This window comes from Nitrospira sp. CR1.1 (genome assembly GCA_014055465.1).
Classification (GTDB): Bacteria; Nitrospirota; Nitrospiria; order Nitrospirales; family Nitrospiraceae; genus Nitrospira_A.
This window is the reverse complement of record WIAF01000016.1, coordinates 1-57,671: the sequence shown is the minus strand read 5'-3', so window position 1 is coordinate 57,671 and position 57,671 is coordinate 1. Positions and strand designations below refer to the sequence as shown.

Sequence of the window (57,671 nt, the reverse complement as noted above, 5' to 3'; positions counted from 1 at the left end):
GTTGGAGTGCCTCTGGAACGACCGGCGTCGCACAACCGGCAAACACGACCACCATTCCAATGATCACCCTCTGAAAACAGCGCTTCATCATAAAGTCAGTATAGCCCGCCTCGATCGGCGATGCTATCACACAGGGCCGAAACCCGATTTCTTCCTGCCTCGCCACTGGTTTATACTGCACAGACCTGACGGCATCTACACGAAAGGAACGGTTTGTATGTCACGCTTCCCGCTTCGTTACGCCAACCAACTCACGCGTTACACAGTCCTGACGATCGCATCCATCTCATTCCTTACAGGTCTTTTCACCACCCAGGCCTCGGCGTTTGATGCTACGGCACTGGATCGCGCCAAACTGGCGACCATCGGAGTTCTTGAAGATACGCAAGATCAGCGCACGCCGGACAAACCGGGCAAGATTCTGGTGCGCGGCACCGGCTTTCACCTGCGCGACGGCTACATCGTCACCGCCCGCCATGCGGCTGAAAAACAGGACGTGACGACTGGAACCGTTATCCAGAAACAAATCCATGTGTTGACGACCGACCTCCACGAGATTCCTGCGGATCTCGTCGGTGATAGCGCCTTCATGGACGTCGTCGTCTACCGCGTTGCCGAAGCGCATCGTGCCAAGCTCCTCGCCACCGTCTCATTCGCTCCCGGTGAGGTGCAGCCAGGCCAGGACGTGTTCACTGTCGGGTATCCCATGGGCTGGGGGCCGACCATGTCGTTCGGTCACCTGGGCAATACCAACACATTCCTCCAGACGGTTGATACCCGCCTGATTCAAGCAGATGTCGCTGCTTGCAGCGGCAACTCCGGCGGGGGACTCTTCAACAGCAAAGGTGAGGTCGTGGGTATCATGCATGCCATCATACAAACGGAACGCGACGATTCCACTGCCCATTGCAGTCGCATGGCGTTTGCGATTCCGGCGCTCCTGGCTGAACGCATCGTCACGGCCGCCCTGGACGGCAAACCGCTCACCTTCTCCAAAATGGGCATTCATATGGTCGCAGTCAAGGACGGCACCCGGTGGCGCATGGCGGTAAAAGACGTCATGGAACCTGCCAAGGCCGCCGGCATTCAGAAGCACGACATCATTATCGCCGTGGACGACACCGACATTCAGGACGCCGCGCACTTGAAGAACTACTTGATCGAACGGACCAAGCCCGGCCAACAAGTGAGCGTGAAGGTCCGCCGCATCGACACCAATCTGACGTTTACGGTGACGTTGGGTGGCGGGTAGCCAGATCTTAGACGGGATACCCAGATAGCATGCGGTACCGACCGTCGGCCTAAGCGAACACGATGGGCTGTCGAAGAAGGGGCTCTTGTAGTCGTCGGTGAGCAGATCAGAGTTCTCGGCTGGGAAATCCTGCCCCTCCAAGGAGGTCACGCGATTGGTCTCAGGCAGAATTTTGTGCGGATGATGCGTAGCGAGCAACCGAACGGGGCTTCGTCCTCTGTCCCGCTCCCGCATAGTCGCAGCAGGGCTCACATCGCTCTGGATTCGCTTCCATCGGCTTTGGCATACATGTCTTCGAATTGCTGAAGACGTCACCTACAGCGAGCGCTATCAGGACTTTTCAAGGAAACTCGCCTTCAATTTTTGAAACCATCCGCTTCCCCATACCTTGAGTTGCTGGACATACGCGACTTTTTCGGGATACCTATTGATATATCCAACAAACCAATCACTTTCTCGCCAACTTGCAACCGGAGGCGTCGAGATTCCCTCTTCCTCTGGATTGAAGTAATAGATCGCGTTGAGATAGCCATTCTTATCGGCCAACCGAAAGTGAGCCGAAACGAGGGTGTGCGGAAGCTGCACGTGACGTATCGCCAAATCACCTATTGCCGCACGCAACAAAGGATGCTCAGCCGACTGGTGCCAGGCCTTCACATCGTTATGATTGATCGACCAACATTCTTGGAAACCAAACTCTTCATTCGACCGAGTCTCAATATGCACAAGATTCTTCCGCAGACAGTGACCGTACTGACGATAGCCGGTCCCAACTTTTCTCGTCGATTCGGTGCCAATGAATACCACCGCCCCTGCCAACTGCTGCCCCACGATATGCGCAAGAAAGATCGCATCTGCACCATCCCCTCCGACTCCAGCCATGGTATAGGCCGACACAACCCATTCGCCGCTGGGTAACGGCATTTGCCGTCCCTTGAACGGGACCGTACCTGAATAGGTTCGTCCCACCATTCTCCCAGCCACACTCATACCAGCTGGAGATGGCGATACCAGTGAAGCATTAGGCATCACGGGGACAATCACTTGCTCGGAAGTTTGTTTCAAACTTGAGCCTGCTCCACCTGCAAACATCTTCTGAGGAGGATCTCTTTCGCTATGAACATGGTCATAGCGAACATATCCTTCAGGTAATGAAAACATGAACTGCGACCGTCCGAAGTTGGCCACCCACGAATCAGACTCTCCACTCGCTCCAAGGGACGGAGAAGCCACAGTCACAAACGGGACATACTCCTTTCCCACATCAAGTCGAAGGCCTGAGCCTCGCTCCGGAGGACCTGATACCCAATCCCCGTTTACATGAAAGTAGAACTGCCCCTTATCGAGATCGACAGCGAACCCTATGAGATCACCATCTTTAAAGCTTTTCTGTTGGCCCCATCCGATCGCCTGAACCTGCATACTCACCCTTTCGCGAGCAGTTGTGACTTCTGCGCCAACCTGAACAATTCCGGCGTTGGTCCATGTCCCGGGATAGGCTGCGCCAACGGCTGTTTGGAGGCGCACCTCATAATAATATTTTCCAGCTGCGTAGGATTGCGACGCTCGAAACGTGGACATCGCCCCGGCGCAACAGTAGGTGGCGGTCAATCCATCTCCCTTGATGGTCCCACCTAAGCTGGAACGAAATATGACAGAGGCCGTCTGAGGCTCGGAAGGATTCGCAGGTGAATGGGCATCAGCGGCAATCTGCGTCAGGGGGCCGTTAGACTTAGGCACCGGCACGGTGGCTTGTTCTCGATCAGGACCAAGAGAACGTGCCTCGGGCGCTTTGACAGGTGGAACAGTATAGTGAGCAGTTGTTTCTGCGTGCTGTATGGTTCGACGAGTTGCCGGCAGGGAAAACAAAACGAGTAATGCCGTACAGAAGACCCCTCCATAGGCAGAAAGACGCCACAGCGCCGCTCGCTTCCACAATGCATGAGAGGCGCCCAAGTATGACTGCCGATTGCTCCTCACAGAGAAAGGCATCTGACTCGTGGAGGAGGTGCGGCCTGCCATCATTACGCCGCGTGCTGTTTGGACGGCACCGCCACCACCGCACCATTTCGTTCAACCAGGCTTATACAAGTCACGCCCTTCTGACGAGCGCTAATCAAGGAGTCGGCAATCATTTCCTCGAGGGCGCGAACAAGGTCCCGCGACGACCCCGCAGCCCCCAATTTTCCGTGCCGCTTCATCAGATCCAGGAGCACGGTCGGATCAATTCCTCTCTCCGCTACTTTTAGGCCATATCCCTGTATCATGCGCTCGATTTCCAATGCACCCACCCGAGCTACGTCAAGACCGGAGATGGGTTTAAAGACGAAGATTCGGTCGATCCGGTTCAATACCTCCGGCGCAAACCCTGCTTCTCGCAGAGCATGCGTCGCCACGCGACGCAGTTCGTCCGAATCATGCTCGAACTGAGCCGACAACTCCTGCAGCGATTCGGTCGCCGCATTGGTGGTCAATAGAAAAATTGATAATGTCGTCGGAATCTGCTTCCCGTCAGACGCTTCCGTAATAAATCCATCGTTCCATGCCGTAAGGAAATTCTTGTGAACCTCCGGATGCGCCTTTTCAAACTCATCCAGGAGTACGACGGTGTCGGGCACATCGCGCAAGGCCGCGGTCAATCGCCCATAAGAATCGGAACCAACATAACCCTTTGTCGAGCCGAACAATTGCGTCGATGCCGCACTGCCACGAGAAAACTGGCTCATGTCGAGATGGAGCAGCTTGCGCCCTAACTCGGCGGCCAGTCGTTTTCCCAAATAGGTTTTCCCTGTTCCTGGAGGTCCGGCGAGCAGAAACACCCCGACGGGCTTCCCGCGTTGCTTCAATGCCGATCGCCGCCTGATCTGCGCCGCAAGATCCTCACAGACCTGATCCTGTCCGATGATCGCCTGCTTCAGCGACCGGCCAAGCCGCTTCGCATCGATAAATGTCGGCTCGACCTCTTCTGCAAGTTTCTGTTGTAGCGTCTCCTTATTGGTCAGACGATCGAGAATATCCATCAGTCGTTTCCTTGTTAGCAGAGATGGTGGTAATCGCCCGGCCTCATGAAAAATTCCCAGCAGGAACAAACCCCAAAAGGCAACGGCCGATGCAAACAGATACCAGACATGCGCTTCAAGATAGCCGCTTCCCGTCGCGAAGGCCTGCTTAATTGTGACCGGAGACGGACCGAACTGGGCCCACAGCTGAAAGACCGCCGCCACCAGCATGAAAAAGAACATGAGCGGCACGTAGCGATTGAGAATGGAGAGGACACGTTGCATCGATGGTCCTAAGGAATGCTGACGGGAATTCCGATTACTTGCCCCTCGCTCATAATAGGTAACGCCACCGGGCTTGTGCCAGACGCGACTCCCACCGTAATTCCTCCACCGCCATCCCGTATTCCGGCAATATTCACGACTCCGCGTTGCGGAACCGGAACGGCGAAGGTGACCGGCGACTTGGACAACGTGATCGTGCGGGAGTAGCCTTCACTGTCGAGACGGACCATATCCGAATCCATCGCGTCGGTGTCCCACAACGTGATCCATGCGAGGGGGATTGTCTGGGCGTCTTCCTGAACCAGCTGCTTCGGCATCATGGCCGGTGGCGGTCCTGCTTCCGATTCCGACTTAGGAATATGGGACGGCATGACTTGCTCCATCAAGCGATCTTGCTCTGCGGGTGGAAGGTTCAGAGACCTGAGCGCATCCTGTAGCTCCGTAAGAGCCACGCGTGTCAACTGGATCGGCCCTAGTGCTAAAAATGTTCGGCGGCGTTCGGCTGACTGTTGTTCGTTGACCTGATCAACCTCCGTGCCTGGGAAAATTCCAACGAGTCCCGTAAACCGCTCGACCCCCAATCCCACCACTGCCAGTAGACCAAGTGTAATGGCGAATAAGCCCATCCGCGACATCCGGTCGCCGCGACCTTCAAGAAGAGGCTTCGGGACATCTTCCTGAACCAAGTTCCTCTCAGTGGACTGCATGACAAAACTATACAACAGCCAGAAAGACCGCCCTAGGAGAAAGCAGTTTTGGACTGGATTTATCAGGAAGATTAAGAACGATATTCGTCCCTGAATGGCTTTGAATGCCTAGACCCGCACACGAGATCTTTGCTGGCAAGAACCGACTCACTAAGCGCGCAGAGTGGCAATTCTACGTTCGCACGCCTAAGGGAGAACTTGGAGTGTTTTCTTATCCTGGCAGCGCTTGATACCAGCCGTTGGCTCTCACCAGCGTCACTGGCTGGTCGAAGAGCCGGCTGAGATTCACATCCGTGAGCAGATTTGCTTTGGCACCATCGGCGACGACTTCGCCATCTTTGAGCAGAACCACGCGTTCGATCTCCGGTGGAATTTCGTGCAAATGATGCGTCACCAGCAAAATCGTTTTCCCTTTGCGGATCTGCGCGCGAAGAAGGTCGAGATATTGAACGCAGGCCTTCAGGTCGAGCCCGCTCGTCGGCTCATCCAGCACGAGCACAGACGGATCATGCACGAGAGCACGCCCCAACAAGAACCGCCGTTGCTCGCCTGTCGAAAGATGGCCAAAGGTGCGGCCGGCTAAGTGATCAATCCGTAATTCTCGCATCACTTCTTGCGCACGAGCAATCTGATCACGGCTGAAAGTCTGGTGTTCATAGGTATCGTTGCTGGCATAGAAGCCGGACAGAATGACATTCATGCCTTCGGCACAGATCAGGTAGTCCCGCTGCAAGTCGTGAGACACCATCCCCAACTGCTTCCGCACATCCCAGACGTTCCAACGCTCCTGACCGAATAGATTGACCTTGGTGCCATCCAGTGCCAGGGGATGAACCTCGCCGGATAACAGCTTCAGAAGCGTCGACTTCCCGGCTCCATTGGGCCCCACAATCGCCGCATGCTCCCCTTCATGAAGAGCGAAGGAGAGATCGGAAAAAACGCGGGTCTCTCCTCGATAGACAGTCGCATGTTGAATATCGAGAATAGGGCGGGAGGTGACCGTAGGTCGAAGATTCTTAGGCGGAGCGGGAACAGATGTCGCAACCGGATGTGTAATCGGCTTTCCAGCACGACGCGATTGCTCAAGTCCGGCACGAGCCAATGCGTCTACACGTTCATTGTCCACATGGCCGTTGTGTCCTCTGACCCAATGCCACTCAATGGTATGGCCGGAAGCCAGTGCGTCCAGACGCCGCCATAAATCTTCATTCTTGACCGGCTCCTTACCGGCGGTTTTCCAGCCCCGGCGCTTCCAGCTGTGGATCCATTCGCTGATGCCCTTTTGTACATACTGAGAATCTGTGTAGACGCGGGCTTTCACCGGTTGCGTGAACCACTGCAACGCCTCTATCACCGCGAGCAACTCCATGCGATTGTTGGTCGTTGCCGGCTCGCCGCCACAGAGTTCCGTTTCCTCTCCGTCAATGCGCAGCAACACCCCCCAGCCTCCTGGACCAGGGTTTCCACTGCAGGCGCCATCTGTATAGATTTCGATCACTCAGCTTCTTCTTTCGTTTGGTTTGCGAATGCATCACTACAAGTCCCGAGGACTTTGATTGCGTACGACTAGACACTGCTTATAAATATTCGCCGCCTGCAAAAGTAATTTGCGGCAATCCGTTATAGCGGTTGAGATGCCAGCATAGATCGGCTCACCGATACGGTAATTCCATATCGCCGCACCACCTCTCTCACAAGTAACTCAAACCATACCGGTGCTTCCGGAGCAACCACGATGCTGCGCAAGAGAGTCTTATGAGCCACCTTGATTGGCATTCCCACCTCAAGAATTTCATTATCAAACTCTCCAGCAAAGCGATCTATGAGCACTCGCACTTCGTTTTCATACTCATAGGCATTGGTTTTGTAAGCAAACACTCTCGAATATGGCGCGATGTCCAATGCTGGATCATCCCAGTGCTTCACATACTGAACTTTTTCGATTGCAAGGTCATATGGAAGGTCTTGCTCCTGTAGCGATTGTCTCAGTTGACCTATGGTCGTTGTAAGTGCCAGAGAGCATGAAGATCTTCCGTAAATCTGCCACATCGCCATGCTGTCATCTTGTCCCCGATGCCAACAATTCACAAAAACACATTCACGCAATCGGCGACGAAACTGATCAAATGTGTAGTCAATGTTGTTGTCCCGGTAGGATCGTTCAATCGAGTGCTTGAGAGACTTGGTGAACGCACCCTCAAACTTATCCTCAAATCGGTCACCACGGGTAAAGAAAAGTGTTTGGTGATGAAGGAAATCAAGAAACTTGGCGGCGTCAAGGTAACGCCAGAGAACGTCTTGATCGTCCAATTCTGGACTGACTCTGGGTTTGCCTGGAATGTGGATTATGATGGAATCCATGTCTTCCACCTACTGAACGAGAATACAGCCAAGAAAGGTTTCCTGCTTCCCTTGAGATTGGGGTTCGGCGGGATAAGAATTGATCTACGTTGACTGTCTCTGGCTCGAGCCACACTTTGATGACCCCGGAATCTTCGGGGTCTTGGTCGTGACATCCGCGTTTTGCGCGCGATGCAAGAGGGCGTGATCCATCAGCACCAGGGCCATCATGGCTTCGGCAATGGGGGTCGCACGAATGCCGACGCAGGGATCATGGCGGCCGTTGGTCTCTACCGTGACGGCCTTGCCGGCCTTATCGATCGAGCGCCGCGGAACTCGAATGCTCGAGGTGGGCTTGATGGCGATGGTCGCCACCACATCCTGGCCGGTGGAGATGCCGCCGAGAATTCCGCCCGCATGGTTGGTGACGAAACCTTCAGGCGTGAGTTCGTCGCCATGCTCGGATCCCCGCTGGGCGACCGAAGCAAAGCCTGCCCCGATTTCAACCGCCTTCACAGCGTTGATGCTCATCATGGCTGCGGCAAGGTCGGCATCCAGCTTGGCATAGACCGGCGCGCCCCACCCGACTGGCACATGCTCCGCGACGGTCGTAATCTTCGCACCGACAGAATCGCCCGCCTTCCGCAATTCATCCATGAAGGTTTCGAGCTTCCCCACCACCGCGTCATTAGCGGAAAAAAACGGATTTGTCCCGACCGTATCCCAACTCTCAAACGGCACTTCGATCGGCCCAAGTTGACTCAAGTAACCGCGGATGACGACGCCATGTTTCTCATGCAACCATTTCCGAGCGATGGCCGCCGCCGCCACGCGTACCGCTGTTTCACGAGCGGAGGATCGTCCCCCGCCGCGGTGGTCACGGATGCCGTATTTCTGCCAGTAGGTGTAGTCGGCGTGACCAGGGCGAAAGGTATCGATCAGGTTGCCGTAATCACGGCTGCGTTGATCTTCGTTCCTGATCAGGAGAGCGATGGGAGTTCCGGTGGTCTTGCCTTCGAACACGCCGGAGAGAATTTCAACGCGATCGGATTCCTGCCGCTGTGTGACATGACGGGACGTGCCGGGCTTGCGCCGGTCGAGGTCCTCCTGAATGTCTTCGGCGGAGAGTGCCAGGCCAGGCGGACAACCATCCACAACGCAGCCAATCGCCGGTCCATGGCTCTCGCCGAATGATGTGACGGTGAAAACTCGGCCCAACGTATTGCCGGCCATGGGGTAGCAGACTCCTCAGGAGCTCAGCGGATCATTGTGCGGAACGGCCGTAGACATACCGGCGCGGCCTGCACACGATGTCATCCACATCGAGCTATTCGACAAGATCAAGCTTGATGCGCAGCTCCTTCAACTGATCGGCGCTGACAGCCGATGGAGCTTCGGTCATGGGACACTGCGCGCGTTGGGTCTTGGGGAATGCAATCACATCCCGAATCGAATCGGCACTACCCAGAAGCATGATCAGCCGATCGAGGCCGAAGGCGATTCCACCGTGTGGAGGAGCGCCATATTCCAGCGCCTCCAGCAGGAAACCGAACTTCGCCTGCGCCTGATCCTTCCCGATGCCGAGCAGATCGAGAATTCGAAACTGAATATCGCTGCGGTGATTGCGAATGCTGCCGCCACCGATCTCGCTGCCATTGAGCACCATGTCGTAGGCCTTGGCCCTGGCCTTCAACGGCTCGGTATCCAGGAATGGGAGGTCTTCATCCATCGGCGCCGCAAAGGGATTGTGCATGAAGACATAGCGCTTTTCCTCCGGTGAATAGTCCAGGAGTGGAAACTCCGTCACCCAGAGCGGCTTCCAGGCGGCCTTATCGATCAGATTCAGTTCTTCGCCAAGCAGCAGGCGAATCCGTCCCAGGACGTCGTGCACGATGGCCGGCTTGTCCGCGCCGAAGAGAACCAGATCACCGGGCTTCGCTTCCGGCAAGGCTGCCGCAAAAGCCTGGGCATCGAGAAACTTGGCAATCACGGATTCCAACTGTCCCTCCGCGGTCACCTTCAACCAGGCTAACCCTTTGGCCCCAAAGCTCTTCGCGGTTTCACCGAGCGCATCGATACGGCTCCGCGCAATGGTGGCACCGCCAGACACGATCAATGCCTTGACCAAGCCACCCTTGGCCGCCGCGTCTTTAAAGACTTTGAAGTCGCTCTTGGCGGCAAACGCGGTCACATCATGCAACGGCATGTCGAAGCGTAGGTCCGGCTTGTCGGAACCGTAACGCCCCATAGCCTCGGCATAGGTCATCCGTGGGAACGGCGTAGGCAATTGCACGCTGCCGGCATCCTTGAACACGGAGACAATCATCCGTTCCATGAGGGACATGACCTGCTCGCGATCCACAAACGACATCTCGAGGTCGATCTGGGTAAACTCTGGCTGGCGGTCATTACGCAAGTCTTCGTCACGGAAGCAGCGGGCAATCTGGTAATACCGATCGACGCCGCTGACCATCAACACCTGCTTGAACAACTGCGGCGACTGCGGTAGCGCGTAGAACATGCCCGGATTGACGCGGCTCGGCACCAAATAATCTCGCGCGCCTTCCGGGGTGCTCTTCGTTAGGACGGGTGTTTCCACTTCGAGAAACTGCTCCGCATTCAAAAACGCGCGCACAGCCTGCATGATTCCGTGGCGTAATCCCAGCAACCGTTGCATCCGTGGTCGTCTGAGGTCGAGATAACGGTATTTCAACCGTAGCGACTCGGTGATTTCAATGTCGTCTTCGATCATGAACGGTGGCGTCTTCGCCTCGTTCAGAATCTCCACCGCATCGACGAAAATTTCAATCTCGCCCGTCGGCAAATGTGGATTGCGGGACTCCTCGGGACGGGCCATGACCTGACCGGTGACCGACACGACGCATTCACTCCGCAAGGTATGTGCGGCCTGATGAACGGCGGCATTCCGCTCGGCATTGAACACAACTTGTGTCAATCCGGTCCGATCACGCAGATCGATGAACAGCACCATGCCGTGATCCCGACGCCGTTGCACCCAGCCGTTTAATACCACGTGCTGGCCAACCTGCGCTTTGGTCAACTCCCCGCACCGATGGGTTCTGATCTTCATGCTCTTCTCCGCGTTGAGTACCGCGACTGCCTCGCAGGGCCCCGCTGACCCGGGCGTGACGACGACGATCCGCTACGCCGGTCCTGTTGAAACTTCTGTCCTGATCCAGACCGGCCCGCTGACGTGCCTGGTCCGGAGCCTTGAGGCTTTCGATTGAATGTACCCCGCTTAAATGCTGTCCCCGATGGAGACTGGCGAGGCTTCCGGACGGAAGCGGCAGGACGCGTCGTGGAGCTTCGATCGTCTCCTTGAGGCATGACGCCTGGCTGAGAACGTTGAAATCCTTGTGTCTTCGCCGGACGTCGGAACTTCGCGCCAGGGCTGAGAGGCCGTTTCAAGCCGCCACGATTAGGACGTCCGGATTTCGCATCCTCCCGCGACCGCGATGACCGAGGTCCGGATTCCTGGCGCTGAGATTTCGGGCCTCGCCCTGAACGTTCAGGCTTGGGCGCCCGCGGCGGCGCCGGCTCCGTCGGCGGCGTCCAACGCACCGGTTTTCCTGAGGCATCCAACTGCGGATGTTCGGCCCTGGCCACCCGATCCTCGACGAGTTCCCGTAACCGGTTCGCCTCACGGTCGGTTAAAAATCGATATTCCCCTGACGCCAAGTCGCCCAGTAGCAACGGCCCCATACGGACACGCGTCAGCTTGATGACCGAATGGCCGACGGCCTCGATCATCCGCTTGACCTGGTGTTTTCGGCCTTCATGGATCGTGACTTCAAGCCAGGAGTTGCTTTCGGCCCTGCTGACCTTCTGGACCTTCGCCGGGGCAGTAAAGCCATCTTCGAGTTTGACGCCCCGTTCGAGCGCTTCGATTTTGGCGTCGTCGAGCACGCCCTTCACTTTAATCAGATAGGTCTTGGGCACATGGTAGCGAGGATGAAGCAGCGCCTGGGCCAAATCACCATGATTCGTGAGCAACATGAGTCCTTCGCTATCGAAATCCAATCGGCCGACCGGGAACACGCGGACGGTCACTCCACGCAAATAATCTTTCACGGTCGGACGACCTTCGGGATCATCAAGCGTGGACATGACGTTCTTAGGCTTGTTCAGGATTAGATAGACATAGGGCTGTACAGCCCGCAAATGTTTGCCGTCGACCTTGACGTGGTCTCGGTTTGGATCGACTTTGGTGCCAAGCTCCGTGACCACATTGCCGTTCACGGTCACCCGTCCGGACACAATCAATTCCTCGGCTTTGCGACGCGACGCAATCCCCGTACCCGCAATCAGCTTTTGAAGACGAACAGTCATATGGCGTGAACGATAGAACGCAATGAATTCAAGGATCCCCTTTTCACCTGGTACGTGTCAGGGGTAACGGCGTTATTCCCACTCAATCGTACTCGGAGGTTTAGAGCTGATGTCATAGACAACCCGGTTGACGCCCTTCACTTCATTGATGATTCGACTCGACATTCTGCCCAACACCTCATTCGGAATCTTGGCCCAGTCGGCCGTCATGCCGTCGAGACTGGTCACGGCGCGAATCGCAATCACATGCTCGTAGGTCCGCTGATCGCCCATCACGCCGACGGTCCGGATAGGCAACAAGACCGCAAACGCCTGCCAAATTTCCCGGTAGAGTCCGGCGGCGCGAATTTCCTGATCGACGATCGTTTCGGCCCCGCGCAAGATAGCCAACCGCTCCTTGGTTACCGCGCCGAGCACCCGGATTGCCAAACCGGGACCGGGAAACGGCTGCCGCCAAATAATCTCATCCGGCAAACCCAGCTCCTGACCCAAGACGCGCACTTCGTCCTTGAACAATTCGCGAAGGGGTTCAACCAGCTTCAGCTTCATTCTGGTCGGCAGCCCACCGACGTTATGGTGTGTCTTGATCGTCGCCGAGGGGCCTTTAAAGCTGACGCTTTCGATCACATCGGGATAGAGCGTACCCTGCACGAGATACCTAATCCCCTTAAGCTTCTTGGATTCGACTTCAAAGTTCTTAATGAACAGGCGGCCGATAATTTTTCGCTTTCGTTCCGGATCAGTCACGTTTTTCAGAGCCGTCATGAACTGACTCGTACGATCGAGAATCCGCATGTTCAGATGGAGTTGCGACGCGAAGGTCTTCTCCACCTGCTCCCGTTCACCGGCGCGCAACACCCCGTTATCGACGAAGATACAGGTCAGTTGATCGCCGACCGCCCGATGCGTCAGGGCCGCCGCTACCGACGAATCCACCCCGCCGCTCAAGGCACAGATCACGCGCTCCGTTCCGACCTGTTGGCGGATTTGCTCCACGGCTGTTTCGACATAGGAACGCATCGTCCACGTCGGTTTGCAGCCGCAAATGTCGTAGACGAAGTTCTTGAGAATCGTGGCACCTTCGGCGGTATGGGCTACCTCGGGATGGAACTGCAGGCAATAAATCCGCTGTTTGGCATCATGCCGCTTCATCGCCGCTATAGGAGAATTGTCCGTATGGGCGATGGAGCGGAACCCGGGCGGCATGCGCTCAATGCGATCCCCGTGCGACATCCACACAACGGTGGATCCGCCACGTCCAATCCCCTTGAACAGGTCCGATCGATCGTCCAGTTGCAGTTCGGCCCGACCAAATTCACGATGCGGAGCCTTTTCTACTTCACCGCCCTGCAAATGCGTCACCAACTGCATGCCATAGCAGATCCCGAGAATGGGGATGCCCTGCTCAAAGAGCTGCTTGGGCACCTTGGGCGCCTTCTTGTCGTAGACACTCGACGGCCCGCCGGAGAGCACGATGCCTTTCGGCCGATACGCCAACACTGTAGCGAGAGGCACCGTGCACGGCAGGATCTGCGAGTAGACCTGCGCTTCCCGAATACGTCGTGCAATCAGTTGCGTGTACTGAGACCCGAAATCGAGGACGAGGATTCTATCGTGCCAAAGTTCCATGAGTGTGCGGGATGTAGAACGTTAGAGGTTCAATGCGGAGGATGAAGAAAATGGAAAGAATGGCTGGCTCTTCCCGCTTTGCGCTTGTTATTCCCAATCGGTACGATAGTTGGGAGCTTCTTTGGTGATGATGACGTCGTGGACATGGCCTTCGCGGAGCCCCGCTAACGTCTGGCGAATGAACGTGGCTTTCTGCTGCAGGTCCGGAATGGTCTTGCAGCCGCAATAGCCCATGCCGGACTTCACTCCCCCTACCATCTGGTAAATGTGCGGCGCCAAGAGGCCTTTGTATGGGACGCGGCCCTCGATTCCCTCGGGAACCAGTTTGGGTGTCGGGCGCCCGCCTTGCCCATATCGATCGCCGCCACCGCGCTCCATGGCGCCGATAGATCCCATTCCACGATACACCTTGTACGTTCGCGCCTGGAACAACACCGTTTCGCCGGGAGCTTCTTCCGTACCGGCCAATAAACTTCCGAGCATGACGACCGAGGCGCCCGCCGCCAAGGCTTTCGTGATATCGCCCGAATATTTGATACCGCCGTCGGCGATCACGGGAATTCCTGATCCGGCCAATACCCTCGCGCAGTCGGCAATGGCCGTCAATTGCGGCATGCCGGCACCCGAGACCATTCGCGTGGTGCAAATCGAGCCTGGCCCGACGCCGACTTTCACGGCATCGACACCCGCCTTCACCAGATCCTTGGCTGCCTGTGCGGTCGCAATGTTGCCAGCAATGATATCCAGGTTGGGGTGGGCTTTCCGGACCATTTTGACCGTATCAAGCACCGCCTGCGAATGCCCGTGCGCGGTATCGACCACGACAACATCCACTCCGGCCTTTACAAGCAGGTCCACTCGGTCTCTCGTGTCAGGGCCCACGCCCAGCGCCGCACCGACTCGCAAACGCCCGTGGGCGTCCTTGCAGGCGTTGGGGTACTTAATCCGCTTTTCAATATCCTTGATCGTGATCAGGCCCTTGAGCTCGAATTGTTTATTCACCACCGGCAATTTCTCAATCCGGTGCTCGTGTAGGATCTCGCGGGCTTTTTCCAGGCTGGTCCCTTCGGGTGCGGTGATGAGCTTGTCACGCTTCATCACCTGCGAGACCTTCAGGTCCATTCTCGTCTCAAACCGCAGATCGCGATTTGTCAGGATGCCAACCAACTTGCTGCCCTTGGTGACAGGAATGCCAGAGATCCGGTACTTGGCCATCAAGTCGTGTGCATCGCGGATGGTTTGATCAGGCGAGATGGTGATGGGATCAAGAATCATTCCGCTTTCTGATTTCTTGACCCGGTCAATCTCAGCCGCCTGGTCGGCTGGCGACAACACACGATGCACAATGCCGATGCCGCCCTCCTGAGCCATCGCAATGGCTAGCCGCGCTTCAGTCACGGTGTCCATGGCGGCGCTCACGATGGGAATATTCAGATGGATGTTTCGGGAGAGGCGAGTGCGGGTATCGACTTCAGTCGGGAGAACCTGTGATTTAGCCGGAACCAGGACGACGTCGTCATAGGTCAGCCCGAGCCGAATCTCCTTCTCTAACATCCGTGGCCACCCTCTCCCGGGCTTTTTGCCCGCTGCCCTTAGACTCTCGTGGTTTTATCGATCTGCCCCAGCTCGGCTGCGGCATCCGCTTCTTCCTGCAACCGCTCGCTGCCTTCTTCGGCCGGCATAAACTGCTGCACCCGGGTGTTGCCGCTGTCGACCGCAAACACACTGCCCCGTGAATCAACCACAATGCCGTAGGGGAAATTGAATTGACCGTCACCGCCACCGAAGCCGCCCCACTGAGAAATAAAGTTGCCCTCACGATCGAACTTTTCGAGACGATGGTTGCCGGTGTCCGTGACATACACGTCACCCTGGCCATCGACGGCGATTCCCCAGGGAGAGCGAAGTTGTCCCGCTTCCTGCGCCAACGGGCTGCTGGCATGGCCGGCCTCGGAACTCCCGCCCCATTTGGTCAGCAGCTGAGGCAAGACGTTCGTGCTGGTGTCGAATTTCTGCACGCGATGGTTGCCCATATCAACGACATAGACAGTACCGTCGGCCTGGTCTACGGCGATTCCGCGCGGGAAATAGAATTGTCCGTCGCCATTGCCGAAACTCCCCCACGACATGATGAATTCACCGGTCATGTCGAATTTCTGCACCCTGAAGTTCGCACTATCGACGACATAGATATACCCCCGCACCCGATCGATGGCGATGCCCCACGGCGCATTAAACTGACCTTCGCCGTTCCCCCGCGAACCGAACTTCATGATGTAGCCGCCCAATTTGCCGTCGAATTTCTGCACGCGGTGATTGTTCGTATCGACCACAAACACATCACCCTTGGCATCGCAGGCAATACCGGTCGGATTGTGGAAGTTCGCGTTGGCTGCGCCGAAATTTCCCCAGAGAATGATGAAATTTCCATTGCGGTCGAACTTCTGAATGCGGTTGTTTCCGTTGTCGACGACAAAGATGGACCCTTGTTGATCGATAGCCAGACCGTACATCGGGGCCATGAACTCGCCGCCGTGCAACAACGAGGCGCCGCGGCCCGGCTTGCCCCATTTGGAAACGCAGAGGTAGCCGGACGTGTTGACCAGGATGGTGGCGCTCGCCGGGGTCGAAATGTTGTTCCCGAGATCTTTGAACCAGACGATGACAGTTTTCTGCCCGTCGCCCGGAGAAAGAATGAAGGGAATCGTCGCACCGAACTTGATGGCCGGTGGAACCTCGACCCAACCGGGCGTTCCCGCCATCGGCGTCATCGGGTTTTCGGAAACATAGTACGCGGCAACTCCCGTATCGAGGTCGGTCGCGGAAATCGTCACAACAATTTCCGGCGAGTTCGTCATGAATGCGCCATGATTGATGACGGCATAGGGCGTTTGCGGAGCCGTAATGTCGATCAGCACCGGCGTCGCCGAGACCTCCTCCGACAACGCGCTCTCCGTGCCGTTTTCGTAGACCGCCGTCAGCGCATAGAAGTACCCTTGGTCATTGGTCAATCCGGTATGATTATAGGGACTGGTTACTCCCTCGATCTTCGTCCCGCCCTCCAGGGTGACGTGTGGCGATGTGTGAAAGTAGAGATTGTAGGAGGTGGCCTTCGGTACATCCATCCAGCTCAGGAACGTTTCCGTATCGCCAGGCTTGATCGCCAGATTGCCGGGAGCAGGATATTCGCTGACAGCCTGAGCCCGCTCGCGCTCTTCTTTGCCGCGATTCAACTCTTCGTCCGTCGGCACGTACTTGATCACACGGTGATTGCCGCTATCGACGACATAGACCGCGCCTTCTTTGTCGACCGCGACACCCGACGGAAAATTCAACTGCCCCTCGGTTTTTCCGCGATTTCCCCAGGCACAGAGGAATGTGCCGTTCCCATCGAACTTCTGAATGCGGTGATTGCCCTGATCCACGACATACACATTGCCCAAGGCATCGCAGGTGACGCCCCAGGGCGCCTTGAACTGGCCCGGCCCGCTGCCCTCCCGTCCCCACTTGGTCAAAAAGCTGCCGCGGGTATCAAACTTCTGAATGCGGTTGTTCCCCTCATCGGCCACATACGTATTTCCAACGAAGTCCACCGCCACTCCACGGGGAAAGAAAAACGCGCCGTCGAAGCTTCCGTCCCGTCCCCATTTCAATAACGGTGTGCCGTCGCCTTTAAACTTTTGAATGCGGGCATTGTTGGTGTCGGTGACGTAGATATTGCCCTCCTGGTCGGTTGTGACACCCCAGGGCGCATCGAACTTATTCATATCGGCCCCGCGCCAGGCGAATCCGAACTTTCCCCAGGACTTCATGGGATTGCCGTCGGTATCGAGCCGCTGAACGCGGTTGTTGCCGGTATCGGCGACATAGACCTGCCCGTCGTTGTTGGTAGTGAGGCCGCGGGGATAATAATAATTACCTTCCGCGCTGCCAGCCTCTCCACCCCAACGTCCCAGGAACTTGCCGTCTTTGTCGAATTTTTGAATGGAATGATTGTCTGTATCGGCGATGTACAAATTGCCGTCCTTGTCCACCGCGATGCCTGTCGGAGAGCTGAACTCCCCCTCGTCCACACCTTCCTGGCCGATTATTTTCGCAATCAGGTAGGGAGCCGGAATCGCCATGACTTCCTGAGACTCAGGGCTTTCGCCTTTCTGCGTCACCACTGTCACCACATAGTGGTAACACGTTCCGTTCGCCAGATCGTCATGCATGAACGGCGACTGAGCCCCTTCAATACAGGTCCCTTTTTCCTTCGTCACGCCGATGACGGTCTTAAAATCCTCGGCGCTGGCGATGGGACGGGTGAGCTCTGAAAACTTGATCTGCACGCCCTTCGTCGTCATGAAGTACAAGTTGTAATACATGGCGTCCGGGACGGCATCCCAGGTAATCATTACCCGGCCATTACCGGCTTTGGCGGCCACTCCCGTCGGGGCAGGAGGCAGATCTTCCTCTTCTGCAACGGAGTCCCCGGCGCCCCACTCGCTTTGACTTCCTTCCGCAGTGAGATACCGACGGTCAAACCGAAACATTTCGTCGAGTAGCCAAGCCTTGATCATGGTGTTCCTCGTGGTACGAGATTGGTGAAGATTGGCGGATGTTTCAATAACTTAGATCGGGCAGTCTAGCAAAGCGAAAAGAAGGGAGTCAAGGCAAGACCAGCGCGGCTTGCAACGATTTCCACGGTTGTTCTCTCCCGGTCTGCTTGATCGACAACCGTGTCGAAAGCCTGGTAGGCATCCATCCCCCCAAAGCTGGATGGACGCGTTTCTTTTGAATAGCATAGGCTCAGCATTCTCGACTGTAACTGTAGAAGACAACGCGCGTCAGCCGGAAAGACACATTAATCGGAGGTGCATCATGCGGCCAACACGATTTATCCTTGCAATGCTCGCCGCGAGTTCCATTCTCGCCCCCGGCGTGCAGGCGATTGAATCCTCCCCGGTAGAAATGTGGGAATGCCCAGGCCCTGAAGGAACGACACTGTATACCAACAAGGAACGACCGGACTGCCAGCCCAAAGCCTTGAAGGCGCTCTCCGTCATACCCTCGCTGCCCGACACCGTCTTCCCGCCCTCTCCCAACGGCTTCTCCTCTCAGCCGGCCCCCCGCGCGAAGGACTTTTCGTACGACACCCCGATCGGCGCATTGCGCAATTTATCGCAGATACCGGATTCCGGACGTGATTGGTATGCCGGCAACACTGCCGGCGGATCGGTACAGGGAGAGGTCTGTTCCATGTATATGGAGTGGATCCATCTCAATCAGAATAGCCGTGGCGGGCATTTCTTCGGAACAGATCCATCCTATGGCGGAAACCCTACGGCTCAGAACTGGTATGCCCCGAGCTATTCGTTTTACGACAATGCCCGGTATGTCACATTGTCACGGATCTTCGGCGCCGGCTTCATTCCAATCGGCTGTCGCTAAATCAGCGCGCTCCACTCGCACACAAGAGGCCTCAGGGCATACGCTCCTCGCCGGAGCATCCCGAGGGCCTTTTGTGTATTGAAGCACGTGAGAGGAAGAACGGGGAACAGCGTGGAGGGAGATATCTAGCAGCGATGAGACAGATCCCACTGGTGGTGAGAGCGGCTATCAGGATTCCTCTGCCACCTCAGCCGTCATCAGCTCGTTATCGGGATTTAATTCAATCGAGTTCGTCTCGGACAGTATTTTGCCGGCACCGTTCATCTCTAGATGTTCCGCCGACCCGTTCGATTCCTCACCATTGGCCTCAGCGGCAAACTCAGCAGTTGGTGACAAGGCGTCCTGCCCCACAGGCTCAGACTCGTCGATAGGGAGCATCGCCTGCTCGGATTCGCCCAACTCTTTAAACTCACGGAGCGGCGGCAGCTGCGACAAGTCGCGAAGACCAAAATGTTCGAGAAACACCTTGGTTGTTCCATACATGATCGGCCGTCCGGGCTCCTCTTTCCTCCCGACGATCCGCACGAGTTTCCGCTCCAAAAGCGTCCGGATCACCCCCGATGTTTCAACCCCTCGAATCTGTTCAACTTCCCCGCGGACGATCGGCTGTTTGTAGGCAATAATCGCCAGGGATTCAAGCGCGGAGCGCGACAATTTCGAGGGAGCTTTCACCTTCTCCAGCCGCTTGAGCCAGGGAGCAAATTCGGCCTTGGTCACGATGCGGTAGCCTCCGGCCACCTCCGCCAATTGCAGGCCCCGCCCCTCCTGCTCGTAATCATGACTGAGACTGGCCAGCGCCTGATCCACCTCCTGCTTCGTCACGGCGCCGAGTAACGCCAAAAACCGGGTGACAGGAATCGGCTCGGCCGTTACAAACAGCAATGCCTCTAGAATCCCCTTCAAGGCTCGCAGGTCGGAAAGGGCAGGATCAGAGGAGGGCGCCGCCGCAGCCATCTCGGTGACGGCAGATTCCCCGACCTGAGCCTCTACCTCGGGTACAGTCATCGGCCCTTCCGAAACGACCGCCTCGCTCTCACCGGGCTCGGCAGACTGTTCGACTGCGTCCTCCGCGCTGAGACTCATAGGCTCTTCCATTCAGACTCCTCCACTAGATCGCCTTCTGCCACCGCCGTAAAGGCACGGGAGACAAGAATTGCCCCGAAGGTTTCGCTTTGAAACACCCGCACGACCCTGATGCGGATCAGTTCGAGTAACGCCAGAAAGGTCACAATCACGACCAGCCGATGACTCGACTCCTCGAACAGCGCCGTGAACGCCATGGACTCATGGACCTCCAGCGCCTCGAGAATCGCACTCATGCGCGTACGAACCGTCAGGTTGTCAGGGATGATTTCGACCAGCCGTGTTCCGGGATGGCGTGAGAGCACGCCCTGCAATGCGTCGACCAGATCAAAAAGAGAAATCTCGTCCAGAAGACTCTCATCTTTGGCGACTTCGACCGGTGGACCGGGCTCACGGCCAAACGTATCACGCCACAGTCGTTCTTTATAATCCAGCTGGGAAGCGGCCTCCTTGAACTGCTTGTATTCAAGCAATCGCCGCACAAGTTCTTCGCGGGGATCGGGTCCCTCTTCCTCATCCACCGCCACCTCGTCCGCCGGCAATAACATGCGCGACTTTATGTGCAGCAGCGTCGCCGCCATCACTAAAAATTCGCCGGCCACCGCGAGGTTTAATTCTTTCATCACCGACAGATAGTCCAAATATTGCTGAGCGATCAGCGCAATTGGAATATCGTAGATGTTGATTTCGTTTTTCTTGATGAGATGCAACAGGAGATCGAGCGGCCCTTCAAAATTTTCGATCTTGACTTGGTAGGGCAATTCAGGTTGGTCCATCAGGTACCAGACGCTCTCTTCGACAAATTTTTAATCTTATACCAATTTATGGTGGGATGGGGCAAGACCAAAACTATATGTTGGGGTTGTGAGGGTTACTTCGCCTTAAGGATATAGATCAAGATCCCCACTGCTGCAACGAACATCCCGACCGTCAGCGCCTGTGAGAAGGGTGCCGCTTCCGGGCCAGCAGGCACAGCCGAGACGACTCGGGCGGTTCTGGTCATGACCGGAGCGCGAGCGAAGGTGGCCTTTGTCAGGTCATCGGACTCCTTGAAGGAGGCGTCAGAAAAGTCGGCTTGGGAATTGAATCGCGCGGCGGCAAAGGTGACCGTTCGGTCAAACCGTGCAAACAGGAAGAATGCCTCTCGATCGAACTGCGCCGACGAGAAATCGCATTTGCCCCGACAGTGCGCACCGGAAAACCCAGTTCCCATATGAAATGCCGTTCGAGAAAAATTTGCATCCTGCTCGAACACCACTTCCAGAAACTCTGTCAGGCCGGGAAAATCGGCCCCGCGAAAGATGGCCGGACCGCTAAACATCGATCGGTGAAATCTCGCATGCGGCCCGAACCGGCCATCGGTAAACATGGCCCCTTGTGTGAAGCGATCCTGCACGAAATAACTTTCCTGCTCGAATCTCGCATTCGACCCATCCACCAGGCCGAGAAATACCGTGCGCGACAAATCGACGAGGCCGACAAAATCGGTGTGCACCAACACCACCGGCCCGGTCATCAGCAAAAATCCTCGTTTGAGCCGATTGACGATCCGCCCCTTCACCCGGGAATGCTTGATCGCGAATGGCCCTCGGATGACATGCACCTCTTCATCATTGAGACCTTCGAGCACCCGGCGATCCTCCAGAGACAATCCCTGTACCGCGGCGACCTTTTGCGCCGGCACCTCGTCGAGCACAATGTCCCCCTGGATCACTACTCCCGACAGATCAATTCCCTTCCCGGCCACCAAAGCCCGCATGAGGTCCTGCGCAGAAATGGCACGCGCCTCCCGTTCCGCCTCCGTGCAGGCATGGTGCAAATGCAGCGTGAACACGGCGACCTCACTCTGCCCGCTTCCCTCACTCGTACATTCGGCGAATAACATTCCGGGGGAGATCACGAACGCCCAGGCCAACCCCCAAATGCAGAGGGGCACTCGACATGGAACTTTCCCCTGAGGCAGTAATTTCATAGAAACTTTCGTTCAGACCTGCAGGCAGAAAATCGCCGCGACACTTTACACCATCACGAGCTTTGCTACACTCGCTCTCATATGCCAGCTACCAGGCGTCAAACTCTCTTCCGCATGGATCTGCGGATTCTCTGCCTGTTCTGCCTTTGCCCCTGTTTGTTGTTCGGAAACCTCCGGCCGGCCAATGCGGAGTCCGCTGTTGAGGTTCCCATGTTGGCTGCCATTCAGGCGAACCACCTCGGCGTCTTCGAAGTACTCCTGTTGCGCTGGGATCACCAGCCAAGCCCTTCTCCAATCATGCTGCAATGGCAAGGCGGCAACATCAAGCCAGGGCAGACCAACCTGAGCTCCATGGTCCTCGCCTTTCAGTATGCGCTCGAGCATACGCCGACGGTCGACCATACCGGGACCATCAGTGTCATTGGTATTGCTTATGCCGCAACCGGCACCGACGGCCCGAGCGCCGGAGGAGTCATGACTGTGGGATTTGCCGCACTGCTCAAAGGTGATCGGATCCGGCGCGGCATTGCGCTCACCGGGACTATCTCCAAGGACGGCACGATCGGTCCGGTAGGAGGTATCCCCGATAAAATCCGCGCGGCGGCTCGCGAGGGCTATCGCACGATTCTGATTCCCCAGGGTCAGCGAGACGATCCACGTTGGAACATCACCCAGCTTGCCTGGGATCTTAATGTCGAAGTCAAGGAGGTTTACAGGGTTGAAGACGCCTATCATCTCATGACGGGGGGCACGCTCGACTAGCAGGCCGAACAAAGAAACCGCACGCCGGTTAGGACTCCGCCCCCAAGCCCTCGACAACCGCCCGATACTCTTCATCTGAAAGACGGTGCATCCCAAGGCTAAGCCGCCTGGACAATTCAGACTGTTCCTCGATGCCCAGGACTCGCTGAAGCAGTACCTGGCAATCGGGCGCGCTCCCCTCCCAACGTCGAATCGGTGTGACCCGTACAAATCCATAGCGGGCTTCCGTCCGCAGCTCATCTTTCAGCAGTTCGTCCAAGGCCTGAAACGGCTGAACCGGCGAGACGATCGAAAACTCCGCTCGAATGCCTTCTTTCAACACATACACCAGACCATGCGAATCCGGCGTCAAGAACTTCTGAAGATTGTCGCGAATTAACGACGTGCACAGGCCCCAGACTCCTGCGCCGAGCTGCAGCTCGGCACTCTCCGGAGAACTCCGTTCGCGCAAGGCGCCGGCGATAAACAGGAAGTGACTCATGTGAGGGCTGACCAGTCGGAATTGGCGGCCGTCCCAGCGAACAACACAGCGCCGGCGCCACGCAACCGGGCGGCGCACCGACACTCCACACCACGCGCACCGGAAAACACCATGGCATCAGGCATGTTCAGTGGAACCTTCACTGACTAGAAGAAACTAGGCACGCAGAGGCATCAACCGGGCCCACCCGGTACAGTACCGCATCAGCCCAGCCTAATTGTTGCGATACTCGTCTGCGTCGTCGAGCAGATCTTCAGACTTTTCGAGATAATCTACATCGTCATCTTCAGCGTCAATGCCGAGCTCTTCTTCCTCTTCGAGCTCTTCTTCGATTTCTTCCGACACGTCCTCCAAATCCTCGGCCATCTCTTCCTCGTCATCCTCGAGATCAAGCTGCGGTGGCTCCAACTCTGCCTTAGGCGCCTTCTGAACCTCGGGCACGGCTGGTTTCACCGGCTTTGACTCGGGAACGGCTGCAGGAACTTCCGCAGGCATCTTTGCCTTTGGCGGAGCCGGCTTGGTCTTGGGTTTGGACGTCGGTTTCGGCGCGGGCTTTGAGGCTTTCGTTGCCGTTCTCGCCTTGGAGACACGGACAGCTTTCGCCGGAGCCTGCTTCCTGACACTCTTTTTGGCGGTCTTTTTGACCGGCTTTTTAGGCGTCGCCTTCGGTCGTGCCGCCTTCTTCGACTTCACCGGCTTTTTTGCTGTCGCAGCCTTCTTGGCTTTCACAACTTTCTTCAGCTTGCTCGCCTTCTTTGCCGCGGTCTTTTTCGGCCGCGCAGCCTTCACAGCAGAGCGTTTCTTCTTCATGATTGTCTTCGCCATTCCACGTCCTCCTCTCAGGTCTTCAACATGGCACGTCGGTGGTAAAGCGGCCTCCATCTAGCATGAACCACCAGGTTCTTGCAACCATCACACATCCGCGCCGAAACTGTGTCGCCATGCAACGCCATGCCATAACTTTCATGGCAAACACACTCGCTCGTCGGCCGTCGATCCGCCACGCGCATGTTCACTTGATTGCGGATTCGGCACCACTCTACGAGCAGCCTGGTGAATCCTTCCGCATACCGCCTGTCTCTATGTATAATAAGGAAACCGATACTCACTGGAGTCACGAATCTCATGAGCTGGCGCGCTGTGATCCTGAGCCTTGCAGTAGGCATTCTGATGGCCTGGCCTTCCTCCGCAACCCCTCCGGCGGTCCACGTGCTCATGGATAGCGGCTCCCCCTACTATGTGCCCGCTGCCGCAACCGTGACCGCAGGGGGCGCCATCAGATGGGACAATCCAACCCCGACCCACCACACCGTCACCCACGACGGCTGTTTTGAGGAAAGCGGGCGTTGCGCCTTCGACTCCGGCGCCGTCGAGCCTGGTGGCACCTACACCATTCCCAGCCTGCCCCCAGGCCGGTACCCCTACCAATGCCGCATCCATCCCATTATGCGAGGGATCATCATCGTGACCGATTCCCCGCTCCTCCCATCACAAACTTAGGCCACCCATGCTCCTGGGTTCTTGCAGGTGGGCATGAGCCTCGTGTAGGCTGCGGCGTCTTGTGATCCTGGACCACCTGACGCGATGAAAGCTGCCGCAGCCATACAAGAACCGCTCAGGCTGAGCGGCGAAATCCTCGACCTGCTCGCCTGGCGGATTCCCGACCTGGTCGCGTACCAGCATGCCTTTGATGAATGGTGGTTGGCGCCGCTGGACGACGATTTTCCACTCGTTCGCCTCAACGCCGTCGGCATTGAAATGCTCACCTCCATGAACGGCCACATTACGGTCGGTGCGCTCGTGGAGAAGTACGGTAATAAGATCTGCGGCCCGGACGGCCAGCCTGGTTCGTGGCACCTGGCACGCTGGTCGATTCCCAACTATTCCCTCTGTTATTTTGGGATCGAACCGCCGGGGGGCCACCGGCACAAAGCCAAATGGGATCTCCTGCTCCAGCAGATACGAGAGAGCTGGTCCGGACAACAGGACTTCGAAGGCGAAGAACATCTCGAGGATTTCCATGTTCATGAGCTGAAAGAGAGCGATCTGGAAGATGGCCACTTCGATCTGATTGAAACCACTGTCTCGCACCTCTTCCGTGAGCCCTGTGAGGCGCTGGGTGGCGCCACCTATGGACGTCTCCTCATGCGCCAGCTGCGCCGGCTGGGTTGGTTCAAACCGAAGCCAAAAGTCATAGTTGAGATCGGCGGCGGACTGGGCTACGTCGCCCGGGAACTCGGACAGGAGCTCTTGCCGTTCGAAAAGCAGGGGATTCAGTATATTTCGCTGGATGTCACTCGCCCATTCCTCCAACTCCAGACCAAGCGCGCCAAGGCCGGTGGCTGGACCGGCACTGGCACCCATGCCAATGGCGAATGGCTGCCCTTTAAGGATAACTCCGTCGACCTCATCATCGACAATGAGAACATGGCGGACATGACCCCGGTGAAACTGAGCCGGAAGGAACTCACGGAAGGAAAGGGCGCGACCGCGCACCATCAGGAAGCGTTGGACTGGATCAGGCGGCTGCGGCTGCCGCTCGAAAAAGACCCGCCTGAGGAAGTCATCTTCAACCTGGGACCGATGCGATTCGTCGCGGAGGTGTGGCGAGTCCTCAAACCTGGAGGCCGTGCATTTTTGACGGAATTCGGCATTGAGGAAGGCTGGCCTGCCGCGGTGAAACTTCCCCATCACACCGAATACGAAGTGCAGTACGGCCATTTGCGGCAGGCTGTGCGATGGCTGGGCTTTCAGGAGCGCTATCTGTCACTTCCACAATTTCTGCAGCTCAAACCGGACACGAAAGTCCTCTGTACCGGCGCGGCCTATACGATTCAGCGCTTTTGTCAGGGACTCGGGCAACATTTCTCCGTGAGGGCATACACCGAACCTGAGCTCACCAAAGCGCTAGGCGACGTCCTTCCGAAGCTCCAAGGTTGCCACTACCACGACATCGCCGATCCGGCCTGGTTCGGTCTAATCGACTTCAAGGTCCTGCTCCTGGAAAAGCCAGGCGGCATCCCCCAAGCAACATTCACCGAGCAAAAGAGCGGCCTGCGGTGGTATTCCCAGCGGTAATAATTTCCTGCAGCATACTCCCAGCAATGGCCGAACCGATTGTGTCTCCGCTGCACCACTTGTTGCCGAAACAAGCCTCAGTTCACACGGCTCGCCAAGTGCAACAGCACACCCTCCCGCAATCCCAGATCGCTGACGAGAACCTTCAACATGCCCAGCGTCTCCATCATCGTCCTGAGGACGATCGCACCGGCGACGATGACATCCTCTCGCCCTCGTTCCAATCCCGGCAGCCCCTCTCGTTGCTGTTTCGATCGGCGAAGAAGCTCCACTTCCAGACGTTTCACCACCTCTAGCGTCAAGACATAGTTGTGGATTCTCGCCGGGTCATAAGTGGATAACTGCTGGGCCATCGCAGCCAACGCTGTGATCGTTCCCGCTGTGCCGACACATGTCAGACCGCCCGGCACAGGCATGGTTGCGACGGCGGCTTCCGTCTCGTTTCGTATCCATTCACCCGCCTGCCGAAGTTCTTCGGCGGTAGGCGGATCGCTCTGCAGAATGCGTTCACTCAGGCGCACCACACCGATATCGATCGATCGCACGATCGGCGACTGTCCAGGTCGATCCAGAATACATTCCGTGCTTCCACCGCCGATATCGATCGCCAGCATGTCGATGACACCAGCAGGCAGACCGGAGCGGATACCGAGCATGGTTCGTCGCGCTTCTTCCTCACCGGAGATGATTTCCACCTGCAACCCCGTTTCACGCGTGACCAGGTCTAAAAATGCGTCCCGGTTCCGGGCATCACGCACGGCACTTGTCGCCACAACCGCCGCCGCCTCGACCTGGTACTTATCGATGAGCTGGCGCCATTCTTTGAGCGTCGCCACGACACGCCCCATGGCGTCGGCCCGGAGCAGACGATCTCGATCGACCCCTTGGCCCAGCCGAAGAATGCGCCGGTCAGATCGAAGCTCTCGAAGCCGCCCGGCCGGAGAACATTCTGCGATCAGCAAACGACAGGTGAGCGTCCCGATGTCTATGCCCGCGAAGATTCGTGGGGAAACCGTCGTTGCGCCCGTCATGAAATCGCTTAGGCCTCTTCTACCGTGATGTCATTCATTTCCAGTAACAGCTTGGTCCGTTCGTCCTGCACCGTGTGCACGTGCTTCATCAGGCGTGTAATTTCAGCATCGGTCAGAATACGATCCGGCGCTTCACCGCGATCATGCAATGCGATCGTGCGCTCACCGATGTCCGCATGCAGATCGTCCAGCTGCTGCTCCACCTTTCGTAATTCCAAACGGTAACGAAGCAGCTCACCCTCCTCCAGCGCCCTGGTCGCGGCCTTAGCCGTACCGTGTCGTAATGTCACCCAGCCGGCACGAAGATCGTGACTCAAGCGTTGCAACATTCCCATCAATCAGCCCTCCGCCACGTCGGCAGTTCGCACGGTGCTAACTCACATCCCCCAAAGACAGCTTCCCCTTCCAACGGCGAAATATCTCCGCCTTGAGCGCCTGATGCTGAGGCAGCATCAAGCCCGGATCCTGGGTCACCATCGCGAACGCCTCTTGTCTCGCCAACTCCAGCAATTGCGCGTCGCGCACCAGATTGGCCGCGCGAAACTCCGGCAGCCCCCATTGCCGCAACCCCAAGAACTCGCCGGGCCCTCTGATGCGAAGATCTTCCTCGGCAATGACAAACCCGTCGTGCGACTGCACAAGCGCCGCCAATCGTTGCTGGGCATTGGAGGCATTGGCCTCAGACCTTCCGTCACGACTGACTTTCGGCCTGGCCTCTCGCGGAAGATACGATGCCATTAAGATGCACAAGGATTGATGCGTCCCTCGCCCGACACGCCCGCGTAATTGATGGAGTTGCGCTAGCCCGAACCGTTCGGCATGTTCGATGACCATGACCGTCGCATTGGGCACATCCACCCCCACTTCAATGACCGTCGTGGCTACTAGAATCTGGATCGTGCCGGCCTTGAAGGCCGCCATCGTATGCTCTTTGTCAGCCGTCGGCATCCTGCCATGCAGCAGCCCGATCTGTGCCTGCGGAAAGACTTCGCGTTGTAACTGTTCAGCTCCCTGTATCGCCGCCTTGAGATCACTTTTCTCAGACTCCTCCACCAAGGGATAGACGATATACACCTGACGTCCGGCCTTCAGCTCATCTCCTACCAACTGCCATGTCTTGCGGCGCTGGCCTTCCGAATAGAGCATGGTCCGCACCGGCTTGCGTCCCGGCGGCAACATATCGATGACCGAGACGTCTAGATCTCCATAGACGGTCATGGCCAAGGTGCGCGGAATCGGCGTCGCCGTCATCACCAGCACATCAGGCCGGTAGCCTTTGTCCAGCAGCGTTTTTCGTTGCAGCACGCCGAACTTATGCTGTTCATCGACCACCACCAAGCCAAGCTTGGCGAACGTGACTTTTTTCTGAAGCAGCGCATGCGTGCCAATGGCCACCTGCGCCTCACCAGACGCCAACTGCGCCAGGACGGCATGGCGCTCCTTAGCCTTGCCACCACTCGTGAGCAGCACCGCATTTACCCCAACCGCCTCTAGCAGCGGCCTGAGATTGAGATAGTGCTGTTCGGCCAGGATTTCAGTGGGAACCATCAGGGCAGCTTGACAACCGGAGCCACAGGCCATCACCAGGGCATGCACGGCGACAATCGTTTTCCCAGACCCGACATCTCCCTGCACCAACCGGTTCATGGGTCGCGAAGTCGCCATATCGGCCTGAACCTGGCGCCATACCCGTTCCTGCGCAGCCGTCAAGGCAAACGGCAGAATCTGTGCCAGCTCTTTTAATTGGCTCACACGGGGATTGAATCGAAACGGTTTGTGCTCTGCCTTCACCTCCTGTTGCCGAAGCACCATGGTCGACTGGAGCAGGAACAATTCTTCGAAGGCCAACCGACGGTGGGCGGCCGTCACACCGCGGTCAAGCGCCGCCAGGTCCGTTTTCGGCGGCGGGAAGTGCACCTGCTGAATCGCCTCACTGATCGGCGACAACCGGTGCCGCGCGCGAATGGACAGGGGCAATACTTCCTGCAACTCTCCTCCGTGGTCGGCCAGCAAGCCCTGCACCAGGATTCGCATCTGGCGAGAGGTCCATCCCCTCGTCTCGTGATAGACGGGAACGATCCGCCCCACGTGCAGCAATTCATCCTCCTGCCCGCTCAACACTTCAAATTGCATCGGCTCCAGCCGTAGATCCATCCATCCACGCCGACCGGCAAGCACACGTCCGGCCATCATAACCCGCGTTCCCTCCTTCAACACGCCTTCCAGATAGGATTGATTAAAAAACACCGCACGCACCGTTCCGGTTTCGTCCTGAACGGCCACGTCAAGAATCGACAGCCGTCGGGACCGTGCACGCGTGGTTTTCGCTTGCGTAATCACTCCACAGATGCACGGCGTACTGCCTGGCACCAGCTTGGCTACCGGCGTGATGATCGATCGGTCGTCATACCGCCAAGGCAAGGTCCACAACGCCTCTTCGATCGTCTGGATTCCGAGACGTTTCAAAAGCAGGGTTCGTTTCGGACCAACCCCCTTGGCAAATTGAATCGAGACCTCTAAAGCAGGCCGTGTGGGAACAATCGTTGTCGCTGTGTGAATCGGTAGGCTTGCCTCTGCGGTATTCACGGGTAGATGAATGGCAAACGACCCCTCTTGCAGGCGGCGAAGGAGTTGGAGCGCCTGCGTCAATCGATTTTTCTGTTCGGAAGTGGTGAGTCCGGCATGGAAATCGACAAACAAACTACGCAAGGAAAGCAGCTCAATTTCAAGCGCGCGAGGATAGAGTCGCTCGCCGAGCGTGCTAATCACCTGTTCCGATATAAAACGATCAAGGTTCTTTACCGTCGGAAGATGGGCATAGGCATCACGGCACGCGAATTCGATGGGTCTGGCCACTCGCTGCAGGAATGCTTGAAAAGACCCGTGGGGATCAGAGGAATCAGGACGTGACATCCTGGGACGGGATCGTACCATAGGCTTCCTGGCGGCTCAATGAAGGGCCGGCACCAGGAATCAACCGTCCCAGGACCAACGACGCTGGCTTTTGCGACTTTCCTTGGACCTCCACCACCTCGATGCTAGAGTAATTTCGTGTAGGACTCACGGAAGGACGCGTATGTATCGACGCAATATCAAGCATATTCTCGGGCTATTGGCCGTTCTGATTGCCATCTTCATCTTCTATCAGTCATGGCTCAAGCCGCACTATTTCCACGAAGTCCCTGCTCCTCCGCCGCAAGTCATTGCAGAAGAAGTCCCTGCCTCCAAAGGCCCCGTGGCGCCGCCCCCACAGGCTGTCACTCCGGAGGTGAAACGATCCAGAACCATCGATCCTGTCAGCATTCCAGTTCCCCGGCATTCTGAACTGCTCGGCACCATTCACGACGAGTTGGAGAAACACAATATTGCTTTGGCAGAAGCCAAACTTGAAGAACTTCCCGCGTCAATTCTCTCGGAATCCGCCACCAAACGCCATGTGGCCATTTTATGGAATAACCTCGGAATCCTTCAGGAAACCGCCGGTGGAACAGAAGTTTCCGTCAAATCTTTTAAAAAAGCGGTGATGCTCGATCCCCAAAACCCGGTGGCCCATCTCAATCTCGCCCATGCGTACTGGGGTCTGCGGGACCCGGCTCTGACGGAAGACTTCCTGCGAAAGGTGGTGACCCTATCTCCGGATGAGCCGTTCCCGCACGTTGCTCTGGCAGATCTCCTTCAGGAAAAAGATCGCCTCACGGAAGCGGCAAAACATCTTGCGCAGGCCAAGGATCGCATGAAAAAAGACCCGGGGCTTCAGTCTTATGTGAAAGCAGTCACCGCCAAGGTGCATCGCGCGGAGAAAGTGGAAGATAAGTTTTCGACACACAATAGCGTCCACTTCACAGTCAAATACGACGGGAGTGAGGATCCGGAGACTTGGACGGCCGTACTCGATATTCTTGAAACGGCCTATCGGGAAATCGGCCAGAAGTTCAATTTCTTTCCCTCGAAACCGATTATGGTCGTGCTGCACACCAAAACTCAGTTCCAAGGAGCCACAGGAAGTCCCCTTTGGGCGGATGGGTTATTCGACCCTGTCCTCGGACGCATCCAGATCCCCAGTCAAGGCGCCGCGACAGATCGCGCTTGGTTGACACGCGTCCTCCGGCATGAGTTTGTTCATGCGCTGCTTCATGAGCAACTGGGAGCTACCGGCGGAGCGATACCCACCTGGCTCAATGAAGGACTAGCCATGCAGCTGGCCAGTGATTCTTGGCAGGACGTCGCGAGCATGCACCCTGGAGAGCATAATCTGCTCCCCCTGGCCGCTCTTGAGGAGAGTTGGGAGGGTTTACCTGCTGAAAAGGTGGGCGCCGCATACATGGAAGCGAATGCCGCTACCCGCTACCTCATCGAACGCTTTGGCATGCACAAGGTTCATGAGTTGCTTCTTCACCTGAAGGCCCGCCAGACAATCGCAGCCGCAATGCAGGATCGCCTTCTGCTCTCCTATGAGACCTTCCAGCAACAGTGGGCAGAAAGTCTGGGCGCTACCGTATCCGCACCCAAATCGTAACTACCATGGGAGAGCCGCTTCATAAACGTCGGCCTCGTTCGCACCGGCCGGATGCCAGAATGGAATTGCTTGAGGATAGGCATTCGTCTCCGGTGCGGAGCCCAGCTCCTCTATGCGATCAATTTCCTCGAACGAGTCTTCCCACAACAGAATGCCTGATGCGCGATCGTAGGTGCGCACCACCAAATCGAAAATGTGCCCGATGGGCTCATTGACCGGTTTTCCCGAGAAGTTCCTCCATACCACCCCCGCACTCCTTGGTCGTTTTCGAGTTCCCGGAACAAACTGATCCTGCCACACAAGCCTTCCGGTAAGAGGATTGACTGCTCGCACCGAAAAGAGGGATTGGAATGCTTGAGGAGCGCGGTCAGCGGCGGGCACGGCGGAAGCAGGTTTTGGAGTAATCGTTGCCTTTACTGTGCTCACCCCGTCTTCACTCACGTTCAGCAAGTTTAATTGTCCCTCCCAGAGAAACCTTCCCGTTTCCGCGTCATACACTCTCAGCATAAATGCAGATTTTCCCTGGATGTCGGCGCCAATTCCTCCGGCAAACACGCGCCCCCTGTTCCCATCGTATTCAGCGGCGCCCTCCTCCTTTACGCTCACGTCGAATGAATCCTCCGAGAGAATGGCGCCTGTCGGAACATTATACGTTCGAACCGTAATCAGAGACGATCCAGCGGCCTGAAAGCCGAACCCCGCGGCTAACACCGGCGAATGATCGGCCGGTGTTTGCGCCACTGATGCAACCATCGCCCCACGTATCATTTCACTTTCCGCCAAATGATAGGGAGCGGCCAAGGCAAACGCCGACATAGAACTTATCCCTACCATTAACCATAGCATCAGAGATAACAATCGCCTGGTAACCCCATAGCTCGATTGGACCGATGTCGCAGTCAGCCATGGTCCTGCAACCCGATATCGGAGTCTTTCTCGATGTATGTGTAGGGCCACGTGTGCCTCCCTTATGAGAGGCGGATTTTCACGTGAAGACGAACCCGAGGTAAATGACTCGACTGACCTGGTTGTCCCCTCGAAGGATGGGGCGGGCAACGAATCGAGGTCTCACGCCCTATCAGCGTTCGCCATCATAGATGCGTGTCCATCGGCCTTGCCCGCGTTGCCCTCGGTATCCAGCCCGCCTAATTCATGACGGTTCGTCATGAAATCGCCGAGTCACGTTGCGAGACCGGCGCACGGAGCCGGGAGGACCCGTGGCGTCCTCATGCAGGACGTTGAGGGGCCGAGGAGTGAGCCCGCCGGCCGAAGGCCCGTCGCAGCAGTGAATCGGCGAGTGCCGCAGAAGTGCTCATGAATAAACCGGGCTTGGATGGTTCTCTATGATGCTGCCGTAGCACGGTGGCCAAGAAGGATCACGGCATGTTGCGACAGACCTACGCCACGGTTATAGTGCTGGTATGCACAATGCGCGTCCGGTCGTCGTTCTTTTGATTGCCCTGATTATCCTGGAAGGTGTCCTCTTCGGCATTGAATCTGGTTCTCCCCTAACAACGATCAAAGACGGCGTCTTATTGGGATTTCTTTTCGGATTGCCCGCGCTGCTCGCAGGTGCGATGATCGTGATCCGTCAACCATGGACCGTAATGGGAGCCGTCATTTACAGCACAATCGCCCTCGCGCTGGACCTCGCAACAATCGTTCAAGAAGCCAGCCAAGCCACCCCACACGTGATCGTCCTCATGCTCATCCTGGGAAGCAGCCTGATCAACTTCCTTATCATGATCCTGGGCGGACGTTGCCTGCTCAGCTTCCACCCTGGCGAACGGCCGCCAGGGTGCCACCATCCCAAACCTCAGTTGCCTTCGTGATCTGAGTCAGACCGATCTTCAATAGCTCGCAGCTCGAACTCGCCTATCCGTTCCTTCTCCACCCTTGGGCAAAGTCCGCCCGTGGCAAAGTTTCGGCAGAGAATCACAAACCTGCAAGTGTTACTCAAGGACATGTGTCAGCCACTGACGAGACCGCCACCAGTTCCCATGACTGAAAGGTGTTCAGCGTGAGCGCAGGCACAATACCCAACGGAATTCAAAGGCGGAGAGCACGGAATGGATGGATTCAATGCCCGAATTGCAGGAAGGCGTCACGAGGAACTCGTATCCCTTATGAGATGAGAGGACTACGTCTTGAACAGGTTCTGACACCAACGCACGGCGGCCAGCACCTCCTCGTAGCGTTCAAAATCAACCGCCTTGAGGAAAATAATGGCGACATATTCGTCGTTTATATCGGTCTGTTCAGTGAAACCAGCCTTGAGGAGGGCAGGGCGTTTCTTGGACACCGCAGGGCCTAGAAAATACTTGGCCTGTTTGGCCACTTCATCGGTTCCTAAATCCTCGGTTGTCCCGTCACACATCAAACTTTTGACGTCGTCCATGGCAATTCCATGCTGACAGAGGCATTGCCCGTCCGACCTCAGCTCCAAGATCCATCCATCATCGCCCAAATCAAGAATGAGGGGGCCGCCAGGCTCCAGCTCATAGAATTGAGGGATATGGGTGCGAAGCTTTGCACGAGCCGCCTCCCATGCAGGAAGAGCCACAGTACTCATGCGCGCGACCGCCGGGGTTGAGGAGTGGGATCTTCAGCAGTCAGACGGGCGCGAAGACGTTCAAGCCGGGCAATGTTTTCAGCTAATTTCGGAAGATCATATTTACGATCCATCCGCACAACTTGCTCCAGCAATTCAATAGCAATGGGCAACTGTCCCAGATCTTCATAACACTGAGCTAACACGTACCGCGCCCCGCCGGCCCGGAGTTCGTCACGGCTTCGTTCGGCAATTGATTGGCTGGTATGACAACAGGCAATGGCGTCTTCGTATCGTTTTTGGATAACGAAGGTCCGGCCTATCATCCGCCAGGCATCGGCAACGCCGCCTTGATTGTTGAGGCGACGCATCAGGACCAGCGATTGCTCATAATATCGAAGTGCGTCATCGCATTGCCCGGTTTCTCTGGACACCAACCCGAGATCGGAAAACAGGACGGCCTTACCCAGCTCATCATGCACGCGCGTCATAATATCGAGCGCTTCGAGATAGTACGCTCGGGCACGATCCCATTCACCGGCGTCCGCGCGGAGATTCCCCAGGTTGGCCAATGTTGTGCCGATGCCTTTGTCGTCCCCCAAAACTTTTTGCAGTTCCAGTACTTCTTGGTAATAATTTTGAGCCGAGTCACGGCGTCCACTAACGGCGCAAATATTTCCGAGGTTCCCCAAAGTGGCACTCAGCGCCCGGTGGTCACCTGTCAAACGGTCACACTCCAACGCTTTTGCATAACAGGCATAGGCATCCGTGTAATGCCCGCGAGCAAAATGTTCGTTGCCCTGGCGATTCAGTTCTTCTGAAAGTCCGTTTCGAAGCGCCATGATTCTTTATGCCTGGAGCACATGCTCCACCGCCTGCTTGGCTCCGAATATGATGCTAGCTCCATCCCCAACGAGAATCGAGTCGAAGTTATATTTCAACAACCGACGAAGCCCTTCCTTGGCCTTCGCAATATCGCCATATCGCTCGGAAGGCAGGAGGTTCAACGCTCCTGCCGGCTTCCCAATCAATGCATCCCCGACAATCAGTACGCCTTTTCCCTGCTGAATATAAAGGGCCGACTCCCCCGGAGACTTCTGATCTTTCAGCTGAATCGCCCAAATACCTCCAGGCAAGAGCTCTCCGTCCCTATAGGTCTTCGACGGCTTCACATCCATCTGCGGCGCATCAGCCTCGGGCACCTGCAATTGACAGCGAAATTCCGCCTGGTAAGTGACCGCCTCGCGCATATGGTCACGATTCGTGACGATAATGTAGTCGAGCGCCCCCTGGCGCCGAATAAGGGTGCTGGCTTCGGCAGTCATCGGAGGAGGATCGATGACAATCTTATGTTCCCCGACCGTAAGAAATAGCCCATTAAAATCGAGCTGTTTTTCTTCGGAAAACCAGGACCACTGCCAAATTCCGGGGAGTAACTGTTTCACGCGCTTCGCCTCACTCTGCCAGAGTTACAAGGTTGAAACCGCGTCCTGCAGGGTCTTCGTCATCTTCGCGCGGATGCCGGCTTCCGTCGGAAGATCAATGATATCGTCCTCTGACACCGTAATGAATTTCCGATTCGCACCTTTGGTCAGGGAGATAAGGAACATGCTGTTGGTTGGCTTCGTCGGAATGACCACCTCGACACCTTGGTCAATGCCTTTGACTACTTCGAGAAACTTACGTTTACCCTCTTCCCATTCGTCCATGGATCCTTTTCTCCCTGCTACATAGCACCTGACGCGGCAGGCGCGGAAGCCAGTAGTTTCTCCACTTCCTGGATAATGACCTCGGCACCGGCCAGTTCCATATTGCCCACCCGCTGCCACCGGATGACACCGCGCTGATCGATCACATACACATTGGGTATAAATTTACCGCCGCCGTAGAGCTTGTCCGTGATCTTATTCGGATCGAGGAGATACGGGTACGTGACTTTCACGGGGAACGCGCTCAGAAATTCGCCCACGTCTCGCTTGGAATTGCCCGACGAATTAATACCGACGACAGCAACATTTTTCCCGACCACCGCTTCGTGAACCTTTTGGAGATTTGTTCCTTGCATCATGCAGGGATCGCAAATATGGAAGAGGCCCAGGACGACTACCTTCCCCTTTAACTGTTCAAGCGAAACGGCGTCTCCGGTAATCGACGTGAGGGCGAAAGCCGGGGCGGGTTCCCCCACCTTAAAGAATCCGGCCGCAATGGCAACGTGAGCCGCCCATAGAGGAACTAGGACAAGGGCAATTATGGTCAGGACCCGTTTCATCAGCGCCTCCTTCCACAAGGCAAGCCAGAGAGGAATACCAACTGCTCTAAATCATGGCATGATCTATCATGCTAATCATTCTGGCATCCTAGCACGCGAATTTTTTCAGGAGCAACCACATAGGCAGGGAAGGTTTGGCTGGGTTGTGAGCGGGGAAGCTCGGCAAGAACGGTGACGGGCAACTTTCAGGAACTTTGCAACCAACGCACAATTCTTCCGCGCATTCGAACGGAAAGAATCCCCTTGGCTATCACTCGATGGAGCGGTCTGAGACAAGCTGCCAACATACGAAGTTTTCGTTGAAAGCGAAACCACGGCAAGGGACGAGTAATGACATCTGCCTCGGCTCGACAGAGTGTCACCCCCAGTTTCCATTGCTCCCACGAGAAGTCTTTGATCGTCACATACAACGCATCAGCACAGTCCTCATCGATGCCATGGCTGGGATTCTTGAGTAACTGCTTCGGCATCCTCCGCACCAGCACTGGTATATCTACATCTGCTTGGATTTCATGAAGAACCGTGCGTGGTAACACCGTGTCAAACAGACTCTGCGCCATGGCTAATCCCAGCAGGACCATCCTCCGACAATGCCATTCGTTCGACTGAAATAGCACTCGACTCCAATCCAATGTCGGCCGCCGGCGCACGAGTTCGGCCACATCACAAATCCATTTGAGTTGTTCCCAGGCGTGTTTGGATCCATGTACGCAGAGCAGAATTAGCAGATCCTCAGGACAAAGCCCCTGCACCGATTTGGTTGGCAGGTTGATCGGTTTCAGCCTGCTCCAGAATACACTCCGGTCTAGCCGGAACCCAAAGTGACGGCGAGCCATGACCCATTGCAGGTCAACAGCTACAATTCCATTCCTTTTCTGGAAGAAGTGATAGGGTTCAGCGGACTCATCATCCGCCCCTTCATCCTGACTGGTGAGTTGGTAACCCTGCGACCACAAGATCTTTCTCGCCTGAGGAATCGCCTCCTGCTCAACGATCAAATCAATGTCCGCACATTCGCGCAAACTGAGGTCGCCATAGGCAACCTGCGCAAGTGTCACGCCTTTGAAAGGAATCGCCGTGATGCCCTTCGCCGCCAACGCGTCAAGCAGCGTCACAAGCTCCTTGGAGAGTAACGTATTTAAGAGCGCATTGGCCTGATTGTGCCGACGGTAGGCTTCATGAATCATCGAGGGCATCGCCGCAGGACAGATCATGGCAAGATTGCGGTAGACCAGGGGCGCGACCCCGTGCGTCTTCGACAATTCCCAGACTACATCCCAATTCATACCGTGACACACCAGGTCCGCAATTTCGACTCGAACAAATTCACTCACCGCCGTTCGCGCACAAAGCACGAGTAAACGTCCCTCCGAAGACATGAGTGAGAGGCCTGGCGACAATACCTTCGGTTTACGCAACCCTTCAGCCACTTGGGACGGTGTCCACCTAGCGATCGTGGGTCCTGCCTGCTGTGCCATCTCAGTTCTTTCTCCTGCCTAACGCTTTTCCAAAAGAGGCGTCACCAACCACGGCAGGTCCATGACGTCACGGCCAAAGTGCAGCCGATAGCAATCTGTTTGCTCAATCAGCCGCGCAAGTGCTTGAAATTCTCGACGAGCTACCTCCGGGTCGTACACGAGCAACGAATGCGGAAGAATCATTTCCAGGGCCACTTTTTTCGACAGCGGTTCCAGGCAGCTGTGGGAAGAATCGACGACAAAAGGAAAAATAATCACGGCGGGCTCACAGGGAGCCCCGAGTGGGCCCGGATAGAGATCTTCGGCATAGAAATAGTGTTTGGGCGTCCCTGGGTGAAGAACAGAGGGCGGCGCAGTGCGCAATTCAGGGAAGAAAGAGATGGTTTGGTTGGTGACATTAATTTTTAGCGGGTATGGGAGAATCTCTACTCTTGTGCCATTCAATCGGAAAAATGGGTGGTCATCGGAGAGATAGCGATATCCGGATCTCAACAAGGACAGAAAGGATGTGGTTTTTCCACGCCCACTAAACCCCGGAATCAACACTCCTCTCCCGTTGTGTTCGAGGGCCGTGGCATGAAAGGTATAGAGACCGCGACGTTTCAGCAGTTCGGTCATCGCGAAATGAACGAAGCTCACACGAATATCGGGCGCCATAGATTCCGGCCGCACAAGGTACCCCTGTGCGGTATGCAGGGCGCCATCGACGACTACCAGACCTTCGTCGTGAAAGTCCGCAATCAACAGTCCCTTGTCCGAGTACATATCGCAACGCCATGTTGTTTGCCGATCTGGTCCGATTGCGAGTCCCGAACCGCTATAGAGCAATAGTGCCGTACTGGGGATTAGGAAAGGGATATCTCGACGGTCGTCAACTGCATCAAATTGCATCAGCGTCGGACGGGGCGCCGTGACGCTGGATAAAAAGTGGTGCAGCAATGTCTCAACGGAATCCATCAACTCGGGCGAGTTGGTGGCAAACCTTATTTCTATGCCATGGATAGAGAGTAGAAGTTCACTCGTCGTCGACATGACGGACATTACCACCTCTTTGTACAAGCCCGCTCAGCGGGTATTATCATCGTTCCACTTAGAGCGGGCTCGCCGGCCGTAGACCGGCCAGCCCGCTGATTCGCGGAACGTTGAGTCTGTTACCAGGGGCCTCTACTTCATGGTGCGAGACAGCTGAATAGCCGTCACATCGCGCAACAACTCGTGCTTCACAAGCTCAGGCTTCACATATTCGCGCTTGGGTTTTTGTTCCATCGGGCTGACTCCTTTTCAGACTAGAATTAGAAAACACCGAAGACCTGTTCGAGCCCCAATTGCCGGACTACCAGCCCTTGTTAGGCCCTGTTTTGCGTGATGACACGGGACAGCTGAATAGCCGTTACATCGCGCAACAACTCGTGCTTCACGAGTTCCGGCTTCGCGTACTCGGCTTTCTTCCGTTGCTCCATCCTTACTCACCTCCTTTCAGTGTGAAGTAACCCCTCCTGGCGGAACTGATCTATCAGATCAAGCAGGTCTGATTGAGCGTCTTGAGACGTCACGTCGAATCTGTCGCAAATAGTCGAACAAATTGCCGCAAGAGAAAGCGCTCCAACGCACTGCTCCCAGACCATGGATCCCACGGCATTCAGGCTGTAATAACGGCCGGTACTCAGATTGAGTAATACGCTCTCCCCATCCAAGACGGTACTGTGGACGTCCTCATTTTGTTTCGGAAAAATGTGAGAAAGATCAACCTTGTGCTCCGTCAAAACCGGTGTCATAGCGGGCATAACCACCTCCTGGCATTCGAAGAACATCCCGATTACGCAGAAACTGTTTTGGGCTTGTCATGAGTCACTTGCGACGCCATGGGTCTGAGAATGATGCCGCTGGATACTGCATATCCAAAAAGGTAGCATTGGGCAGTGGTTCTATCTATTCCCAATGAGGCTGGTGAGAGCTCTCTTTGGAGGGGCAGAACGCCTCCACGAGGAAATTGGCGAGCAGTGGAGGCAGCAATGAGCCGCTTCATGCGAGTGTGGAGACCCGAGTTAATCAGACAGTCAGGCAGGCTGTCGACAAAACGGAGATCTATTGTGCAGAGATTTCGAAGAACGAGAAATTGAGCCCCGCTATGGAACTATCGGAAGAGAGGGTTCGACGACTACTCGGAGGACATTACCGGCGGCTGGGGAAACCTGAGGGTCACAGTGAACGCTTGCCAATAGGAAGAAGGTTCGAGGAACTCACGCCCGTTCAGTGTTAACCAAGCATGGCCTTCCAGGTGCTGCTGGACTTTTCTAACGCCACAATTAAATTGAACAGGAAGCCCTGCTCGCCGAGCGAACAAAAACAGCGTCAGCGCGCGTGGAAAACAATTACCTTTAGGGTTGTAGGGAAATAACGCCAGCCATCGATCCACGTAATAGACCATATCTTCCGTGACTGTTTTCTCCTCACCCCCAGACGCAGACCTGCAGCACAACCAGCGGAGTAGGCGTCGGAGACTCACGACGCGCAAAGCTATCCGGACCCCTAGCACCACAAGCCCTGTGCCAGCAATCAGGCGATATTTCCGGACCCATGACATGCCTCAGTCTAGCAAGGCGCGTGCGGAAGTCCAGACGATCCGATGAAGCAGCGAAAGATCAGGGTCAGCGTGGCAGCTCGAAGAGCCCGAGTTGAAGTTCTTCCGCTCGAGTAAACGAGATAGGATATTGTTCAGTGAAGCAGGCATCGCAATATTGACCGGGCCTACCAGGCGCAGCCTTGACCATGCCCTCAAGACTCAAATAGGCGAGGCTATCCGCGGTAATGTATTTGCGAATTTCGTCGGTGGTATGACTGGAGGCGATCAGTTCCTTCTTCGTCGGCGTATCAATACCATAGAAGCAGGGCGAAACGATGGGAGGAGAACTAATCCGCATATGCACTTCTTTGGCGCCGGCGTGCCGCAACATTTTGACAATTTTCCGACTCGTAGTCCCTCGAACCAACGAGTCATCCACCACGACGACACGCTTTCCTTCTAGGACTTCCGGAACGGCATTGAGCTTGACCTTAACACCGAAGTGGCGAATCGATTGCTCAGGCTCAATGAACGTACGGCCGACATAATGATTGCGGATTAGCCCGCTTTCAAACCGAACGCCAGAGCCCTCGGAATAACCTAAAGCCGCCGGCACCCCTGAATCCGGCACTGGAATCACGATGTCCGCTTCCACCGGGGATTCCTGCGCCAATTGTCGGCCAAACGCCTTTCGGATCGAGTAGACCGCGCCCCCGCCAAAAATACGACTGTCGGGGCGTGAAAAATATACATACTCGAACACACACATTGCGGGCTGAGTCGGGGCAAAAGGCTTATAACTGGTCGCGCCCCGATGATCCAGGACGACCATCTCTCCCGGTTCAATTTCCCGCACATATTCGGCGTCGAGCAAGTCAAATGCGCAACTTTCTGAGGCCACAATCCACGCATCTCGCAAACGTCCCAGACAGAGCGGACGGAATCCATGTGGGTCACGAGCCGCAATGACCCCCTGATCAGTCATGAGCACAACCGAAAAGGCACCACGAACCTGGGTGAGCGAATCAATCACTCGATCGAGCAGCGTATCGGCCCGCGAATGGGCAATCAGGTGAATGATGACTTCCGTATCGGAAGTCGATTGAAAAATGGCGCCATAGGCTTCCAATTCGCTGCGAAGCATGGTGGCATTGATCAGATTTCCGTTATGGGCCACAGCCAAATTCCCGAACGCAAAGTTCACAGTCAGCGGCTGCACATTTTTAAGGCCGGCGCCGCCCGCAGTGGAATAACGATTGTGTCCGATGGCCATGGTGCCGGGGAGCCGCGCTAACGCCTGCTGCGAGAAGATATCGGCAACGTGGCCCTGGCCCTTCTCGACATAAAACTGCTCCCCATCGTTGGAGACAATGCCGGAGGCTTCCTGCCCACGGTGTTGCAGCGCGTAGAGACCAAGATAGGCGAGATTCGCAGCTTCTTTATGGCCGTAAATGCCGAAAACGGCACACTCGTCATGAAATCTATCGGAAGAAATGAGGGGTAATTCGTTGGCCATGACGTATGGACTCTAGTCCTGACCGAGTGCCCGCGGAATCGCCAGGGCCCAATGCTCATGTACGGTGGTCACATCGAGATCGATCACGCACCCCGAGGCACGCTTATCGCCATCCACTTGAATCACCAACCGGCTGCCTCCAACCGTGCCGATGCGTGACGCATGCACGCCGGCGCTCCTGGCTGCATTCAACACCTTGGCTGCCTGTTCCTGCTTCACCGACAATACAATGCGCGATTGGCTTTCTCCGAAAAGCAGCGCATCGCGACGCAAACTATCAAGCGCCAATTGTACCACAGCGCCGAGTCGCCCATCCGGCCCCGAGACGCAACACTCCGCCAGGGCCACGGCCAATCCTCCATCAGAGCAATCGTGTGCAGATTGAACCAAGCCCTCACGAATCAGTCGAATCGTACAGGCCTGCACTGCCTGCTCGTCCTCCAGATTCAACAACGGCGGCGATCCCTGCTCGCGATGATGCACGATCTTGAGATATTCTGTTCCCCCAAGATCCTCACGTGTTCGGCCCAGCAGAATAATGACGTCGCCGTCCTGCTTAAACCACTGCGTGGCCGTGCGATCAGCCTCCTCGACCAATCCCACCATCCCGATCATCGGGGTGGGGTAAATCGACAGGTCATTCGTCTCATTGTACAAACTTACGTTCCCGCTGACGATGGGCACGCTCAACGCCTCACAGGCATCTTTCAGCCCTTCGATGGCCAGCACGAATTGCCACATGACTTCTGGCCGCTGCGGATTGCCGAAGTTTAAACAGTCGGTCACGCCGATCGGTTCCGCGCCAGAACAGGCGAGATTGCGCGCGCATTCCGCAATAGCAATCTTGGCCCCTTCATAGGGATTCAGCAGACAATACCGTCCATTACAATCGACCGATACCGCTAGAGCCTTGTTGGTGCCTTTCACTCGCAGCACCGCCGCATCCGACCCCGGCCGCACCATTGTGTTCGTCCGCACCATGTGATCGTATTGCTCATACACCCAGCGTTTACTCGCAATCGTCGGTGAACCTAAGAGCTGGAGCAGGGCCGCATCCGCGTCCTTCACGTCCGGCAAGGCGTCATAATTCAACGCCTGCAACATCTCTTGATAGGCCGGCGGCGAGCTAGGCCGGTCATATCGCGGACCATCATCTGCCAGGGCCTTGGCTGGAATCTCCGCCACGATTTGACCGTTCTCCTTGAGAACAACCTTGCCGGTATCCGTTACCCGCCCGATGACCGCGACATCCAGATCCCATTTGCGGCAAATCTTGATGACTTCGTCCTCTCGACCGGCCTTGGCCACCATCAACATGCGCTCCTGTGATTCGGACAGCATGATTTCATACGGCGTCATGCCGGGCTCGCGACGTGGGACATCCACCAATTCCAGCTCCACACCAGTCCCCTCCCGCGAAGCCATCTCACAAGCCGAACTCGTCAAACCAGCGGCGCCCATGTCTTGAATGCCCACCAGACAATCGCCGGCCATCAATTCCAAACAGGCCTCGAGCAGGAGTTTTTCCGTGAACGGATCACCGACCTGAACCGTCGGACGTTTTTGAGCCGCCTCCTCATCGAACGAATCCGAGGCCATCGTCGCGCCGTGAATCCCGTCCCGTCCGGTCTTCGAGCCGAAGTAGATCACCGGATTGCCGACCCCTGCCGCTTTGCCCAGAAAAATCTTGTCTTTTCTGGCAATCCCGAGGCAGAACACATTGACCAGCGGATTGAGCGCATAGATGTCATTGAAGACGATCTCCCCACCAACCGTCGGCACCCCCATACAATTGCCGTAACCGGCAATGCCCGACACGACACCCTTGAGAAGATGGCGTGTATTCGCATTGTCCAAGCCGCCGAACCGCAACGAGTTCAACAGGGCGATCGGCCGCGCTCCCATGGTGAAGATGTCTCGAAGAATTCCGCCGACCCCCGTTGCGGCCCCCTGGTACGGCTCTATGAAGGACGGATGGTTATGGGACTCCATCTTGAAGACCGCGCACAGGCCGTCGCCGATATCCACGGCCCCGGCATTCTCACCGGGCCCCTGGACGACTCGCGGACCTGTCGTCGGTAATTTCTTCAGATGGATGCGAGAGCTTTTGTAGGAGCAATGTTCGCTCCACATGGCCGAGAACATGCCCAGTTCGGTCCAGTTCGGCTCCCGTCCCAGAATTTCCAGAATCTTCTTGTATTCAGCCTCGCTCAGCTTGTGCTGCTCAAGGATGGCTTGGGTAATGACCAGTGATTTCATGCGTTGCACATTCTCTATCGTGGATGAGCGCCGATACATCCGGCACTTTTGTTCACGCGCGCCGCCTTCACACGCCGACCAATCGGGATTGCTGTTCCGATTTGCCGAACGCGCTCAACATGGACAGGAAAATCAACCGGCCGTCTTCGTTGCCCAGCACCGTTTCCGCGCTTCGTTCGGGGTGTGGCATCATCCCCAACACATTCCCGTCAGCATTCATGATCCCCGCAATATTGTCCAGAGAACCGTTCGGATTCGCCTCAGGCGTCACCTTGCCCTCTGCCGTACAATACCGGAAGATCACTTGCGCATTGGCCTTGATGCCGCCCAGCGTAACCGGATCGGTGTAATAGTTGCCATCCGCGTGCGCAATGGGAATCTTCAGCACCTGGCCGGACTCGCAACGATTGGTGAATCGAGTGGCGGCATTCTCCACCTTCACATACACATCCTTGCAAATGAAGTTCAGCGAGGTATTTCTCAACATCACGCCGGGTAACAAGCCCGCCTCCAGAAGAATTTGAAAGCCGTTGCAGATGCCGATGACCAGCCCGCCCTCGCGCGCGAACGCTTTGAGCGCGCCCATGACCGGAGAAAATCTGGCGATCGCGCCCGTCCGCAGATAATCTCCATAAGAAAACCCTCCCGGCAGGACCACGGCATCCAACCCTGCCGGCAAGGTGTCCTTATGCCAGATCATCTTCACAGACTGCCCGAGCACATCCTGAAAGATGTATTCGCAGTCGTGATCGCAATTACTGCCTGGAAACACCACCACGCCGATGTTCATTTCACTCACCCTCACCTCATCGCGGTGCGATGGTAGGATCTGGTTTGACTGCGCGCGTCCAACGAGGGCATTCCAAGGCTACGCGTTGCGCGAGCACAAAGCAGGTCCTGCCGTCGCGCTGCCTCACTGCAACTCGTACCGATAATCCTCGATCACCGTGTTCGCCAGCAACTTTTCACACATCTGCTTCACCTGGGCATCCGCCTTGACGCGATCTGGTTCGTTCACGTCTACTTCCATGTACTTGCCCACTCGCACATTCGCCGCATTCTTGAACCCCAGGGAGTCCAGCGCATGTTCAATCGCCTTTCCCTGCGGATCGAGAATTCCCTGCTTCAGCGTCACATGAATCTTGGCTTTCATTGTGCCTTTCCCACTTCTTGCTGTGCTTTGCCGACCCGCTGCACGTACTTCCTGATCCAAAAGATCACGCCGACCGTCCCAAGCCCTGCCAGCGACATCAGGACGAATGCCCAGCGCCAGGGTGATTCCTTGAGGTGATAGGCCATCAACGCCACGGTAGCGGCCCACACCAGGATCGCCGCGACCAAGCCGTAGTTCAAAAACAACTGGAGAAACCGGTTCATGCCGATCCTATTCACAAACCCGCTTCAAGACTTCTTGATAGGCCTCTTCGATTTTGCCGAGATCTTTGCGGAACCGGTCTTTGTCCATCGACTCCTTCGTTGTCTGATCCCAGAACCGGCAAGTGTCGGGAGAAATCTCGTCGGCGAGAATGAGTCGATTGTGAAAGACGCCGAACTCCAGCTTAAAATCCACCAACAGCATACGTCGCTGCTTGAAGAAGGGTGCCAAGACCGCATTGATCTTGTGGCCCAGCTCGCGCATTTCACGCAACACCGCCGGCGTTGCGACGTTCAACATACGCAAATGGTCGTCATTCACCAACGGATCGCCCAGTGCGTCGTCTTTATAATAAAACTCGATGATGGCGGGGTCGATGGCGGCACCTTCTGCAAGACCCAATCGCTTGGCGAGACTCCCCGCCACCACGTTCCGGACCACCACTTCCACCGGCACAATCGTCACCTTCTTGGTGAGCATCTCGCGATCGCTCACGCGTTCAATAAAGTGGGTCTGGATTCCCTGCTGCTCGAGAAGTCGAAACAGCCTCTCCGACACCCGGTTGTTGACCACGCCCTTGTCGACGATGGTCCCGCGCTTTTGCGCATTAAACGCGGTGGCGTCGTCTTTGAAATACTGCAACACCTGATCCGGGCGTTGGGTCGTGAAAATTTTTTTGGCCTTGCCCTCGTACAACATTGTGCCAGCCGGTTCGCCAGTCATCCTCAATCCTCCAACTACCGTGCGAACAATTCCAGAATGTCGTCCAGCGGTCTGATGGTTCCCAGCAACGTGGGGTGTCCGAACCGTCGGTCATGGCGATATTCTTTCACCTGTTCAAGTGCGCGGATCAAACCGTGAAAGTCCTCCAGCTTGTCCGTCTCGAAATAGGTGATGAAGTCAAAGTCGTCCAGGCCGCTCGAATGATACAGTTTCCGTTTCACAGTATTCATGTAAGGCAGCGCCGCTTGCGTGTGCTCCTGCATGAGCGCAGCGCGCGTGTCCAGATCCAACGCCCACCACTCGGCATCTTTTCTGATCGGAATAACGATGGCATAGGATTTCATTCCCGCGTCAGTCGACAGCTGCAACTCTTTCTTCATGGAATCGGGAAATCCAGGTGCGTAGGCCGCCTTCTTGGTCAGACCATGCAAATAACTCGTCGCCACCAGATGGCGCCCCAACCGAGTGCCCAGCAACGAGGTGAGAAACTGTTGCGTATCAGACAAGGCGTGGGCATGGATGCGGAACATGAAGTCAGCATGGTCCGAAAGCCCGCGAAGCAGATACGATTCGATCACAATCTTATTCGAGAATTGCTCGATCAGCCCCTTGACCTCAGACACGGCAATGACGCGCGCTTCGCCAGTGAGATCCCACCAGTCATGATCCATTTGGAACGCAGCGAAGGTGCCGTAGACGCCGGGCTGGGTCAGCAGGACCTCTCGATCGACTGCCCGGGCCGGCACAACCACCGCCCCGAACAACACCGCCACCATCAGCACGATCCTCATTATTAATGCAGCCATCAGGCGCGCCTCTTCCGGCGTCGCTTCGCCGGAATCGCACGGGCGCCGAAGACCCGGCGGAACACCTGATCCAAATGCCGCAGATAATACAGGGGGTCGAAACAGGCCGTAATCTCGCCCGGCTTAAGATGAGTAGTAATGAACGGATCTCGAGTGACGAGTTCCTGAAATCCAATCCCGCCTTTCCAGGCCGTCATGGCATTGCGTTGCACCGCCTCATAGGACTCCTTGCGCTGGGCGCCCTTATCGATCAACGCGAGCAGCAGCCGCTGCGAATACACCAGCCCCCCGGTCAAATCCAAATTCCGCTGCATCCGCTCAGGATACACCACCAGGTTCTTGATCAGATCGGTCACACGGGCCAACATGTAATCCACGAGAATGGTGCTGTCGGGCATGATCACCCGCTCGACCGAAGAATGGCTGATATCTCGTTCATGCCAGAGCGCGACGTTTTCCATCGCCGCCAGGCTATTAGCACGCACGAGGCGCGCAAGACCGCAGAGATTTTCCGAGGCAATCGGATTGCGCTTATGCGGCATCGCCGAGGAACCCTTTTGCCCTTCTGAAAAATATTCTTCCGCCTCCAGCACTTCCGTCCGCTGCAGATGGCGGATTTCCGTGGCGATCTTTTCGATGGTGGCAGCCAGCAACGCCAGGGCGGACGCATAAGCCGCATGCCGATCGCGTTGCACAATCTGATTCGAAACCGGATCCGAGGCCAGCCCCATCCTGGCACACACGTATTCTTCGATTTCCGGCCCTTGATGCGCGAATGTCCCCATCGCGCCGGAGAGTTTGCCCACCGCAATGTCTGCCCGGGCCGCTTGAAGCCGTGTCCGGTGACGGCAGGCCTCTTCGTACCAAATGGCCAGTTTGAACCCGAAGGACACCGGTTCGCCATGGATACCATGCGAACGGCCGACCATCACCGTATGGCGATGCTCGAGCGCGCGCGCCTTCAAGACGGCGATCAACTCGTTGAGATCTTCAAGGATCAGATCGAGCGCCTCGGTCATCTGCACCGCCAGAGACGTATCGACGATATCCGATGAGGTGAGCCCCATGTGGAGAAAGCGATGCTCGGGCCCCACGGACGCCATGAGCGATTCAAGAAACGCGATCACATCGTGCTTCGTCACCTTTTCAATTTCGGCAATGCGCGCCACATCGATTTTCGCTTTTTTGCGAATCTTTGCGCTCGTACCGCGCGGAATCTGTCCGGCCCGTTCAAACGCCGCGCAAGCCTGAAGCTCAACTTCCAACCAGATCTCGTACTTGTGTGTCAAATCCCAGATGGCCGCCATGCGCGGCCTGGTGTAACGGTCGATCATCTCTTCCTCGTTATTCGCCGCTCGTGAAGCGTCGTTCGTTCAGGCATCCGAACGGGAATCCCTGCGAAAGACGTGTCACGTCTCACGTGTCACGTGAGGGTCGGAGCCCACGACCGGCAATTCCGGAAACGCGCGTTTCCGCTCCAAACGGCCGTCCGATCCAAGCACCTTGTCGAGAATACCGTTGACAAACTTGGAGGCTTCTTCATCGCCGAAACTTTTCGCGAGCTCGATTGCTTCATTCAGCGTCACCTTCGCCGGCACTTCCGGCACATACAGCAACTCGAAGCATCCCAGCCGCAAAATGTTCCGATCGATGATCGGCATGCGGCCGACTTTCCAATTGGTGGCATACGTGCCGATTAACGCATCCAGCTCTTTTTTCTGTTCTCTGACTCCGGCGACAAGGCGCTCCGCGAAGACCCGCAGCTCTTCGGTAAGGGGATAGTGCAGCCAAAAATCGTCCAGCCACGGACCCGCCTGGCCATGAATATCGTATTGGAAAAGAATTTGTACTGCCCGTTCACGGGCTTGGTGTCGAGAGGCCATAAGACAACGCCGGTCAGCGTTTCGACCTCGCGGCCGTTCGTCCGGCTCTTCGTGAGGAGGCGGACGGCGACACGTCCTCGCTCTCGTCTTTTTTGAGTTGTCGCATGACATTGACCATTTCAATGGCCGTTTTCGCGGCATCGGCGCCACGATTGAGCTTCGCCGGATCCGCGCGTTCAATTGCCTGCGCCACCGTGTCGGTCGTGAGCACGCCAAAGATCACCGGCAGATTCGATTCCATCGACGCTTGCAGGATGCCCCGGCTCACCTCAGCGCTGATGTATTCAAAATGGGGGGTGTCGCCTCGAATGACGGCGCCGAGACAGATGACCGCATCGAATCGACCTGACCGGGCGAGCTGGCGGGCCACGAGGGGAATTTCAAATGCACCGGGCACTCGCACGACCTCGATCGCCTCGTCGGACGCTCCGGCCTTGGTCAGCGCCTTGACGCACTCGGTCAACAGGCGGCTGGTGACGAACTGATTAAATTTGCTCGCCACGATCCCGACAGTCAGCCCCCTGGCGTCTTGGGAGCCTTTGCGAAGCTTCATGCAGTGAGATACCGATTCACACGTTTCATGGATTGCGCGTACGCCGAAGAAAGAGAGGGATCATACCTGGAAACTCCCCCAAATGGCTATACGTTTCAGGTGCGCCTGTTTCTCTTACGAGGGCGCTCGCAATGAGGGCGCAGCAGTGTGAATCAGACCTTTTTCAACAGGTGACCGAGCTTGGCTTTTTTCGTGCGAAGATATTTTTCATTGTCGGCGCGGGGCGGGATTTCGATCGGCACGCGCTCAACCACTTTCAACCCATACCCTTCAATCCCGACAATCTTGCGCGGATTGTTGGTGATCAAGCGGATCTTATGCAGCCCGAGCTGGACCAAGATCTGCGCGCCGACGCCATAGTCGCGTAAATCAGCCTTGAAGCCGAGTTGAAGATTCGCTTCGACCGTATCGCTGCCGGAATCCTGAAGGCCATAAGCTCTTATCTTGTTCAGCAGGCCGATTCCTCGCCCTTCCTGATTGAGATAGAGCAACACTCCGCGGCCATCCTTCTGGATGATCTCCATGGCCCGATGGAGTTGCTCGCGGCAGTCGCACCGCAGCGAGCCCAGCACATCCGCCGTCAAGCAGCCGGAATGAACCCGGACGAGCATGGGTGTCTCGGCATCAACCTGCCCCTTTACCAAAGCAATATGAGTCGCTCCGTCGATGTCGTTCTCGAACGCAATCGCCTCAAAATCACCAAACATGGTGGGCAAAAACGCACTCGCCGCCCGTCGCACAAACGTCTCACGGTGCATCCGGTATTCGATCAAGGCCTTGATCGTCACCATTTTTAATTTGTGACGCTTGGCGAACTTGGTCAACTCGGCCACGCGCGCCATCGTCCCGTCTTCATTCATGATTTCGCAAATAACTCCCGCGGGATAGAGTCCGGCCAATCGCGCCAGGTCCACCGACCCTTCGGTCTGTCCCGCGCGCCGGAGCACCCCTCCGACTTGCGACTTCAAGGGGAAAATATGACCGGGTCGCGCCAGATCGGCCGGAGAACAACGGGGATCGATCGCGACATGGATCGTCGTGGCGCGATCTGCCGCAGAAATGCCTGTCGTGATACCTTTCCGGGCATCAATTGACACCGTGAACGCGGTGCCAAAGGTAGCCGTGTTCTCCGCGGCCTGCGGCGTCAGCTGCAACTCCTCCACCCGCTCCGGCGTGAGGGCCAGGCAGATCAACCCACGTGCATGCTTGGCCATGAAGTTGACCGCCTGCGGGGTAACCTTGCTGGCCGCCATCACGAGATCACCTTCGTTCTCGCGATCCTCATCATCGACGAGGATGACGAACTTCCCCTTCTTGATGTCCCGAATGGCCTCTTCGATTGAGTTAAACGGTGTCGCCATAGTCCCTCTATTGTACAGACCGGCCTGCGTGGGTGCCCAGCTAACTCTTTTCAAACCATACCTGTCAACGGGAAAACCCTTCGGCACTCGGAGCTTCCGCGACCACCCGGGGCCGCCACCGCAGGGCGGAACTTACCGTCATCGCGGCGGCAGCGCTCACCAGCGCCAATCCGAGAAACCCCGGCACGAACGTCCCCGTACCCTCCCGTAGCAGGCCGAACCCGATCGGCACAAAGAATCCGCCGATCCCTCCGGCGGCCCCCACCAGACCCGACGCCAGACCGATATCCTTGGGAAACCACTCGGAGACAATTTGAAAGATCACGCCGTTGCCGAATCCCATGACAGCAATCGTCACCATCAGCAGGCTCGCCAACCAGGGCAGTGCGGGAAGCGACCCCGCAAATGCCGTCATGAGAGCGAGTGCGATCAACACACCAGCCAAGACCGGCAGACCTCCCCAGCGATCCGCCACATACCCGCCCACCGGACGGATCAGGCTGCCGGTCAATCCGCAGAGCGCGGCTATTGCGCCGCCGACAATCGGGTCGCTGCCGTACTGATCATGCAGCAGCACCGGAAGAAAACTCGTGAGGCCGACAAATCCGCCGAACGTAATACCATAGACGAGGCACAGCCAATAGACGGACGGCACATGCACCATCCCCCACGCTTGCTGCCACCAGGCGCCCCCTCCGGCGGAACGAGCAGGAAGCTCTTCCCGCACCACCCGGGCGAACAGGCCGATGGCCACCAGAATCGGAATCGCCATGACGCCGCAGGCGCCATGCCATCCCCACTGTCCCTCCCATCGTGGCGCCAGCAAAAGGACCAACACCGTTCCGATATTGCCGGACGCGACCAACCCCAATACGAGGCCTTGATGGGCGGCAGGATAGGCCCGACTGGCAACAGGCATGGCCACGGCAAAACTTGCGCCTCCGGCTCCAAGGAGTATCGCCATTCCCAGCAACTCTACATACTGTGTCCCGTTGAGAGCCGCCCAGATGACCGCAATCAGTTGCAGCCCCAACACCAATAGACCGGTTCGCCTGGCCCCATACCAATCGCAGGCCCAACCGGCCACAATACGCAGCAGGGCACCACTGAGAAGCGGGAGCGCGACCAACAGGCTCTGTTGCGTCGCCGTCAGGTGCAGATCCTCGCCGATCGCCACGGCCAGGGCCCCGAAGATCAGCCATACCATGAAACTCACGGTGAGATGCAGCCAGGCGCCTGCCAGGGTCGGCCAATGCCCGCTACGCAGGGCCATTCCCAAGGTGCTGAGACTCCCCAACGACTTCATCCTGCGCGATTTAATCCGTTACCATCCAATTGGTCTTTCAGCATCACCCACGCACTATACGAGGCGCGATTTCAGAGACGCAAGCGAGGCGGGAGCGCGTCCGCCCGGCTCATTGTTGCCCGGCGCCCGACATCTGGTATAGTCAGCCCCTACATCCCTATAGGTTCGATTGGCATGGCGCAGCGTAAACCAAAACACGATTCCGATTCAGACGCGGTCCTGGACGAAGAAGACGTCCTAGAACCGGAGGCCCTGGAGCCAACGGACGATGAGGTGTCGGAGGAACATGAGGCGGCCGAGCAGCAGCCGTCAAAAGAGACGCAGGATGCCCCGCTTTCCACGTCCCTGGTCCCCGTCACCACCCTGCAGCAATATCTGACGGAGATTCGCCGGTATCCCTACCTCAGCAAAGAAGAAGAGTTGCGCCTCTTCGAGGAGTATCAGCTTCGCGGGAGCCGTGATGCGGCGATGAAACTTATTCTTGCCAATCTCCGGGTCTCCGTCTCCATCGCCTCCGAATACCTGCATACGGGCGCTGACCACATGGACCTGATTCAGGAAGGGAACGTCGGCCTGCTGCAGGCGATCAAGAAGTTCGATCCGACGAAGAACGTGCGCTTTTACGCCTACGCAGCCTGGTGGTCCAGGGCGTACATCCTCCGCTACCTGCTGAACACCTATCGCCTGATCAAGGTCGGCACCACTCAGGATCAGCGCAAGCTCTTCTACAATCTGAAGAAGGAAAAGGCCAAGCTCGAACGCGAAGGCTTCGCTCCGGACAGCAAACTGTTGGCTGACCGGCTCAACGTGCGCGAACGCGATGTCATCGAGATGGATCAGCGGCTAGGCAGTTGGGAGTTATCCCTCGACCAACCCATCGGCCAGGAACACGACGGCACCTTGATGGACGTGTTGCCTGCGCACGAACAGCCGGCGGATGAAAAACTGGCCGACACGCAACTGAAGGCGCTGTTTCGGCGCAAGCTGGCGGAGTTCACCAAGACGCTGGACGAGCGCGAGGAGGACATTCTTCGCAACCGCATTCTGTCCGAAACCCCCTTGACCCTCGAAGACATGGGCGCCAAGTATGGCATCACGAAGGAACGGACCAGGCAACTGGAGGCCCGAATCATCAAACGACTTCGTGATTTCATCAAGAAGGATGTGAAGGACTTTGACCGTCTTCGGATGTAAGGCGGCGCCTGGTGTCAGGATCGCCCTCACCGTTCTGGTGCTGGGGACCGTCCTTGAATCCGCCTGTACGCTCCCTTCTCACGCCGCCTCGCCCATCACCGTGGAAAATTCCCGGCCTGGCCAATCCGACTGGGTCTTGACCGATTCCGCCGACCATGAAGTTGAGGGTTATGCCTCGGCCACGAGCATCCAGCGCGGCGAGCCTCTTCGCTTGTATATTCACAGCATCGATCCCAGGGTGACGCTCGCGATCTATAGGATGGGATGGTATGGCGGGGCCGGGGCCCGCCTGGTGCGGGGCGGCATTACTCTGCCGGGCATTCGGCAGCCCATGCCAACCGCGGATCCCGTGACCGGCCTCATCGAATGCCACTGGCAGGTCTCATACACCCTGACCACGGAATCGACCGACCACTCTGACTGGCTCAGCGGGATCTATCTCGTGAAACTGACCGGCTCGGCCAGCGGCAAACAGAGTTATATCATCTTCGTGGTCAGAGAGGACGATCGGCCGTCGGAGTTCCTCTTCCAATCAAGCGTCACAACCTTTCAGGCCTACAACAACTGGGGCGGCAAATCGACCTATCCCTCCAACAGCCGGGATGAGCAATGGGCACGCAAAGTGTCTTTCAACCGTCCCTATGCCAGGAGCCAACATCCTCAAGGGGGCAGCGGCGTAGGTGCGGGAGAGTTCCTCACCGCCATGTCGATTCATCCGACCCGCACGCTCTCGACCGCTGGCTGGGAGTACAACATGGTGCGTTGGCTGGAGCGAAATGGCTATGACGTGACCTATAGCACGGACATCGATACCCATACGCAGGCGGAATTCTGGAAAGGCCGCAGGGCCTGGCTCTCTGTCGGACATGACGAATACTGGTCCCAGGAGATGCGACGGCATGTAGAGGCCGCTCGCAACCAGGGCATCGGCCTGGGGTTTTTTTCCGCCAATACCTGCTACTGGCAGATCAGGCTCGGGCCAAGCCTCCTCACCGGCGAGCCGAACCGGACCATGGTGAGCTATAAGGAGGTCGCCCTCCAGGAAGATCCCCTGGCGCTGGATGGCGATCCCTCGAACGATCACCTGATCACCGTCCAATGGCGCGAGCCCCCTGTTCAACGACCGGAAGATGCGCTGCTGGGCGTCATGTACGGGACCGTCCCGGTTGATGGAGACATTCTCGTCACCAATCCCTCGCACCCGCTCTTTGACGGTGTTGACCTGCCACCCGACCATCGTCTCCCAGGCCTGCTGGGGTACGAAATCGACCAGGCGTTTCCCGGCGGACCAGCCGGCTTGGTCATCCTGGCGCATTCCCCCTACCCGAGGGATGGCCAGGTGATCTATGGCGACATGACCATCTACGAGGCCCCGAGCGGGGCGTCCGTATTCGCCGCCGGGACGATTCAATGGAGTTGGGGGCTCGACGACTACAATGCGCCGGCATTGCGGACCGCCCGTTCCAGCGAGGCAGTGCAACGAATGACCATCAACGTATTGAGATTGCTGGCGTCCAAGGCCTCCACCCCCGTTCACTAATCAGGCCGGGGGCCTTCTACGGTGTGCACCAGACTGCCGCTCCGGTGAGCCGCATCTACGCGTTTCTCAGAATCTTATGGGCTAGACTCAGGTGCGTAATTCGTAGAATCAACGACTTGCGTGATACTTTCCCATTGCATCTCGCGGAAGAATAATTTTATAGTCCATCCATTGACTTCCCTCGTCATAGCGCTATCTATGACTCGAGTTTTCTGCAGGTAGCCCTTGCAGTAACACGTCAGAGCTGAATTTCCAGCTTTCACACAACTGTACATCAGGGCCTCGGCGCTCACTAATCTAGAAGGAGGATTGGGTATGGCTACGGAATCGAAAGAGAAGAAATCCACGGCGGCGAAGAATTTCCAGCCGCTCGGTGATCGCCTGTTCGTCACCTACACTGAGGAAATGGAACGGACCTCGGGGGGAATCTATGTCCCTGACTCCGCGAAGGAAAAGCCGCAGCGAGGCATTGTGCAGGCCATCGGAAAGAAAGTGGAGAACATCAAGGTCGGCGACCAGGTGTTGTTCGACAAGTACTCCGGCAGCAAGCTCCGCATCGAAGACGAAGAATGCCTCATCCTCAAAGAAGAAGATATCCTGGGCATCTTCACCCACTAATCTCTCACGAACCCGACTAACGATTATCTGACGACTAACGGAGGAGACTTATGGCAAAGCAATTGTTGTATAGCGAAGCGGCGCGGGCAGCCATCCTGAGAGGGGTGAACCAGCTCGCCGATGCCGTGAAGGCAACGCTCGGCCCAAAGGGCCGGAACGCGATTTTGGACAAGAAGTTCGGCGCCCCGACGATCACCAAGGACGGCGTGACGGTGGCGAAGGAAGTCGAACTCAAGAATCCGTACGAGAACATGGGCGCTCAGCTGGTTCGCGAAGTCGCCAGCAAGACCAGCGACACGGCCGGTGACGGAACCACCACCGCCACGGTGTTGGCCCAGGCGATCTACCGGGAAGGCGTCAAGAACATCACTGCCGGCGCCAATCCGATGGAAATTCAGCGCGGCATCAACAAGGCCGTGGAAGTTGTGATCGCAGAGCTCAAGAAGCTCAGCAAGCCCTGCCAGAACAAGACCGAGATCTCCCAGGTCGGCACCATCTCCGCCAACAACGACAAGACCATCGGCGACCTCATCGCGGAAGCGATGGAGAAGGTCGGCAAGGATGGCGTCATCACGGTTGAAGAAGCCAAGTCGATGACCACCTCGCTGGACGTCGTCGAGGGCATGCAGTTCGATCGCGGCTACATCTCCCCTTACTTCGTGACCAACGCCGAGCGGATGGAAGCCGTCATGGACGAGCCGCTCATCCTCATCAATGAAAAGAAAGTCAGCAGCATGAAGGACCTCCTCCCGGTCCTCGAGCAGGTTGCCAAGCTGGGCAAGCCGCTCATCATCATTGCTGAAGAGGTCGAAGGCGAAGCGCTGGCGACCCTCGTGGTCAACAAGCTGCGCGGCACCCTCAACGTGTCGGCCGTGAAGGCTCCGGGCTTCGGCGATCGCCGCAAGGCCATGTTGGAAGACATCGCGATCCTCACCGGCGGCCAGGTCATCTCCGAGGACCTCGGCTTGAAGCTCGAGAACGTCAAGTTGACGGATCTCGGCCGTGCCAAGCGCGTCACGATCGACAAGGACAACACCACGATCGTCGAAGGCCATGGCGACCCGAAGAAGATCGAAGGCCGCGTGAAGCAGATCAAGGCCCAGATCGAAGAGACCACCTCGGATTACGATCGCGAGAAGCTCCAGGAGCGGCTGGCGAAGATCGTCGGCGGTGTGGCCGTCATCAATGTCGGCGCCGCGACCGAGACCGAAATGAAGGAAAAGAAGGCGCGCGTGGAAGACGCCTTGCATGCCACCAAGGCGGCCGTTGAAGAAGGCATCGTCCCCGGCGGAGGCACGGCCTATCTGCGCTGCCTCAAGGGCTTGGATTCCCTCAAGGACCTGCCCCTGGAGCAGAAAGTCGGCGTGGACATCGTGCGCCGCTCGCTCGAAGAGCCGGTTCGTCAGATCGCTGCCAACGCGGGAGCCGAAGGTTCCGTGGTGGTCGGCCGCGTCCGCGAGGACAAAAATGCGAACGGCGGCTACAACGCCGCTACCGATGAGTACGTGGACATGATCAAGACCGGCATCATCGATCCGACGAAGGTGTCCCGTTGCGCATTGCAGAACGCCGCCAGCGTCGCGGGTTTGATGCTGACGACCGAAGTCATGATCACGGAATTGCCGGAAGAAAAGAAAGAACCTGCCGGTGGCCATGCTGGTCACAACCACGGCATGGAAGGCATGTACTAAGGTTTCCGTTTCTTCTTCGCTGTCGAAGACCGGTCCGGCGGTGGCCCCGCCGGGCCGGTCTCTTTTT

52 protein-coding genes and 2 pseudogenes (1 of these 54 running past the window's edge) are annotated in these 57,671 nt (G+C 56.8%); 12 read left to right on the top strand and 42 right to left on the bottom strand.

Annotation, left to right across the window (positions count from 1 at the left end):
- On the bottom strand, positions 1-181 hold the beginning of the coding sequence (locus tag GDA65_19370) for a hypothetical protein (GenBank protein MBA5864846.1). It extends 464 nt beyond the left edge of the window; only the first 181 of its 645 coding nucleotides appear in the window; its start codon is at positions 179-181; its stop codon lies off the left edge, out of view.
- Positions 182-217: 36 nt separating this feature from the next.
- On the opposite strand from GDA65_19370, the gene GDA65_19365 reads away from it, so the two are divergent.
- Positions 218-1,252: a PDZ domain-containing protein gene (locus tag GDA65_19365; GenBank protein ID MBA5864845.1), complete on the top strand. Its 1,035-nt coding sequence runs from the start codon at positions 218-220 to the stop codon at positions 1,250-1,252.
- A gap of 330 nt (positions 1,253-1,582) precedes the next feature.
- Here GDA65_19365 and GDA65_19360 read toward each other — a convergent pair whose 3' ends face one another.
- From GDA65_19360 to GDA65_19305, 12 genes and pseudogenes are all read right to left on the bottom strand, one after another.
- On the bottom strand, positions 1,583-2,863 hold the full coding sequence (locus tag GDA65_19360) for a hypothetical protein (GenBank protein ID MBA5864844.1): 1,281 nt from the start codon (positions 2,861-2,863) through the stop codon (positions 1,583-1,585).
- 413 nt (positions 2,864-3,276) lie between these two features.
- On the bottom strand, positions 3,277-4,536 hold the full coding sequence (locus GDA65_19355; GenBank protein ID MBA5864843.1) for an AAA domain-containing protein: 1,260 nt from the start codon (positions 4,534-4,536) through the stop codon (positions 3,277-3,279).
- Positions 4,537-4,544: 8 nt separating this feature from the next.
- Positions 4,545-5,162: a hypothetical protein gene (locus tag GDA65_19350; GenBank protein MBA5864842.1), complete on the bottom strand. Its 618-nt coding sequence runs from the start codon at positions 5,160-5,162 to the stop codon at positions 4,545-4,547.
- Positions 5,163-5,454: 292 nt separating this feature from the next.
- Positions 5,455-6,300, bottom strand: coding sequence for an ATP-binding cassette domain-containing protein (locus GDA65_19345; GenBank protein ID MBA5864841.1), 846 nt, complete (start codon positions 6,298-6,300; stop codon positions 5,455-5,457).
- Positions 6,301-6,306: 6 nt separating this feature from the next.
- Positions 6,307-6,741 (bottom strand): annotated as a pseudogene (rnhA, locus tag GDA65_19340) (ribonuclease HI).
- A gap of 122 nt (positions 6,742-6,863) precedes the next feature.
- On the bottom strand, positions 6,864-7,604 hold the full coding sequence (locus GDA65_19335) for a hypothetical protein (GenBank protein ID MBA5864840.1): 741 nt from the start codon (positions 7,602-7,604) through the stop codon (positions 6,864-6,866).
- 84 nt (positions 7,605-7,688) lie between these two features.
- Positions 7,689-8,816 carry a chorismate synthase gene (gene aroC / locus GDA65_19330; protein MBA5864839.1) on the bottom strand — a complete coding sequence of 376 codons (1,128 nt, stop codon included), beginning with the start codon at positions 8,814-8,816 and terminating at the stop codon, positions 7,689-7,691.
- A 94-nt stretch (positions 8,817-8,910) separates the two neighbouring features.
- Positions 8,911-10,674, bottom strand: coding sequence for an aspartate--tRNA ligase (gene aspS / locus GDA65_19325; protein MBA5864838.1), 1,764 nt, complete (start codon positions 10,672-10,674; stop codon positions 8,911-8,913).
- Positions 10,671-11,933 carry a pseudouridine synthase gene (locus GDA65_19320; protein MBA5864837.1) on the bottom strand — a complete coding sequence of 421 codons (1,263 nt, stop codon included), beginning with the start codon at positions 11,931-11,933 and terminating at the stop codon, positions 10,671-10,673. Before GDA65_19320 ends, aspS begins: the two co-directional genes overlap by 4 nt.
- A 72-nt stretch (positions 11,934-12,005) precedes the next feature.
- Entirely contained in the window at positions 12,006-13,562 is a 1,557-nt protein-coding gene (gene guaA / locus GDA65_19315; protein MBA5864836.1) for a glutamine-hydrolyzing GMP synthase, read from the bottom strand.
- Between the two features lie 87 nt (positions 13,563-13,649).
- Positions 13,650-15,116, bottom strand: a complete 1,467-nt coding sequence (gene guaB, locus GDA65_19310; GenBank protein ID MBA5864835.1) for an IMP dehydrogenase — start codon at positions 15,114-15,116, stop codon at positions 13,650-13,652.
- A 38-nt stretch (positions 15,117-15,154) separates the two neighbouring features.
- A complete protein-coding gene (locus GDA65_19305; GenBank protein ID MBA5864834.1) occupies positions 15,155-18,124 on the bottom strand; it encodes a 6-bladed beta-propeller in 2,970 nt (989 codons plus the stop codon).
- A 301-nt stretch (positions 18,125-18,425) separates the two neighbouring features.
- On the opposite strand from GDA65_19305, the gene GDA65_19300 reads away from it, so the two are divergent.
- Positions 18,426-18,995 (top strand): hypothetical protein, encoded by a 570-nt coding sequence (locus GDA65_19300; GenBank protein ID MBA5864833.1) that lies wholly within the window; start codon positions 18,426-18,428, stop codon positions 18,993-18,995.
- Between the two features lie 168 nt (positions 18,996-19,163).
- On the opposite strand, the gene scpB is transcribed toward GDA65_19300, so the two are convergent.
- The 3 genes from scpB to GDA65_19285 all read right to left on the bottom strand — a co-directional run bounded on the left by scpB (position 19,164) and on the right by GDA65_19285 (position 22,050).
- Positions 19,164-20,090, bottom strand: coding sequence for an SMC-Scp complex subunit ScpB (scpB, locus tag GDA65_19295; GenBank protein ID MBA5864832.1), 927 nt, complete (start codon positions 20,088-20,090; stop codon positions 19,164-19,166).
- On the bottom strand, positions 20,075-20,854 hold the full coding sequence (locus tag GDA65_19290; GenBank protein ID MBA5864831.1) for a segregation/condensation protein A: 780 nt from the start codon (positions 20,852-20,854) through the stop codon (positions 20,075-20,077). Before GDA65_19290 ends, scpB begins: the two co-directional genes overlap by 16 nt.
- A 95-nt stretch (positions 20,855-20,949) precedes the next feature.
- A complete protein-coding gene (locus GDA65_19285; protein ID MBA5864830.1) occupies positions 20,950-22,050 on the bottom strand; it encodes a hypothetical protein in 1,101 nt (366 codons plus the stop codon).
- 81 nt (positions 22,051-22,131) lie between these two features.
- Here GDA65_19285 and GDA65_19280 point away from each other — a divergent pair, with 81 nt between their 5' ends.
- Positions 22,132-22,812 (top strand): hypothetical protein, encoded by a 681-nt coding sequence (locus tag GDA65_19280; protein MBA5864829.1) that lies wholly within the window; start codon positions 22,132-22,134, stop codon positions 22,810-22,812.
- Between the two features lie 28 nt (positions 22,813-22,840).
- On the opposite strand, the gene GDA65_19275 is transcribed toward GDA65_19280, so the two are convergent.
- A complete protein-coding gene (locus GDA65_19275; protein MBA5864828.1) occupies positions 22,841-23,293 on the bottom strand; it encodes a hypothetical protein in 453 nt (150 codons plus the stop codon).
- Between the two features lie 271 nt (positions 23,294-23,564).
- On the opposite strand from GDA65_19275, the pseudogene GDA65_19270 reads away from it, so the two are divergent.
- From GDA65_19270 to GDA65_19260, 3 genes and pseudogenes are all read left to right on the top strand, one after another.
- A pseudogene (locus GDA65_19270) lies at positions 23,565-23,699 on the top strand (esterase).
- Positions 23,700-24,418: 719 nt separating this feature from the next.
- Positions 24,419-24,793, top strand: a complete 375-nt coding sequence (locus tag GDA65_19265; GenBank protein ID MBA5864827.1) for a hypothetical protein — start codon at positions 24,419-24,421, stop codon at positions 24,791-24,793.
- A gap of 84 nt (positions 24,794-24,877) precedes the next feature.
- Complete coding sequence (locus GDA65_19260) at positions 24,878-26,371, top strand: methyltransferase domain-containing protein (GenBank protein ID MBA5864826.1); 1,494 nt, start codon at positions 24,878-24,880, stop codon at positions 26,369-26,371.
- Positions 26,372-26,448: 77 nt separating this feature from the next.
- Here the strand turns inward: GDA65_19260 and GDA65_19255 are convergent, their stop codons facing one another.
- Genes GDA65_19255 through recG form a run of 3 tightly spaced genes read right to left on the bottom strand, consistent with a single transcriptional unit; the run spans position 26,449 to position 30,336 of the window.
- Positions 26,449-27,402, bottom strand: a complete 954-nt coding sequence (locus GDA65_19255) for a hypothetical protein (protein MBA5864825.1) — start codon at positions 27,400-27,402, stop codon at positions 26,449-26,451.
- A gap of 8 nt (positions 27,403-27,410) precedes the next feature.
- Positions 27,411-27,737, bottom strand: a complete 327-nt coding sequence (locus GDA65_19250; protein ID MBA5864824.1) for a hypothetical protein — start codon at positions 27,735-27,737, stop codon at positions 27,411-27,413.
- Between the two features lie 37 nt (positions 27,738-27,774).
- On the bottom strand, positions 27,775-30,336 hold the full coding sequence (gene recG / locus GDA65_19245) for an ATP-dependent DNA helicase RecG (protein MBA5864823.1): 2,562 nt from the start codon (positions 30,334-30,336) through the stop codon (positions 27,775-27,777).
- Between the two features lie 142 nt (positions 30,337-30,478).
- Between recG and GDA65_19240 the strand changes: the two genes are divergently transcribed.
- Positions 30,479-31,918: a hypothetical protein gene (locus tag GDA65_19240; GenBank protein MBA5864822.1), complete on the top strand. Its 1,440-nt coding sequence runs from the start codon at positions 30,479-30,481 to the stop codon at positions 31,916-31,918.
- Here the strand turns inward: GDA65_19240 and GDA65_19235 are convergent, their stop codons facing one another.
- Complete coding sequence (locus tag GDA65_19235; protein ID MBA5864821.1) at positions 31,919-32,734, bottom strand: hypothetical protein; 816 nt, start codon at positions 32,732-32,734, stop codon at positions 31,919-31,921.
- A gap of 605 nt (positions 32,735-33,339) precedes the next feature.
- On the opposite strand from GDA65_19235, the gene GDA65_19230 reads away from it, so the two are divergent.
- The gene (locus tag GDA65_19230; protein ID MBA5864820.1) at positions 33,340-33,750 is read left to right on the top strand and encodes a hypothetical protein; all 411 of its coding nucleotides are present in this window, start codon (positions 33,340-33,342) and stop codon (positions 33,748-33,750) included.
- 308 nt (positions 33,751-34,058) lie between these two features.
- Here GDA65_19230 and GDA65_19225 read toward each other — a convergent pair whose 3' ends face one another.
- The 21 genes from GDA65_19225 to GDA65_19125 form a co-directional block, all read right to left on the bottom strand.
- Positions 34,059-34,481, bottom strand: coding sequence for a hypothetical protein (locus tag GDA65_19225; protein MBA5864819.1), 423 nt, complete (start codon positions 34,479-34,481; stop codon positions 34,059-34,061).
- 5 nt (positions 34,482-34,486) lie between these two features.
- On the bottom strand, positions 34,487-35,311 hold the full coding sequence (locus GDA65_19220) for a tetratricopeptide repeat protein (protein MBA5864818.1): 825 nt from the start codon (positions 35,309-35,311) through the stop codon (positions 34,487-34,489).
- A gap of 6 nt (positions 35,312-35,317) precedes the next feature.
- A complete protein-coding gene (locus GDA65_19215) occupies positions 35,318-35,914 on the bottom strand; it encodes a hypothetical protein (GenBank protein MBA5864817.1) in 597 nt (198 codons plus the stop codon).
- Positions 35,915-35,938: 24 nt separating this feature from the next.
- Complete coding sequence (locus GDA65_19210) at positions 35,939-36,178, bottom strand: hypothetical protein (GenBank protein MBA5864816.1); 240 nt, start codon at positions 36,176-36,178, stop codon at positions 35,939-35,941.
- 17 nt (positions 36,179-36,195) lie between these two features.
- Positions 36,196-36,738 (bottom strand): redoxin domain-containing protein, encoded by a 543-nt coding sequence (locus GDA65_19205; GenBank protein ID MBA5864815.1) that lies wholly within the window; start codon positions 36,736-36,738, stop codon positions 36,196-36,198.
- A gap of 185 nt (positions 36,739-36,923) precedes the next feature.
- Entirely contained in the window at positions 36,924-38,216 is a 1,293-nt protein-coding gene (locus tag GDA65_19200) for a hypothetical protein (GenBank protein MBA5864814.1), read from the bottom strand.
- A gap of 18 nt (positions 38,217-38,234) precedes the next feature.
- A complete protein-coding gene (locus GDA65_19195; protein ID MBA5864813.1) occupies positions 38,235-39,248 on the bottom strand; it encodes a hypothetical protein in 1,014 nt (337 codons plus the stop codon).
- Between the two features lie 434 nt (positions 39,249-39,682).
- Complete coding sequence (locus GDA65_19190) at positions 39,683-40,027, bottom strand: PqqD family peptide modification chaperone (GenBank protein ID MBA5864812.1); 345 nt, start codon at positions 40,025-40,027, stop codon at positions 39,683-39,685.
- Between the two features lie 347 nt (positions 40,028-40,374).
- The gene (locus tag GDA65_19185; GenBank protein MBA5864811.1) at positions 40,375-40,800 is read right to left on the bottom strand and encodes a lasso peptide biosynthesis B2 protein; all 426 of its coding nucleotides are present in this window, start codon (positions 40,798-40,800) and stop codon (positions 40,375-40,377) included.
- Positions 40,801-40,864: 64 nt separating this feature from the next.
- Positions 40,865-42,295 (bottom strand): amidophosphoribosyltransferase, encoded by a 1,431-nt coding sequence (locus GDA65_19180; GenBank protein ID MBA5864810.1) that lies wholly within the window; start codon positions 42,293-42,295, stop codon positions 40,865-40,867.
- 12 nt (positions 42,296-42,307) lie between these two features.
- A complete protein-coding gene (purL, locus tag GDA65_19175) occupies positions 42,308-44,554 on the bottom strand; it encodes a phosphoribosylformylglycinamidine synthase subunit PurL (protein ID MBA5864809.1) in 2,247 nt (748 codons plus the stop codon).
- A gap of 67 nt (positions 44,555-44,621) precedes the next feature.
- Entirely contained in the window at positions 44,622-45,344 is a 723-nt protein-coding gene (purQ, locus tag GDA65_19170; GenBank protein MBA5864808.1) for a phosphoribosylformylglycinamidine synthase subunit PurQ, read from the bottom strand.
- Between the two features lie 123 nt (positions 45,345-45,467).
- The gene (gene purS / locus GDA65_19165) at positions 45,468-45,707 is read right to left on the bottom strand and encodes a phosphoribosylformylglycinamidine synthase subunit PurS (protein ID MBA5864807.1); all 240 of its coding nucleotides are present in this window, start codon (positions 45,705-45,707) and stop codon (positions 45,468-45,470) included.
- Positions 45,704-45,931 carry a hypothetical protein gene (locus GDA65_19160; protein MBA5864806.1) on the bottom strand — a complete coding sequence of 76 codons (228 nt, stop codon included), beginning with the start codon at positions 45,929-45,931 and terminating at the stop codon, positions 45,704-45,706. The genes purS and GDA65_19160 overlap by 4 nt, the downstream gene beginning before the upstream one ends.
- 7 nt (positions 45,932-45,938) lie before the next feature.
- Positions 45,939-46,652 carry a phosphoribosylaminoimidazolesuccinocarboxamide synthase gene (locus GDA65_19155; GenBank protein MBA5864805.1) on the bottom strand — a complete coding sequence of 238 codons (714 nt, stop codon included), beginning with the start codon at positions 46,650-46,652 and terminating at the stop codon, positions 45,939-45,941.
- Between the two features lie 14 nt (positions 46,653-46,666).
- Positions 46,667-47,458: a chlorite dismutase gene (locus GDA65_19150; GenBank protein ID MBA5864804.1), complete on the bottom strand. Its 792-nt coding sequence runs from the start codon at positions 47,456-47,458 to the stop codon at positions 46,667-46,669.
- A complete protein-coding gene (locus GDA65_19145; protein MBA5864803.1) occupies positions 47,458-48,792 on the bottom strand; it encodes an adenylosuccinate lyase in 1,335 nt (444 codons plus the stop codon). The genes GDA65_19150 and GDA65_19145 overlap by 1 nt, the downstream gene beginning before the upstream one ends.
- A 75-nt stretch (positions 48,793-48,867) precedes the next feature.
- Positions 48,868-49,341, bottom strand: a complete 474-nt coding sequence (nusB, locus tag GDA65_19140) for a transcription antitermination factor NusB (GenBank protein MBA5864802.1) — start codon at positions 49,339-49,341, stop codon at positions 48,868-48,870.
- 13 nt (positions 49,342-49,354) lie between these two features.
- Positions 49,355-49,894: a 6,7-dimethyl-8-ribityllumazine synthase gene (locus GDA65_19135; protein MBA5864801.1), complete on the bottom strand. Its 540-nt coding sequence runs from the start codon at positions 49,892-49,894 to the stop codon at positions 49,355-49,357.
- A gap of 152 nt (positions 49,895-50,046) precedes the next feature.
- Entirely contained in the window at positions 50,047-51,255 is a 1,209-nt protein-coding gene (locus tag GDA65_19130; GenBank protein ID MBA5864800.1) for a bifunctional 3,4-dihydroxy-2-butanone-4-phosphate synthase/GTP cyclohydrolase II, read from the bottom strand.
- Between the two features lie 64 nt (positions 51,256-51,319).
- The gene (locus GDA65_19125) at positions 51,320-52,561 is read right to left on the bottom strand and encodes an MFS transporter (GenBank protein MBA5864799.1); all 1,242 of its coding nucleotides are present in this window, start codon (positions 52,559-52,561) and stop codon (positions 51,320-51,322) included.
- 174 nt (positions 52,562-52,735) lie between these two features.
- Here GDA65_19125 and GDA65_19120 point away from each other — a divergent pair, with 174 nt between their 5' ends.
- The 4 genes from GDA65_19120 to groL all read left to right on the top strand — a co-directional run bounded on the left by GDA65_19120 (position 52,736) and on the right by groL (position 57,604).
- Positions 52,736-53,755 (top strand): sigma-70 family RNA polymerase sigma factor, encoded by a 1,020-nt coding sequence (locus GDA65_19120; protein MBA5864798.1) that lies wholly within the window; start codon positions 52,736-52,738, stop codon positions 53,753-53,755.
- Complete coding sequence (locus GDA65_19115; protein MBA5864797.1) at positions 53,736-55,295, top strand: hypothetical protein; 1,560 nt, start codon at positions 53,736-53,738, stop codon at positions 55,293-55,295. Before GDA65_19120 ends, GDA65_19115 begins: the two co-directional genes overlap by 20 nt.
- 315 nt (positions 55,296-55,610) lie before the next feature.
- Positions 55,611-55,913 (top strand): co-chaperone GroES, encoded by a 303-nt coding sequence (locus GDA65_19110; GenBank protein ID MBA5864796.1) that lies wholly within the window; start codon positions 55,611-55,613, stop codon positions 55,911-55,913.
- A gap of 50 nt (positions 55,914-55,963) precedes the next feature.
- Positions 55,964-57,604 (top strand): chaperonin GroEL, encoded by a 1,641-nt coding sequence (gene groL / locus GDA65_19105; GenBank protein MBA5864795.1) that lies wholly within the window; start codon positions 55,964-55,966, stop codon positions 57,602-57,604.
- Positions 57,605-57,671: the final 67 nt, after the last annotated feature.

Coding starts and splice junctions, on each gene's coding strand:
- GDA65_19365 (MBA5864845.1), top strand. CDS start 218: ATGTCACGCTTCCCGCTTCGTTACGCCAACCAACTCACGCGTTACACA.
- GDA65_19355 (MBA5864843.1), bottom strand. CDS start 4,536: ATGCAACGTGTCCTCTCCATTCTCAATCGCTACGTGCCGCTCATGTTC.
- GDA65_19350 (MBA5864842.1), bottom strand. CDS start 5,162: ATGGGCTTATTCGCCATTACACTTGGTCTACTGGCAGTGGTGGGATTG.
- GDA65_19335 (MBA5864840.1), bottom strand. CDS start 7,604: ATGGATTCCATCATAATCCACATTCCAGGCAAACCCAGAGTCAGTCCA.
- aroC (MBA5864839.1), bottom strand. CDS start 8,816: ATGGCCGGCAATACGTTGGGCCGAGTTTTCACCGTCACATCATTCGGC.
- aspS (MBA5864838.1), bottom strand. CDS start 10,674: ATGAAGATCAGAACCCATCGGTGCGGGGAGTTGACCAAAGCGCAGGTT.
- GDA65_19320 (MBA5864837.1), bottom strand. CDS start 11,933: ATGACTGTTCGTCTTCAAAAGCTGATTGCGGGTACGGGGATTGCGTCG.
- guaA (MBA5864836.1), bottom strand. CDS start 13,562: ATGGAACTTTGGCACGATAGAATCCTCGTCCTCGATTTCGGGTCTCAG.
- guaB (MBA5864835.1), bottom strand. CDS start 15,116: ATGTTAGAGAAGGAGATTCGGCTCGGGCTGACCTATGACGACGTCGTC.
- GDA65_19305 (MBA5864834.1), bottom strand. CDS start 18,124: ATGATCAAGGCTTGGCTACTCGACGAAATGTTTCGGTTTGACCGTCGG.
- GDA65_19300 (MBA5864833.1), top strand. CDS start 18,426: ATGCGGCCAACACGATTTATCCTTGCAATGCTCGCCGCGAGTTCCATT.
- scpB (MBA5864832.1), bottom strand. CDS start 20,090: ATGGAAGAGCCTATGAGTCTCAGCGCGGAGGACGCAGTCGAACAGTCT.
- GDA65_19290 (MBA5864831.1), bottom strand. CDS start 20,854: ATGGACCAACCTGAATTGCCCTACCAAGTCAAGATCGAAAATTTTGAA.
- GDA65_19285 (MBA5864830.1), bottom strand. CDS start 22,050: ATGAAATTACTGCCTCAGGGGAAAGTTCCATGTCGAGTGCCCCTCTGC.
- GDA65_19280 (MBA5864829.1), top strand. CDS start 22,132: ATGCCAGCTACCAGGCGTCAAACTCTCTTCCGCATGGATCTGCGGATT.
- GDA65_19275 (MBA5864828.1), bottom strand. CDS start 23,293: ATGAGTCACTTCCTGTTTATCGCCGGCGCCTTGCGCGAACGGAGTTCT.
- GDA65_19265 (MBA5864827.1), top strand. CDS start 24,419: ATGAGCTGGCGCGCTGTGATCCTGAGCCTTGCAGTAGGCATTCTGATG.
- GDA65_19260 (MBA5864826.1), top strand. CDS start 24,878: ATGAAAGCTGCCGCAGCCATACAAGAACCGCTCAGGCTGAGCGGCGAA.
- GDA65_19255 (MBA5864825.1), bottom strand. CDS start 27,402: ATGACGGGCGCAACGACGGTTTCCCCACGAATCTTCGCGGGCATAGAC.
- GDA65_19250 (MBA5864824.1), bottom strand. CDS start 27,737: ATGGGAATGTTGCAACGCTTGAGTCACGATCTTCGTGCCGGCTGGGTG.
- recG (MBA5864823.1), bottom strand. CDS start 30,336: ATGGTACGATCCCGTCCCAGGATGTCACGTCCTGATTCCTCTGATCCC.
- GDA65_19240 (MBA5864822.1), top strand. CDS start 30,479: ATGTATCGACGCAATATCAAGCATATTCTCGGGCTATTGGCCGTTCTG.
- GDA65_19235 (MBA5864821.1), bottom strand. CDS start 32,734: ATGTCGGCGTTTGCCTTGGCCGCTCCCTATCATTTGGCGGAAAGTGAA.
- GDA65_19230 (MBA5864820.1), top strand. CDS start 33,340: ATGCACAATGCGCGTCCGGTCGTCGTTCTTTTGATTGCCCTGATTATC.
- GDA65_19220 (MBA5864818.1), bottom strand. CDS start 35,311: ATGGCGCTTCGAAACGGACTTTCAGAAGAACTGAATCGCCAGGGCAAC.
- GDA65_19210 (MBA5864816.1), bottom strand. CDS start 36,178: ATGGACGAATGGGAAGAGGGTAAACGTAAGTTTCTCGAAGTAGTCAAA.
- GDA65_19205 (MBA5864815.1), bottom strand. CDS start 36,738: ATGAAACGGGTCCTGACCATAATTGCCCTTGTCCTAGTTCCTCTATGG.
- GDA65_19200 (MBA5864814.1), bottom strand. CDS start 38,216: ATGGCACAGCAGGCAGGACCCACGATCGCTAGGTGGACACCGTCCCAA.
- GDA65_19195 (MBA5864813.1), bottom strand. CDS start 39,248: ATGTCGACGACGAGTGAACTTCTACTCTCTATCCATGGCATAGAAATA.
- GDA65_19190 (MBA5864812.1), bottom strand. CDS start 40,027: ATGTTCTTCGAATGCCAGGAGGTGGTTATGCCCGCTATGACACCGGTT.
- GDA65_19185 (MBA5864811.1), bottom strand. CDS start 40,800: ATGTCATGGGTCCGGAAATATCGCCTGATTGCTGGCACAGGGCTTGTG.
- GDA65_19180 (MBA5864810.1), bottom strand. CDS start 42,295: ATGGCCAACGAATTACCCCTCATTTCTTCCGATAGATTTCATGACGAG.
- purL (MBA5864809.1), bottom strand. CDS start 44,554: ATGAAATCACTGGTCATTACCCAAGCCATCCTTGAGCAGCACAAGCTG.
- purQ (MBA5864808.1), bottom strand. CDS start 45,344: ATGAACATCGGCGTGGTGGTGTTTCCAGGCAGTAATTGCGATCACGAC.
- purS (MBA5864807.1), bottom strand. CDS start 45,707: ATGAAAGCCAAGATTCATGTGACGCTGAAGCAGGGAATTCTCGATCCG.
- GDA65_19160 (MBA5864806.1), bottom strand. CDS start 45,931: ATGAACCGGTTTCTCCAGTTGTTTTTGAACTACGGCTTGGTCGCGGCG.
- GDA65_19155 (MBA5864805.1), bottom strand. CDS start 46,652: ATGACTGGCGAACCGGCTGGCACAATGTTGTACGAGGGCAAGGCCAAA.
- GDA65_19150 (MBA5864804.1), bottom strand. CDS start 47,458: ATGGCTGCATTAATAATGAGGATCGTGCTGATGGTGGCGGTGTTGTTC.
- GDA65_19145 (MBA5864803.1), bottom strand. CDS start 48,792: ATGATCGACCGTTACACCAGGCCGCGCATGGCGGCCATCTGGGATTTG.
- nusB (MBA5864802.1), bottom strand. CDS start 49,341: ATGGCCTCTCGACACCAAGCCCGTGAACGGGCAGTACAAATTCTTTTC.
- GDA65_19135 (MBA5864801.1), bottom strand. CDS start 49,894: ATGAAGCTTCGCAAAGGCTCCCAAGACGCCAGGGGGCTGACTGTCGGG.
- GDA65_19130 (MBA5864800.1), bottom strand. CDS start 51,255: ATGGCGACACCGTTTAACTCAATCGAAGAGGCCATTCGGGACATCAAG.
- GDA65_19125 (MBA5864799.1), bottom strand. CDS start 52,561: ATGAAGTCGTTGGGGAGTCTCAGCACCTTGGGAATGGCCCTGCGTAGC.
- GDA65_19120 (MBA5864798.1), top strand. CDS start 52,736: ATGGCGCAGCGTAAACCAAAACACGATTCCGATTCAGACGCGGTCCTG.
- GDA65_19110 (MBA5864796.1), top strand. CDS start 55,611: ATGGCTACGGAATCGAAAGAGAAGAAATCCACGGCGGCGAAGAATTTC.
- groL (MBA5864795.1), top strand. CDS start 55,964: ATGGCAAAGCAATTGTTGTATAGCGAAGCGGCGCGGGCAGCCATCCTG.